Origin of the sequence: Flavobacterium hibernum (assembly GCF_000832125.1) — a bacterium.
Classification (GTDB): domain Bacteria; phylum Bacteroidota; class Bacteroidia; order Flavobacteriales; family Flavobacteriaceae; genus Flavobacterium; species Flavobacterium hibernum.
Genome location: NZ_JPRK01000004.1, coordinates 57,672 through 115,342 on the forward strand (window position 1 = coordinate 57,672; position 57,671 = coordinate 115,342).

The following is a 57,671-nucleotide window of genomic DNA, read 5'->3' on the forward strand; positions in this document are numbered from 1 at the left end:
TTATAAGCCGAAGCGCCTTGAAGTTGATACATCGGAAGTTGATTAAACATCCAATTTGTAGTTTCTTGATAGTTCATTTATTTTGGATAAAATGGTTGTCGATTGAAATAATTTTCGTTTTTTTTAGTTTTATATTGGAGCGAAAATTATCTTTATTGCAAATTTCAAATAATTTTTAGAATTAATTATTAAAAACCAGAATTAATATATGTTTACTTTCATTCAATTACAAACAGATACCATTGCAAACGCCGCATCTAACGTAGTTATCGAAAAAATTGCACCAAATACAGAGATCTCTGTGTTAGGATTTATCTTAAAAGGAGGTTTCTTTCTTATTCCAATCGCTATCTTATTATTTTATACTTTTTATGTTATCATAGAACGTTATTTATATATTAGTAAAGCGTCTAAAATCGATGCAAGATTAATGCAAGATGTGGGCGATAAATTAAATGCGGGGAATATTGATTTGGCCAGAACAATTGTTGAAAGAAGCGATACTGCTGCTGGAAATATTTTGAAAGAAGGAGTTTTAGTAATTGGAAGACCAATTGCTGAAATTGAATCAAACATGGATCGTGCTGCCGATATTGAAATTGGTGAAATGGAAAGACGTTTAGGACATTTAGGACTTATTGCAGGTATTGCACCAACTTTAGGTTTTATTGGAACAATTTCTGGAGTTATTAAAATTTTCTATAGTATTTCGGTAACAGAGAATATCAGTATCGGAAACATTTCTGGAGGTTTATACGAAAAAATGATCAGTTCAGGTTCAGGATTAATTGTTGGTATTATAGCCTATAGTGCTTACCACTTATTGAACGGGAAAATAGATGATTTTGCTTTAAAAATTCAAAAGCAAATATTAGAATTTGTCAATATAATTCAAAGATCATAAGGTATGTCAATTAAAAGAAAAAGAAGATTTCATGCCGAAGTGGCGACTTCATCATTGAGTGATATTATGTTTTTCTTGCTGTTGTTTTTCCTTATTATTTCAACGCTTGCAAATCCTAATGTTATCAAAATGACTTTGCCAAAAGCCAAGGCAAATGAAAAAACAAATAAACAGCTAATTAGCTTATCTGTTACCGAAGATAAAAAATTCTACATCGACAAAGAACCTGTAGATTTTGAAAATCTGGAAACAAGTTTAATGTCAAAAATTGGAGCAGATAAAGAACAAACAGTTGTCGTTCGTATTCCGTTTAATTTACAAGTACAGGATTTAGTTGATGTACTGCAAATAGGAGTGAAGAACAACTTAAAGTTTGTAATCGCTACAAGCCCGAAGTAATTATCATTAGGGCGTGACCACAATAAAAAAATGGGCCAATCAGCATAGCGTTGATTCGCCCATTTTTTTATTCCGGTCGGGCTATCCGGGCTACTGCGGTAGCTTCCTTCTATCCCTCACGCGGAGAAAAGAGAGTTATAGAAGAAAGAAGAAAGAGTATAGAATAAAGAAAGTAGTCATTGAGTATATTCTTGTGAGGAACGAAGCAATCTCACTAATATAGGGAGAATAACATAATCTTGTCATTTCGAACGAAGGGAGAAATCACACTCGGTGATCGACAAAGATTAATTTTTCTTTACGGAGTTTCTAGTGTGATTTCTCCCTTCGTTCGAAATGACAAGCTAGGTGATAAAAAATAAAAAAGGCTTTCTGATTTTTCAGAAAGCCTTTTTTATTTGTGTAAATCCGTGACCGGAGCTAAGCAAATAGACGAAGTAAATTCATGCTTTAATTCAAACTAAAATTATAAATAATTTTTCCGGTTTGTTTTGCAGGCGCGTCACTGTCAGCGTCCCATTTTGTATTCATTGCAGCAATCTTGGCCTGATCTAATAAGCATCTTGCAGTATTTGTTGTCCCTTTAATTCCTGGAGTTGCACTAATTGTTTTTCCGTTTTGGTCAACTGTAATTTCAACCACAACTTTTCCTTCTTCGTTACAAGTATATTTTGGTGCAGGTTTAGATAACGCTTTTCTGGTTCCTAAAGAATACCCTGATCCGCCGCCAGAACCGCCACCACTTCCGGCTCCGTAACCGCTTCCTGTACCAATTCCATTTCCGGTGCCGTTTCCTCCGCCTGTTCCACCACCAGAACCTCCGGTGCCGTAATAACCGTTAGAGCCCAAACTTCCGTTTGATTTTCCTTTATTTCCTGCAACTTTATCATCTCCATCGCCACCTTTGTTCGATCCTTTTAAAATGCTGGATAAAGCATCGTTTGTAGAATTTGAAACTTTAGGTTTCTCAGGAATTGGTTTTTGTATCGGTTTTTCAACAGGAACTGGCTTCTTAGGTTTTTCTTTAGTCGGAATAATAACATCTGCTTTATCAGAAACCGAATTTTCCTGAGTAATAACAGCCTCTTCTTCCGGAGTTGCTTTTGCGGGAGCCTGTTTTACGTTGTTTTTTACCTCTAAAACTTCACTTTTATAATTTGCTCCGGAGCCTAAATCGCTGTCTCCAAAATTTACTGTTACACCACCGCCACCACCGCCAGATGCAAGTGCAGCATTGTTTTCTGGATTATATGGAGGCCAAAAACGTATGAAAAATAAAAGCAACAGCAAGATTGCATATATCGCTGTAGATATTAATAGAGATTTCTTTTTATCTGAAGAATCCGTAAAAGTCATTTTGATTCTGAGTTTTGTAATAGTATTTAATAAAAACGTTTAAAAGTAGTAAAAATTGTTTAGAATGAAAGTGCTGGGCTTAATTTAACCGCAAAGTTCGCTAAGGTTTACGCAGAGTTCGCAAACATTTTTTTAGCAACGATTTAAACCATACTGTTTGTCATTTCGACGAAGAAGAAATCTTCGAAAGAAGCTCGACAAAGATTGGGTTTTCGTTGCAGAGTTACTTGCGAAGATTTCTTCTTCGTCGAAATGACATAAAATGAGAGAAAACTTTAAGGGTTTTGCGATTAAATTTAAAATAAAAAAAGAGCCAAACTATAAATTTGGCTCTTTTAAATATTGAAGTATAAAGAAAATTATACTAATTGTTTCAATGCAATTTCAAAAGCTGTTGCGCTGATATTTGTTTTTGATGAGTTTAAAGCATGAGCTTTAACGATTGCATTTTTTATAGTTTCAGAAGTATCATTAAAAATAGCCTCATCTGTCATTTGAACTTTTTTCTCCATGAAGTAAGCAAAAACTCTAGCCATTCCGCAGTTCGAAATAAAATCTGGAATCAAACTTACTTTATGGTCAACTTCTTCCATGATAGATCCAAAGAAAATTTCTTTATCAGCAAAAGGAACATTTGCTCCACATGAAATAACTTCTAATCCGTTTGCAATTAAGCTATCAATTTGAGTTTGCTGCACCAATCTTGAAGCCGCACAAGGTGTGAAAATTTCAGCACCAATGGTCCAGATTTTAGAATTGATTTCTTCAAACGGAATCATATTATCGGCTACTAATTTGTTTCCGTCTTTATTTAAAAACAACGTTCTGATTTCTTCAAAAGAAAAACCATCCTCTTTAATTAAACCTCCATCACGATCAATAATTCCAATTACTTTAGCTCCCATTTCGGCTAAGTAAAAAGCAGCTGCAGAACCTACGTTTCCAAATCCTTGAACAATTGCTTTTTTACCTTTAATCTCGCCACCGTATGTTGAGTAGAAATGACGAACAGCTTCGGCAACGCCATAACCCGTAATCATATCTGCAACAGTGTACTTTCTAGTTACATCAGGAGAGAATTTTGGATTTTCGATTACTTTGATAACCCCCTGACGTAATTGACCAATTCTATTGATTTTGTCCGCTTCAGTTGGTTTAAAATGCCCGTTAAAAACACCTTCTTGCGGGTGCCAAACGCCACATTCTTCTGTCATTGGAATAACTTCGTGAATCTCGTCAACATTTAAATCTCCTCCAGTTCCGTAGTAACTTTTTAATAAGGGCGAAACAGCTTTGTACCAGCGTTGTAAAACTCCTTTTTTACGAGGGTCGTTAGGGTCAAAATTAATTCCAGATTTTGCGCCTCCAATTGCAGGGCCAGAAACCGAAAATTTTACTTCCATTGTTTTGGCCAATGATAAAACTTCGTTCATATCTAAGCCTTTTCTCATTCGTGTTCCTCCACCTGCGGCTCCTCCACGAAGTGAATTAATAACGGTCCATCCTTCAGCTTCTGTTTCAGAATCTTTCCAGTTAAAAACAATTTCAGGTGCTTTATTTTCAAATTGCTGTAATAAATCTTTCATTTTGTTGAGATATGTTTAGTTTGCGTAAAAGTATAAAATAGAATAATGCGAATAATGTATTTGATGCCAATTTTAATAAACAAAAAAAAGAAAGCCGAAAACAAGGCGTTTTCGGCTTTAGATTCTGTGTCGATTTAAGGAAGTTATATCCCTAATAAATGTTTTTTCAATGTTTCGTCAACTGGTTTATCTGAAAGCCAGATTCCAAATAAAGCTTTTTTGAAGTCAAATCCGTTAATTTTTCCTTTCAAAGTTTCGTTTTTGTAAACGTTGATGGTTTGGTCAAGCGGGTTGTAAGCTAAGATGAAAACATCTTTTTCTGTAATAGCATCACTTAAAAAAGTTTTAAATTCTTCAATTCTTGGTCTTAATTGTGCAAGATTACTTCCGGCAGATTTTTCGAAACCGGTATTCATAGCCTTAGTCAATTTGTTAGAAGAAACCATAGACGATGTAATTTCTATTCTAATTGCCATTTCAGTATCACTATCAATAATGAATTGCGGATCCTGACTGAGCTGAGATAAATATAATGCCTGAACATAAACTTCTAACCACATTTTAGATCTTCCTCCAGCGCCGTTAAGTTGCAAAGATTTACCTTGAAATTCAATTTTTCTTGGAACCGTAACACCATTAACTTCTAATTGAGTTTGAGCCGAAATTGTCGAAAATTGCAAGCTTAAAAGGAAAGTAAGTAAAAGTAAAATCTTTTTCATATGCTGTCGATATTATATTTTTTGAGCAAAAATAATGCTAAATTATCAATTTAATAACGTTGTAGGGCAGGTTTTTTTCTAGTTATTTTTGATTTTTTTTATCGTATACGATTAGTAATCAAATTAGTAAGATATGTTTTACGTACTTTTACGTGTTTTATGGTTTGTTTAATCTTTTTGGAAGGATAAATTGGCTGAATCTTTAGAAGTAAGCTGTTTTTATTGGCAGTTTTATTCTTAAATTTTAAAGAAAACGTTGCAAAGTTGATGGCTATCGTGGTAAATTTCGATATTATTACGAAAACGTTATCGTAATTGTTGTTGATCTATTAATTTTATATGCATGCATTGTTAATTTGACATATAAAAATTATCTTTGAAAGCCTTTTTGCCTAAAACAAAAGCGATTCAAAAAACAAAAATAACCACTAACTAAATTAATTTTTTCTAAATTGGTTTAGGAATAACAAAACAATAAAAGACTATGGATTTCAATCTTACCGAAGAACATTTGATGATTCAACAAGCAGCAAGAGATTTTGCTCAAAATGAATTGTTGCCAGGTGTTATTGAGCGTGACGAAAAACAAATTTTTCCGACAGAGCAAGTTAAAAAAATGGGGCAATTAGGATTCATGGGAATGATGGTTGATCCAAAATACGGAGGAAGTGGATTAGATGCAATTTCGTATGTAATTGCAATGGAAGAAATTTCAAAAGTAGATGCATCTGCTTCTGTAGTAATGTCTGTAAACAACTCTTTAGTTTGTTGGGGTTTACAAGAATTTGGAACTGAAGAACAAAAACAAAAATATTTACCGGGTTTAGCTTCAGGAGAAATTCACGGAGCTTTTTGTTTAAGTGAGCCCGAAGCAGGTAGTGATGCAACTTCGCAAAAAACTACTGCTATTGATATGGGAGATCATTATTTAGTAAATGGAACTAAAAACTGGATTACAAACGGAAATACAGCTTCAGTTTATCTAGTAATTGCTCAAACACATCCAGAATTAAAGCATAAAGGAATTAATGCTTTGATCATGACTAAAGATATGCCAGGTTTTTCTATTGGCCCAAAAGAGCAAAAAATGGGAATTCGTGGTTCAGATACGCACTCACTAATGTTTAGTGATGTAAAAGTTCCAAAAGAAAATAGAATAGGTGAAGATGGATTTGGTTTCAAGTTTGCCATGAAAACGCTTGCCGGAGGTCGTATTGGTATTGCATCTCAAGCATTAGGAATTGCTTCTGGAGCTTACGAATTGGCTTTAAAATATTCTAAAGAACGTAAAGCTTTTGGAACAGAAATTTGTAATCATCAGGCAATCGCTTTTAAACTGGCAGATATGGCTGTAAATATCGAAGCGGCGCGTCATTTATGTATGAAAGCAGCTTGGGATAAAGACCAACATAAAAACTATGATGTAAGTGGAGCAATGGCAAAATTATTTGCTTCGCAAGTTGCAATGGATACTGCTGTAGAAGCTGTACAGATTCATGGTGGAAATGGTTATGTAAAAGAATACCATGTTGAACGTTTTATGCGTGATGCAAAAATTACTCAGATTTATGAGGGAACCTCAGAAATTCAAAAAATTGTAATTTCAAGATCAGTGATCGCGGGATAAATTCATTCGAAAATAGATATAAGAACCCTTTCAGCTTTTTAAGCTTCGAAAGGGTTTTTTTACGATTATTTTTTTTACTTTTCAGAAGTTTACGGTTTTAAACCAATTACTTAGCTTTTTAAATTGCCTTAACTCTATATCATTGTTATGAAAAAACTCTACTTTCTTCTTCCGTTTATTTTTTTAGCGTGTAAATCAAGTCCAACTGCGGTAAACCAAAAGTCCTCAAAATCAAGTTCGAAACCTTTGGAAATTACCTATAAAGTAAATGAGACAGAAGTGTCAGATTTTTTAAAATATCTTTCTTCTGATGAATTAGAAGGACGTGAAACTGGAACGAGAGGAATTGAGAAAGCTGCTGTTTTCCTAGAAGACTTTTTTAAGAAAAACAATGTAAAGCCTTATTTTAAAACTTATCGCGATACACTTACCAACTTTAAAATTCCTGCTTATAATATTGTTGGCGTTTTAGAAGGAACAGATCCGGAACTAAAAAAAGAGTTTGTGATTTTAAGTGCACATTATGATCATATTGGTTTAGAGAAAAAGCAACAGGCAGATGTAATAAATAATGGAGCAAATGACGATGCATCTGGAGTAACTGCGGTTGCAGAAATGGCGAAATATTTTGCAGAAACAAAATCGAATAAACGCAGTATACTTTTTGTGTTTTTTGCCGGAGAAGAAAAAGGACTATTAGGATCAAAAAGTTTAGTTCAGAAATTAAAAAAACAAAACTTTAATTTATATGCTCAGTTAAATATCGAAATGATTGGAGTGCCAATGAAACGTGATTATTTAGCTTACATTACAGGTTTTGATAAATCGAATATGGCCGAAAAAATTAATGAATATACAGGGAAAAAGACAATTGGATTTTTGCCTAAAGAAGCCGAATATAAATTGTTTTACAGATCTGATAATTATTCTTTCTTTGAAGTATTTGGAAAACCATGTCAATCGATAAGTACTTTTGATTTTGAAAATTTTAATTTTTATCACCATGTTTCAGATGAATTTAAAGTGATGGATATTCCGCATATAACCTCTTTTGTGCAAGAGTTTTTACCAGCAGTTACCCGAATAGCTACAACGCAAACAGAAGAAATAACAATGAACAAATAACCTTTATTTTTACTCTATTTGCTTATTTTTGCCTTATGAAAAATATTATTGTTACCGGAACCAGTAGAGGAATTGGTTACGAATTGGCGTTGCAGTTTGCAAATGCAGGTCATCAAGTTTTGGCTATTTCACGAAAAATACCTCAAGCACTTTTAGAACATCAAAACATTACTTGTCTTTCAGTTGATTTGGCAAACGAAGATGCTTTGCAAGAAGTGGATCATTTCTTGTCTTCAACATGGAAAAAAGTTGATGCTGTGGTGCATAACGCAGGAGCTTTGTTGTTGAAGCCTTTCGCCGAAACTACTCAGGCTGATTTTGAAAGTATTTATAAAGTGAATGTTTTTGCAGTAGCAAATCTTACCAGAATTTGTTTGCCCTATTTACAAAAAGGAAGTCACGTTGTTACTATTAGTTCTATTGGTGGCGTTCGCGGAAGTCTTAAATTTGCAGGTTTAGCCGCTTATAGTTCGAGTAAAGGTGCCGTAATTACTTTAAGCGAATTATTGGCAGAAGAATATAAAGAACAAGGAATCTCTTTTAATGTTTTGGCCTTAGGTTCTGTTCAAACCGAAATGTTAAACGAAGCTTTTCCTGGATATCAGGCACCAATTTCTGCCGAAGGAATGGCAACTTATATTTATGATTTTACATTGAATGGAAATAAATATTTTAACGGAAAGGTATTGGAGGTTTCTTCGACGAATCCTTAGTTAATTATGAATTATGAATTATGAATTTTGAATCTGATATAAACCTTTTTACTTCTAACATATAACTTTTAACGTAATAGAAAATTGAGCGAGACTTTAGCTAAATATATACCGGAACATGCAGTAAGGCCTGTTTTTGAATTGATTGTTTCCAATCAGGTTCATCTTAAAATTGTAAATGAGCGCCAAACGCGACATGGAGATTATAGGAGAGGACCAAGTGGAAAACATGAAATTACGGTAAACGCAAGTTTAAATAAATATCGTTTTCTGATTACGCTAATTCACGAAATTTCACATTTAGTAGCATTCGAGAAATTCGGAAGAAATATAAAGCCTCACGGAAATGAATGGAAACATACATTTCAACGTACGATGATTCCGTTTATACGTCCGGAGATTTTTCCGGGTGGTTTATTGCCGCTATTAGCGAGGCATTTTAAAAATCCATCCGCAAGTAGCGATACAGATACAACTTTGTCTTTGGCCTTAAAACAATACGATACTGACAATGATAAAAACTATGTTTTTGAGATTCCGTATGGAAGTGTCTTTAGAATAAAAAATGGAAAAATATTTAAGAAATTAGCTGTTAGAACCAAACGTTTTGAATGCATTGAAATTAGTTCAGGAAGAACTTATCTTTTTAATCCAAATGCCGAGGTTGAATTAATAAATTCAAATTAAGTTTAAAATCCAAATAAAAAATTCCAAATTCCAATACTGATGTAGTTGGAATTTGGAATTTTTTATTGAGTTCTTCCAGAATTGGAATTTAAAAATATTGGAATTTAAAATAGGTTCTAACCTTTCAAATACGCTTCTCTAACTTTTTTAAACAAGTTTGAAGAGTAAACAAATTTTACAATATCCTTATTGTCAGTTCTAAAAATTTCTTCTTTAGTTCCCTGCCACGCTTTTAAACCTTTTTTTAAGAATACGATATTTTCACCAATTTCCATTACCGAGTTCATATCGTGCGTATTTATTACAGTTGTTATATTATATTCTTCCGTAATTTCCTTAATCAAATTATCAATTAAAGTAGAAGTATTTGGATCTAAACCAGAGTTTGGTTCATCACAAAACAGATACTTCGGATTGTTTACAATCGCACGTGCAATTGCCACACGCTTTTGCATTCCCCCTGAAATTTCTGAAGGAAGTTTTTTATGAGCATCAACAAGGTTTACTCTTTCTAGAACAAAATCAACACGTTCTTGAATTTTATTTTTGTTGTCATTCGTGAACATTTTTAATGGAAAAGCTACATTTTCTGCAACAGTCATAGAGTCGAATAAAGCACTCCCTTGAAAAACCATTCCAATTTCAGTTCTTAATGCTCTCTTTTCATCTGGATCTAATTCAGAGTAAACACGTCCGTCAAATTCAATTGTACCAGAGTCTGGCGTATGAATTCCTAATAAAGTCTTTAGTAAAACCGTTTTTCCAGATCCACTTTGTCCAATAATCAAGTTCGTCTTTCCAGTTTCAAAAACTGTCGAAACACCTTTCAAAACTTTACTGTCGCCAAATGATTTTTCTATGTTTTTTACTTCTATCATTATCCTAATAATAATTGAGTTAATATGTAATTAAAAAGAATGATACAAACAGATGTCCATACAAATGATACTGTACTTGCTTTACCAACTTCAAGTGCACCACCTTTCATGTAATAGCCGTGAAAAGATGGAATAGTTGCTAATAACATTGCAAAAATTAAAGTTTTAATAAAAGCATATGTGATATGAAAAGGAATAAATTCCATTTGAGCACCTTGAATAAAGTCTTCACTAGTTGAAAAACCTCCGTATGCACAAGCTAACCATCCTCCAAAAATACCCAAAAACATACTAATTCCAATTACGAAAGGATACATTAACAGGGCTACTATTTTTGGAAAAACAAGATAGTTTAATGAATTTACACCCATAACTTCTAACGCATCAATTTGCTCTGTAACACGCATTGTTCCGATACTTGAAGTAATATATGAACCCATTTTTCCGGCCATAATTACCGAAATAAAAGTAGGAGCAAACTCCAGAATTACAGATTGACGTGTTGCAAAACCAATTAGATATTTTGGAATTAATGGATTAGTAAGGTTTAAGGCAGTTTGAATAGCAACAACTCCACCTATAAAAAAAGAGATGAAACAAACGATTCCAAGAGAATCAATTATAAGGTCGTCGATTTCCTTGAAAATTAATTTTTTCATAACAGGCCATTTAGTCTGTTTGTTAAAAATTTCTTTCAGCATTAAAAAATATCTTCCTATTTGAGATAAATAACGAATTAGCATCATAGTTGTACAAATATTGGCTAAGGTAAAAAGAAGTTATGAGTTTTGGGTTATGAGTTCAGGTTTTTCGGTTGTTTTACCAATCAAATTAACTTTTGTTTCATTTTTTGAAAACGATAATTTCTAATAAATTTAGCTTGTTCAGGGGTAACTAATAAAGGAGTTTTGGCGCTTTTAGCTTTCAAGAATCCTTTAATATAATCTAAAAAGAGAAGCGGTTTTTTCTTCATCATTGCCAACTTAGCAGATGCGATTGCTGTAATCCAGAAACCATATCCTAAAGTATAAAAAGCTTCTCCTTGTTTATAACGAGCTGTTTTGTTGTAATTTGCGCCAGTTGGTTTTAAGTGTTTTACATGTAATGAAGAATCGGTAACAACTTTCCAATCATAATATTTACAAAGTAATTCATCTACAGTATCCCAACCCATTGCAGGTTTTAAACCTCCAATTTGTTGGAAAGTTGCTGCGCGATATGCTTTTAAAGCACCACGGATATGATCTTTGTCTGTAAGATTTTCTAAAACCCAGTCTCCATTTTTTTCGATATAACAAAATCCACCCACCATTCCAATTTTTGGATCCGATTCGAAATGTTTGATTATGGTTTCAAAATAGTTCGGAGGAAAAATTAAGTCGCCGTCTATCTTTACAATAATATCATAATTAGAATCTAAAGTTTCAAAACCTTTTTGAAAAGCCTGAATTACTTTGCTTCCCGGCATATGAATCGCGTCTGAAGTTTTGTTTACAACAGAAATAAATGGATTTTCTTTTGCAAAACCCAGAACAATTTCTTCAGTTTTGTCTGTAGAATTATCATTTACAACAACAACTTTTGATGGTAAAACAGTTTGCGAAACCAGAGATTCTAAAGTTAAACCAATTAAATCTTGTTCGTTGTGCGCGGGAATGACGATGTAGTATTTCATAAATTTTCAATTTTAAATGCCAATTCTTGAGAATAAATCCCAATCTTCTAAAATTCCAAATTCCAATTTTACCTATATGGTTAAAATTGGAATTTGGAATTTTTTTATTGGAATTTTGCCTTTAGGCTTTTATTTTTTCCGCTGCAACAATATAATATCTCGGAGTGAAATATCTTAAAAGTGGTCTAAAACCAAACTTTTTTACCGGATGAGTAAATTTTTGGCGATCAGTAATTTTCCAGCCTGTTTTTTCTAAAAGCCAGTCTAACTGCCAATCTTCAAATTCGTGATAATGCCTGTCCCACATATCTGTTTTAGAACGGTAAGCCGGAGAGAACCACAAACGCAATGGAATTGAAATTAGTAATTTATCGCACTTTACGTTTTGTAGAATTGTGTATGGGTTTAGCAAATGTTCGAAAATTTCAAATGCCGTAAAAATAGTATATTCTTCTGTTTGTAAAGCGGTTTGATCGTTGTCTAAATCTTCGCCTTTTGTGTTTTTTACAGTGTATCCATTTTCTTCCATTATTTTAGAGAATGGATTTGGTACACCAAAATCAAAAATAGTTTCAGATGTTTTAACGTGTTTTTGTAAAAACTCTAAGGTAAGTTTGAATCTTTTATTTGGAAACGTTTTTTCGTACATAGTCGTTGCAAGGAACGAAACAATCTCTCGTTCTTAATTTTTATAATTAGGTCGCAAATATACTAAAAAGTCCGCATTTTAAAATGCGGACTTTTTTAAAGTTTTCAGTTTCCAGTCGAAGTATTCAATCTTAGTTATTAGTTTAACAGACTGTAAATTGTGACTGAATACTGCGACTAAAAACGTTATCTAGTATCTGTATACAAAAGCATTAACGTTCATTCCCGCTCCAACCGATGCGAAAATTACAACATCGCCTTTATTGATTTCGTGATTTTCAAGTTTTCCCTGAATCAATAAATCGTAAAGAGTTGGTACAGTTGCTACGCTTGAGTTTCCTAAATCATGAATACTCATTGGCATAATATTTTCTGGTGGAGTTTTATCGTAAAGTTTGTAGAAACGCGCAATAATAGCTTCGTCCATTTTTTCATTGGCTTGATGAATCAGGATTTTCTTTACTTCTTCGATGGCAATTCCACTTTTGTCTAAACAGCTTTTCATTGCAAGCGGAACTTGACTCAATGCAAATTCGTAAATTTTACGACCATACATTTTGATGTATTTAATATCTGGGTCTAGATCTGGATTATACGATTTTCCGAAGAATAAATAGTTAGCTTCATCATTTGCAAAAGTGGCACTTTCGTAAGATAATAAACCAGCATCATCTTCAGAAGCTTCTAAAATAGATGCTCCGGCTCCGTCAGAATAAATCATAGAATCGCGATCATGATCATCAACAACTCTTGATAAAGTTTCGGCACCAATTACTAAAACACGTTTTGCCATTCCGGATTTAATAAAAGCATTTGCTTGAAGAACACCCTCAATCCAGCCTGGACATCCAAAAAGAATATCGTAAGCTACACATTTTGGGTTTTTGATATCTAATTTATTTTTAACACGAGTCGCCAAACTTGGTAAAATGTCAGATTGATTTGTTCCAGCTTTTACATCACCAAAATTGTGCGCAAAAATAATATAGTCTAAAGTTTCACGATCAATATTAGCATTTTGTAATGCTCTTTCAGCTGCAAAAAATGCTAAGTCAGATGAAGTATGTTGGTCTTCGGCATATCGGCGATTTTCAATCCCGGTGATACCTTTAAATTTTTTAATTACAACTTCGTTAGGGTAGCCAAAAGGAGTTCCGTCTTCATTTAAAAAAACATGATCACCAAAGTCTGTATTGCTTACTTCTTTATTTGGAATGTAACTTCCTATGCCAATTATTTTTATTTTCATTATTCCGTGATTATCCGATAAATTTATTGCTAAATTATAAATAAAATTATGATAACTATCATAAAAAATACTATGCATGCATATAATTATGAAATAATAATTATTTATGAGATATATTGTTTATTTTTTAATGAAAATTGAGTTTGACCGAGATTTCAAACGTTTGAAATAAATGCAGAAGAAAAAAATAATAATATTTTTTTTGAGGAAATGGGAAAATAATACCCTTATCGAAGAATTCAAGAATTGCAATGTTTATTAAAAATAAAAACCCGATAAGTTTTAAAACTTATCGGGTTTGGATATAATTAAATGAAAACTAAAAAATCTTAGTATTACATATAAGCTTCGATAGGAGCACAGCTACAAACTAAGTTTCTATCACCGTATGCGTCATCTACACGACGAACTGATGGCCAAAATTTATTTTCAGCAATGTATTCTAATGGATAAGCTGCTTTTTCTCTAGTATAAGGGAAATCCCAAGTATCTGTAGTTAGCATAGCCAATGTGTGAGGTGCATTTTTCAATACATTGTTTTTGTCATCAGCAGTTGCAGCTTCAATCTCTTTTCTGATTGAGATAAGAGCATCACAAAAACGATCTAATTCTGCTAAATCTTCAGATTCTGTAGGCTCGATCATTAAAGTTCCAGCAACAGGGAAAGAAACCGTAGGAGCGTGGAAACCGTAATCCATCAAACGTTTTGCGATATCACCCACTTCGATTCCGTTTTCTTTAAATGAACGACAATCTAAAATCATTTCGTGAGCTGCTCTTCCGCATTCTCCAGTGTAAAGAATTGGGTAGTGTCCTTCGAAACGCGCTTTCATGTAATTCGCATTTAAAATAGCGTGTTCTGTAGCACTTTTTAATCCTTCAGCACCCATCATAGTGATATAACCGTAAGAAATCAAACATACTAAAGCTGATCCGTAAGGTGCAGATGAAATTGCTGTAATAGCTTGTTCTCCGCCTACTTTTAAGAGTGGGTTTGTTGGTAAAAATGGAACCAATTTTTCGTTCACACAGATTGGTCCAACTCCAGGTCCACCACCACCATGAGGAATAGCGAATGTTTTGTGTAAGTTTAAGTGACAAACGTCAGCACCAATTGTAGCAGGATTTGTTAATCCAACTTGTGCGTTCATGTTTGCACCATCCATATATACTAATCCGCCATTATCGTGGATTAATTTTGTGATTTCAATAATTGAAGATTCGAAAACTCCGTGAGTAGATGGATACGTTACCATTAAACAAGATAAATCATCTTTATGTTCAATTGCTTTTTCTCTTAAATCTTCTACATCAATATTTCCTTCTGGAGTTGTTTTCGTAACGATAATTTTCATTCCGGCCATCGCTGCAGAAGCAGGATTTGTTCCGTGAGCTGATGATGGAATCAAACATACATTACGGTGACCTTCGTTTCTTGATAAATGGTAAGCACGAATTGCCATTAAACCAGCATATTCTCCTTGAGCACCAGAGTTTGGCTGTAATGTTGTTCCGGCAAATCCAGTGATTACATTTAATTGTTGCTCTAATTTTTTAAGCATCGTGATGTAACCTTCTGCTTGCTCAACTGGCGCAAACGGGTGAATGCTGTTCCAGTTTGGCATTGATAAAGGCAACATTTCAGAAGCTGCGTTTAATTTCATTGTACAAGAACCTAATGAAATCATTGAATGATTCAACGATAAATCTTTACGCTCTAATTTTTTGATGTAACGCATTAACTGACTTTCTGAATGATGATTGTTGAAAACATCATGTGTCAAGAAAGAAGATGTTCTTTCTAATGAAGCAGGCAATTGACTTGCAGAAGTTAATTCAGAAACCGTAACAGTTTCTTTTCCTAAAGCTTCAGCAAAAATCGCAACGATTTGGTTGATGTCAGAAATTGAAGTTGTTTCGTTTAATGAAATCGAAACAGAGTCAGTATCAGGGTAGAAGAAGTTTACTTTGTTTTTCTCCGCAACTGCTTTTACTTTTTGAGCATCAACTTTTACTAAAATAGTATCAAAGTAAGCTGTATTAGTTTGGAAAACTCCTAATTTATTTAAAGCTTCAGCAGTAGTAACCGCAGATGCATGAACTTTGTTTGCAATGTATTTTAATCCTTCTGGTCCGTGGTAAACTGCGTACATTCCAGCCATAACCGCTAGTAAAACCTGAGCTGTACAAATATTTGAAGTTGCTTTTTCACGTTTGATATGTTGCTCACGAGTTCCTAAAGCCATACGTAAAGCGCGGTTTCCATTCACATCGATCGAAACTCCAATGATACGACCTGGCATAGAACGTTTGTATTCGTCTTTAGTTGCAAAAAAAGCAGCGTGAGGACCACCGTAACCCATTGGTACACCAAAACGTTGTGAAGTTCCAACTACAACCGCAGCTCCCATTTCTCCCGGAGAAGTTAAAGCAGCTAATGATAAAATATCAGCAGCAAAGGCCACTTTAATTTCGTTTTCTTTTGCTTTAGCAACAAAAGCACTATAATCGTTTACCTGACCATATTTTCCCGGATATTGTAAAATAGCTCCAAAGAACTCATCAGAGAAATCAAATGTTTCGTGGTTTCCAACAACCAATTCAATTCCAATTGGAGTTGAACGTGTTTGTAAAACAGATAAAGTCTGAGGTAAAATTTCTTCAGAAACGAAGAATTTATTGGTGTTGTTTTTCTTTTGATCACGTGTGCGAACGTCAAATAACAAAGCCATAGCTTCGGCAGCAGCAGTTCCTTCATCTAATAAAGAAGCATTTGCAATTTCCATTCCTGTTAATTCGATAACAGTAGTTTGGAAATTCAAGATTGCTTCAAGACGACCTTGAGCAATTTCTGCTTGGTAAGGCGTATAAGCCGTATACCATCCTGGGTTTTCGAAGATATTTCTTTGAATAGGAGCCGGAACGATAGTTGGGTGATAACCCAAACCAATGTATGATTTAAATGTTTTGTTTTTCTTTCCTAATTCGCGAATATGATTTGCAAATTCGTACTCCGTCATAGCAGGATCTAAATTCAAAGGTGCTTTTAAACGAATATCATCCGGAAGTGTTTCGTAAACAAGTTGTTCGATCGATTCAACCCCAATGGTTTGTAACATGTGTTGAAGATCTGTTTCTCTTGGGCCAATGTGTCTTAAAGCAAAAGCATCTGTTCTCATTTGTAGCTATCTAATTTTTTAAGGGCAATGCAATTCGCGATGTATCTTCTTTGACTTAATCAAGTGTAACACAAGGTTTATTACATTTTATAGTAAATGTGTTGTTTTTTTGTGGCGCAAAATTAAGTATTATTAATAATTTAATGGGTATTTTTAACTTCAATTTTTGTCAATTTTCTAACTAAAGAGTTGATTTGTTACCAATTGATTAGATTTGAGCATATGAAACTTTTAAAACAAATATTCGATTTTTATTTAAACAGCAGTATACACGTAGCTTTGTCGTGTTATGCATTAGTATGTGTAACGTTTCATGTATTTCATATTCAGTATGATGCACCTATGGCTTTGTTCGTTTTTTTTGGAACAATTGTGGGGTATAATTTTGTTAAATATGATGCTTTGGTTCGTGTAAATAGAAAACCGGTAGGAACTCAACTAAAAATAATTGCTGTTTTGAGTTTTGTTTCACTGATTTTAGTAGGGTATTATTTTTTTCACTTAAAACGAATTACCCAAATTGTGTCGGTTGTAATTTTTGCTATTACGGCACTTTATACACTTCCATTTTTTCCAAATCGAAAAAATGCCCGAAACTGGGCAGGAGTTAAAATTTATATTGTAGCAATTTGTTGGGTAGGTGCGACTTTGGTTTTACCCTATATAAATGCCGAAATTCCGTTTATACCGGATTTTTTTATAAAATGTATTCAGCGATTTGTATTGGTTTTTGTGCTGATTTTGGTTTTTGAAATTATTGATTTGGCCAATGATGACCCGCATTTAAAAACTGTTCCGCAAACGATTGGTGTAAAGCGAACAAAGATTTTAGGATTTTTACTATTAGTTCCATTTTGGATTGTTGGAGTATTAACATTCACATTTCATGATTTGCTCATAAATCTTATAATGGTGATTACTTTAATGTTATTTATTCTGTTTGCAAACCCAAATAGATCAAAATATTATACTTCTTTTTGGGTCGAAAGTGTTCCAATATTTTGGTGGCTGATGATTTTTTTCTTTAATTAAGCATAATATTTTGGGCATTTTCGCCGAAAAGGCGAACCGGGCTATCCGCTGCAAGTCCTCGCACTTCCTTCGTCAGGCTGTGGGCTTTCCACTTCTATCCCTCACGCAAACCGTAAAGCGAGAAAAATCATTTTCAAAAGAGAATGTATGAATTATTAAATTTTGAATTACCTCCAGCTTTAGCTGGAGGTAAAAAAGGAGTTTTCAATTAGGGCTTTAGCCAAACTTTGTGATTTGGCTAAAGCCAGGAATATTCTATCACAATTTCTACTCCAGCTAAAGCTGGAGGCAACTGATTTTTTGATTTTAAAATCTGCTCAAATCCGGAAAAACTGCGTGAAATAAATCCGTACTAATCTATTTCGTTTTCTGCTCTGCCAACGCTTTATTCAAATCGGCTTTAGCTTCAGCTAATTTCTTTTTTTTCTTGTTGATTTTTTCTGTGCTTTCCTGATCTTTAATTGCTTTGTTCAAATCAGCAGTTCTTTCGTTCACTTTTTGCTGTTTTTCTTTTACTTTTTTGTCAAGATCATTATTTACTGTTTTTGTAGTGCAATTTTTTTTCGTTTTCGAAATGGCATCTTCAACTCCTTTGATCTGACTTTGATTTCCTGCTTTTTTAGCAGCTGCTAGTTTGGTGTTTAATTCACACAATTTTCGCTCACAACCTTTTAATGTTGCGCAATTACTTTGTGCGAATCCAATACAAGAAAATACAAAAAAAGCGAGCGATAAAATTTTAGTTTTTATAGTCATAAGTTTATTTTTAAATGAAGTAACTTTTCTTAAAAGTAAGAAATTTATTTTAAATCAGCTTTTCAGAGACTTCTTTCAAAACTTTATTCCTTTCTAAAAGAAACTGAGTAAGGTGTTTTTTCAAAAATAAAGCATCAAATATTCGTCCTGAAATTCCAAACGGAGTTTCATATTGTAAATGATCTTTCATAATTGTAACGCCATTTTCTTCTTCAAAAAAATGTTCGTGTTTAAAAAAATTAAATTTTCCTTCTTCCATTTCATCTACAAAATAATCGTAAAAGGTCATTGCAGTAATTCTGCTTTTGTGTGTGAGATAAAATCCAAAATGTTTTCCGCGCCAAGTTACCGTTTCGTTTAAATTAATTAAACCCGAAATGACGCCAGAAATTGCTTTTTCATTAGTGGGACTAGCGGATTGCTGATGAATGTCTATGTTTCTTGAGGCATCAAAAACGATTTGTTTTGGCGCTTTTATTATGGTTGTGAGATTTATTGTTGTCATGACTCTGTTTCATTTTTAAAATATCGCATCAAAAATATACCTGCTGTAATTGACGAAATTGAGTAAGAAATCGCAAGGACAAACCAAACAGTTCCATTTATAAGTCCTGTTGTTATAAAAATTCCAATTACTACAATTATCATCAGAATTGTTTTTGCACAACATGGTTGTATTTTTTTGTTCTTAAAAACGGTAAAAAGTATACTAATGCAAATATATGTTGGCAGAGAGAAAAGTAATCCCATAAATATCATAAGCGGATATATTTGAAAAAAATCAAAAAGATTTTTCGAACTCCAGTTAGTATTTAAACCATTTATTATTGCAAAAATAAATGGCCCTAATAATAATGTGAAAGCCCAATGTCTGATTATAAAAATTAGATTCATTTATTTAATAAATTTTGAAAAGCCTTGTCAATATCTCCAAACTTAAATTGAAATCCATTTTCTAAAAGTCGTTTCGGAATTACATTTCTACTTTTTAAAACCAGTTCAGTTTCTGTTCGAATAAAGAAAGATCCAATTTCGAGAAGAAATGCATTCACTGGAATTCCAAAAGGAAAACCAACTGCTTTTCTTAGTTTCTGCATAAAATCAGCATTACGAATTGGTTCTGGAGCAACAATGTTGATAACTCCTGTCATTTCTTTTTCAATTATAAAGTCTATAGCATTTGCAAAATCTTCTTCGTGAATCCAGCTTATAAACTGATTTCCTTTTCCTTGTTTTCCTCCAAAACCTGTTTTTGCTAATGTTTTCAAAGGAATAAATGCTCCACCATTTTTTCCTAAAACGATAGAAGTTCTTAAAGCTGTTTTTAATGTCTTTGGAGTTTCAGTTTTAAAGAATGCTTTTTCCCAAGACAAGGCGACATTTATAGAGAAGTTATTTCCAATTTCACCATCAATTTCATCCATTTGTTTGTCTAATGAAAATCTATAAATTGTTGCTGTAGATGAATTCAGCCAGTGTTTAGGTGGGTTTTTACAGTTTAAAACCGCTTTGTTTAAAATCTTTGTACTTTCAATTCGAGATAATAGAATCTCTTTTTTGTTTTCTTTTGTATAGCGACAATCTACAGATTTTCCGGCAAGATTGATTAAAATGGTTGCATCTTCCAATTCTTTTTCCCAACCAGAAAAAGTTTTGGCGTTCCAGTTTATATATTTAATTCCGTTAGTGGTTTGAGATTTTCCTCTAGTCAGAATTACAATTTCTTCAAATTTATCTTTGAATTGATTGACTAAAACTTGTCCTAAAAAACCGGTTCCCGCTGCTATTATGAGTTTTTTCATTAGAGTACTATTTTTATCGCCATGAATTCACGAATTTTATTCTATGTGAATATTAATAATTCGTGGCTGTTTTTAATTTAAGATTAGGAGTAAAGCAAGAATTCGATAAAGTATCCATGTATAACAAAGATAATGTGGGAGTTTTAGAATTTTAATTCTTCTAAAATGTTCTGCAAACATGATCAGAACAGTTATCGCAAACCAACCTAAAATGATAATTGCCGGAATAATTATAAATTGACTTACAATTAAAATTGGCACTAAAATCAAAGAACCCATTAAAGAAACAGTCATTAAATTTCCTGCATAATTGATGATAGTTTGTTTATTGAATTTTAAAAGAAACAAGCTTTGAAAAGCGATTTGACTAAATGACAAAACAACTTCTCTAACGATACTTGTTTTGGGTAAAACCGGAATTAAATTAGAATATCCAAATAAAACAAAAGTCGTTACCGTTAAGGCAAATGCGATAAAAAGAAAACGGTATTTGTAATTGAAATCCGGAACGCATTGTAGCTTGTTTTCGTCCTTAATATTTCCGGGAATTATTACCTTTCTATTATAAGAAACAAAAGAATACATTTTTCTAAGAACATAATGTACGGGTGTTATAGTCGCTATTTTTTCGATTAACGGAAAAGAAAATCCAACTACTTTTATTAAACTATCAATTCCGTAAGTGACAGTTTTGGTTTTGTTATCAACCAAAGCAATTTCGTTTGGAGCACGTTTTAAGTCTACAAAATTTTGTTCTTCTTCAGATAATTGGCAATATGATTTTCTTCCATTTTCATCCAGCATACCATTTTTTACAAATCCAGTTGTGTACAAACTGCAAAGTGGGCAATCTTCATCATAAAGCAAAGTTTGGTTTTCGAGCGTTTTCATGATTTTTGGTTTTAAAGATTATGAAATGAATTAGGATGTAATGATGCATTTTTCAGATTAGAGAAATTAATTTTAGTTTCTTTTTATTCTTAACCATAATTTCAGAGCCTTTCGCTAAGAAAACTGAAGTTGGTTTTGTAGTTTGAAGAAATTCAAAATCAGTTCCGTATGTTTTATTAAAGTCAATATTAATGTTGTAATTTAAAACTTCGAATTGCTCCCATCTCGGGTGTTGAACTTCATATTCGAAAGTAGTTTCTTTATCAATTTTGGTATAACCAAAATAATGTTCTGTAATAAATTCAGCTTCAGAATCAATCTCAATTGCTACAGGATTCTTTTTAGTTTCTATTTGAATCGTATTCCATTTTTGATCATTTTTCCATTGATAAATAAAAGTACTGGTATCTTTTTTTTCAATTATTTCATGTCTCATTTTTTGAGTTTCATAATGTTCCTGATACAAAGTATTGGCAATGAAAGTGATCGCTTTTTTAGGAACAATTTCTTTAATAAAGACGACACCACGCTTCCATGTTCCATTTTCGAAACGTTTTACATAGAATCTTAAATTGACTTCTTCAAAATCAATATGAAACGGAATTTTGAAACGAAGAACTTTCGTGTTTTCAAACATAAACCCAACGAGACTTACATAACATTTGTCATTCCAAAGATCTATTTCAGTTCCTGCCGGAATATATTTTTCTAAAAGTTTAGCATCAACTTCATAATTAAAAAGTGCTAAGTTTTTCCATTCTGCTTTTAAGAAGTTCATTCTCTTGAATATTGGTTAAGTATATAAGTGAAATAGATTGCAAGTGTTATTGGAACTATTTGGAATAAAATAGTTAAGATCTGCTCGAAAATTCTCTCATTATCAGTTTTATGAAATGAGTTAGTGCAAAATACAACAGTGAAAAAAGTTATAACACCTATGAAATAAAGGTTAATCCGTTTGTCTCTATTTGGTGAGAAAAACCATACGGAACCAACTAATAATTGATATACAGGCATTACAAATAAGCCTAAGACAAATGTTACACCTAAACAATCAGGATAATATTGTCCCAATATTGCAGAGATAATAACCGAGAAAATAATTGCTAAATTTCCAAAGTTTGCTATTTTCATATTTATAGTTTGTTTTAAACTTTCAGAAAAAAATGAAAGTTTTAGTTGAATTTTTTTACTTCATAATTTTTAGAACCAAACGTCCTAACCAGTTTTCGTTGAACTCAGTCATTTTGTCTAACATATTATCTGCTTTTAAAACGAAATCATACAATTTAGAAGTTTGATCGACAAAGTGTTTTTCTTCTGCCGAATTATTAGCGTCAATTGTGGAGACTTCTTTTAATATTTTAAGAGCAGGCTTGATTTCTCTTTTACTTCTTTCTCTTGCAATTTTTACGGCCAATTCGTCTAAATCTTTTTCGGCAGTAAAAAACTCTCTTCTTTCTCCGGCTTTGTATTCTTTATATACAATTCCCCAGTCCATTAAAGCTTTTAAATTCATGCTCGTATTTCCGCGCGAAATTTGCAATTCTTCCATAATGTCTTCCATTGAAACAGGTTCGTTCGAAACCATTAATAAAGCATGAATTTGCGCCATGGTTTTATTAATTCCCCATTGAGAACCTAATGCTCCCCAGGTTTGTACAAACTTATTTTTTGCTTCTTTGAATTCCATAGATCAAATGTAAGTAAAACTTTTTAAACTTTCAAAAATAAATGAAAGTTATTTTATTAATTATAAAGTTATGTTAATTCGGGACTTGAAATTTTCGATTAAATAATGTAAAAGATATTTTTGTAAAAATCAAATTTATGGAATTATACTACACATTTTCAATACTTATTGTATTGGCTTCTTTCTTCGCCTATTTAAATTTAAGATTTTTAAAACTTCCGGGAACTATCGGAATCATGATTATTGCCATGTTAGTTTCAGTAGGTATTCGTCTGTTGGGCGATTCTTATTTTCCTGCGACAACAAAGCATTTTTTTGCATTGATAAAAGAATTCGACTTCAACGAAATTTTAATGGGAGCAATGTTGAATTTCCTGCTATTCGCAGGCGCTCTACACGTTAATATGTCTGATCTTAAAGAACAAAAAGTTCCTATTATAATTTATTCTACGGTTAGTGTTGTACTTTCTGCACTAATTATTTCGGTGTTGTTTTATTACATAGCGCCAGTGTTCGGAATTAAAATCCCTTATATATTCTGTTTAGTTTTTGGTACATTAATTTCTCCAACCGATCCAATTGTGGTGTTGGGTGTTTTAAAACAAGCAAAAGTTCCTAAACGAATAGAAACCAAAATTGTGGGTGAATCTTTGTTTAATGACGGAGTAGCGGTAGTTATGTTTGCTGTTGTTTTAAAAATGGCAACAGATCCCACATTTGATATGAGTTTTAGTTCGATTGCCTGGTTATTTGCAAAGGAAGGTATTGGTGGACTTTTATTAGGAGCTGTTTTAGGATTTACAGCGTCGCGAGTTATCAAGAAAATTGATGATTATAAAGTTTCGGTTTTAATAACACTTTCTATAGTTATGGGAGGTTTTTTGATCGCACAAAGTCTACACGTTTCAAGTCCTTTAGCGATGGTAGTTGCCGGATTGATTATTGGTAATTATGGTAAAAAAGTTGCAATGAGCGATGAGACTAAAGATTACTTAGAGAAATTTTGGGAACTTATAGATGAAATTCTAAACGCTATTTTATTCTTGTTTATTGGTTTTGAATTACTATTACTTCCAGATTTAAATAAACAATTGGTAATAGGTTTTGTGGCGATTTTTATTGTGTTGTTTTCTAGAATTGCTTCAATAGTTTTGCCATGGAAATTCTTTGATATCTTCAAGTTTTTCGGTATTAAATCTGCTTATAATAAAGGTTCTTTAATGGTGCTTGTTTGGGGAGGAATTCGAGGAGGAGTTTCTATTGCATTAGTACTTTCTATGCCAGAAGGAGAATATAAAAACCTTCTTTTAGAAGTAACTTATATAGTAGTTTTATTTTCTATCGTTGTTCAAGGACTAACGGTTGGGAAATTGGCTAAAAAAGTTTTGGAAAAGGAGTAAAAAAAGAAAAAAGAAAATAGAGCAAAGAATAAAGATTCTATTTTAAAAAAGTAAAAGCCTGCAAGATATTCTTGCAGGCTTTTTTTTATCGTTTGTCTTCTTTAGAATAATTGGATTCTCCGTTTATATTAATTTCGCCACCCAAGAAGTGTGGTTCACGATTTCTTAAAACATCAAAGAAAGATTTAAAAATAGAGCCATATTCTCTAAAAGTAACATATTTATAGCCTAAATATTCTCCATTGTTTGCCGAATATCCAACTGATTTTATTCCGAGTTTTTGCCCAATATAAATTGCTCGATTTAAATGATATTCCTGAGAGATTAAAGTTGCTTTTTTAATCTTAAAAATGTGTTTTGCACGATACATAGTCGAGTAAGTATCAAAGCCTGCATAGTCAATGAATATTTTTGTGGTATCAACTCCGTGACTAAAACAGTAATTTTTCATAACCGTTAATTCGTCATATTCATTACGTCCGTTATCTCCAGAAAGCAAAATTTTATTGATGCGTTTCGCTTTCCATAGTAAAATTCCAGCGTCTAAACGATCTTTTAAGTATTTGCTTGGTTGATCTCCTTTAATTCCCGCACCAAAAATAATTCCAACATCATTTTTAGGGAACTTTTTAATTGAATAATAAATGTTCTTTTTGGTCGAAGATTTTACATAGTAATTTACAGAAACAATTGCAATTAATCCAATGATTGCAAGATAAAGGGCGATTTTGAAATATTTTTTCACGGCTTGTATTTGTAAGATTAAGATTTAAAAGACGAAGATAGCGAAAATTACATTTAAAGAAAATCAAATAAAAAACCGAAGCAGAAATGCTTCGGTTTCAAAAATATCTAATAGTCTAAGGAGTCTAAAAATCTAAGAAAGTCTAGACTAATCCAGCTCTCTTCAATAAAGCCTCAGGTTTTGGTTCCTGACCTCTAAAACGTTTGTACAAAATCATAGGATGTTCAGTTCCGCCTTTAGAAAGTACATTTTCTTTAAATTTTGTTGCTACTTCATGATTGAAAATTCCTTTTTCCTGGAAATATTCAAATGCATCAGCATCTAAAACTTCGGCCCATTTGTAGCTATAATACCCAGAAGAATATCCACCTTGAAATATATGTGAGAATGCCGTACTCATTGCATTTTCTTTTACATCAGGATATAATTGTGTATTGGCAAATTGTTCTGTTTCGAAAGTTTTTAAATCTGTAATGTTCGTAGGATCTTGTCCGTGCCAAGCCATGTCTAACAATCCAAAACTTAGCTGACGCAATGTTGCTAAACCTTCCTGGAAACTCGCACTTTCTTTAATTTTCTGAACATACTCAATCGGAATAATTTCTCCAGTTTCATAATGATTTGCAAACAAAGCCAAAGCTTCCTGCTCGTAACACCAGTTTTCCATAATCTGACTTGGTAATTCTACAAAATCCCAAAAAACAGACGTTCCTGATAAACTTGGATAAGTTGTGTTGGCCAGCATTCCGTGTAAACCGTGGCCAAATTCATGGAATAAAGTCGTAACTTCATTAAAAGTCAATAATGACGGTTTAGTTTCGGTTGGTTTTGTAAAATTACAAACGTTCGAAATATGTGGTCTTTCGTTTACGCCATCTTTTATAGATTGGTGTTTGAATGAAGTCATCCATGCACCGTTTCTTTTTCCTTTTCTTGGGAAGAAATCTGCATAGAAAATAGAAACTAAATTACCATCAGCATCCGTTACTTCATAAGTTGTAACTTCTTCATGGTATTTATCAATATCAAAAACTTCCGTAAAAGTTAATCCGTATAATTTTTTGGCAACTGTAAAAGCTCCATCTAAAACTTTTTCTAATTGAAAATAAGGTTTAAGTTTTTCATCGTCTAAATTAAAAAGCTGTTGTTTTAATTTTTCAGAATAATATGCACCGTCCCATTTTTCTAATTGTTCGATTCCGTCCAGTTCTTTGGCGAAAGCCGTCAATTCAGCAAATTCTTTTTGAGCTGCAGGTTTTGCTTTAGCTAATAAATCGTTCAGAAAAGAAAAAACTTTCTCTGGACTTTCGGCCATTCTTTCTTCCAGAACAAAATGTGCGTGCGTTTTATAACCTAATAAATTGGCTCTTTCAAAACGTAATTTGGCAATCTTTAAGACATTTTCCTGATTGTCGAATTCGTTATTTTGAAATGCTTTTGCACCAAAAGCAATCGCCATTTTTTTACGCAATTCACGGTTGTCCGCATAGGTCAAAAATGGAACATAACTTGGATGATCTAATGTGAAAATCCAACCTTCTTTTTCTTGGCTTTTTGCTAATAATCTTGCAGCTTCGATAGTTCCTTCCGGTAATCCTGCTAAATGGTTGTAATCTGTCAAATGCAATTCGAAAGCATTAGTTTCGGCCAAAACATTTTCGCCAAACTGCAAACTCAATTTTGATAATTCTTTGTCGATTTCGCGAAGTTTATCTTTTTTATCTTCTTGTAAATTCGCTCCGTTTCTAGAAAAGCTTTTATATTTTTTATCTAAAAGAGTAGTTTGTTCCGGATTTAGATTTAATGTATCTTTTTGATCGTAAACGGCTTTTATTTTAGCAAATAAAGCAGCATTTAAAGTAATGTCATTTCCGAATTCTGACAATAAAGGTGAAACTTCCTGAGCGATTTTTTGCATTTCGTCACTTGTTTCTGCCGAATTTAAATTGAAGAATACACTTGAAAGACGATCTAGAATATCTCCCGAAAAATCCATCGCGAAAACAGTATTTTCAAAAGTTGGTGCTTCGGGATTGTTTACGATAGCATCGATTTCGGCTTTAGCCAAAGAAATTCCTTCCTGAAAAGCCGGAAGATAATCTTCAATTTTAATTTGCGAAAAAGGGGCTGTATTATGTTTGGTGGTGAATTTTGAAAGTAAAACGTTCATTATGATATAATTATTTTAGTATTTGAACTCAATATTTTGAATTTCAAAGATAGCAATTTATAAAAATCTAATCGTCTAAACCAGATCGATTCTCGGCATAAAATCCTCTTAAATTGTGTTATAGATATGTTATTTATTGCTGTGCACATTATTAAAAGCGTAAATTGAAAAAAATACGATTAGAATTATAAAATGCTAATCAGAAATAATAAAATAGAAATACGATGAATTATCAAATTGCAATAAAGAGAATAGATACGGTTAATGAAGTAGAAGGATATTGGTCTGACGAAGATCTTGTTCAGTTATTAGAAAAATTCAATTATCCCGATGGAGCAACGGCGGATAAAAGTAGTTTACCGGAATTGCTAGAAATGGCTATCTCGGATTACGAGACTAATGAAGCTGCTGAAATAGTCCTGAAATATAAATTTCCTGATAGATTAACCGATGGGCAAATTGAGCAAATTGCACACAATATGTTAATTGATAAAGTTTGTGAAGAATATCCTGAAATAGACATGCAAGGAACTTTGTTTCACATTAATCAATTGCTTTTTAAAGCTTACAACGGAAAATTCCCCAATGCAAAAGCTTCTATTGTTCATTTTTCAATGACACCAATTGATGGTGAAGCACAAAAGCTGACAGCTGAAAATGTGTTGAAATTATTGAACAAAGGATTATCTGATAGAAATCTTATCAAAAGATTGTTTGAAAATCAAATGTCGCAAAATATTCCGTTTCCTGAAGCTGAATATATAGTTTGGGAATTGACAACAACAGACGATATAAATTACAGTTTAGTTACTTCAGAGAATTGGATAAATAAAGAAGATATAACGGAATACGAATTTGAATCTGTCTTAGAAGAAATTGAAGATGAGGTGTAATTTTAGTTTTCAGTAGCGGTTTTCAGTCACAGTTTATACTGAAAACTGTGACTGAAAACTGAAAACTATTTTAAACCTTCAGCCGCTTTGTTAACTGCTGCTTTCAATTCTTCTTTATAAGCAATAATAGTATCAAGAACTTTTTTATCGTGACTTCCGATGATTTGCGCTGCAAGAATTCCGGCATTTTTTGCTCCGTTTAGCGCTACAGTTGCAACAGGAACTCCGCCCGGCATTTGAAGAATCGATAAAACCGAATCCCAACCATCGATTGAATTGCTTGATTTTACAGGAACTCCAATTACAGGAAGTGGCGACATCGAAGCAACCATTCCTGGTAAATGTGCCGCTCCGCCAGCTCCGGCAATAATTACCGAAATACCGCGAGTATGTGCATTTTTACTAAAATCGAATAATTTTTCCGGTGTTCTGTGCGCCGAAACGATATCTACTTCAGTTTCAATATTGAATTGTTTTAGTATGTCGATGGCATCTTGCATGACTGGCATGTCTGAGATGCTTCCCATTATAATGGCTACTTTACTCATGTGTTTTTTTTGTTTTTTTTGTTTCAAGTTTCAGGTTTCAAGTTTTTGTTGAGACTGAAAACTGTGACTGCGACTGAAAACTATATACTAATTACTCTAATTGTATTCTTAACTTCCTCTGCAATTTTTCTTGCTTCAGCCATATCTTCATTTACAATCGTAACGTGACCCATTTTTCTAAAAGGTCTTGTTTGTTTTTTACCGTAAATATGTGGTGTAACGCCATTCCAACCTAAAATGGTTTCGATGTTTTCGTAAACTACATCTCCAGAAAATCCTTCGGCACCAACTAAGTTCACCATAATTCCTGCAACTTTACTATCTGTATTTCCTAACGGAAGATCTAGAATTGCACGTAAATGATTCTCGAATTGTGATGTATAACTGGCTTCAATAGAATAATGACCTGAATTGTGTGGGCGAGGAGCAACTTCGTTTACCAAAATTTCATCGTCGTTGGTTTGGAACATTTCAACTGCCAAAAGACCAACGTGGTTGAATTTCTCCGAAACATTCAATGCGATTGCTCTTGCTTTTTCGGCTACTTTTTCATCGATTCTTGCAGGGCAAATAACATATTCTACTTGATTAGCCTCTGGATGAAATTCCATTTCGACAACCGGATAAGTTTTAATTTCTCCCGATGGATTTCTGCAAACAATAACTGCTAATTCGTTTTTAAACGGAATCATTGTTTCTGCAATACATTCTACATTTGGAAGATTATCTAAATCTGAAACCTGACGAATTACTTTTACACCATTTCCGTCGTAACCAAACTCTGTACATTTCCAAACGAAAGGCATCTCGACTCCGCTCGATGTGACAGCAGATTTTAGATTTTCTAAATTTTCGAATCTTTCAAAAGGAGCAGTTGGGATATTGTTATCTGCGTAAAATTGTTTTTGAATTCCTTTATTTTGAATTCCTTTTAAGGTTTTTGGAGAAGGATATATTTTTAAGCCTTCGTTTTCAAGTTGTGTTAAAGCTTCAAGATTAACCAATTCAATTTCGAAAGTTAAAACATCAACTTGTTTTCCAAAATTATAAACCGTTTCGTAATCCATTAAATCGCCTTGAAAGAATTTATTGCAGGCAATTTTACTAGGAGCTTCGTCACTAGGATCTAAAACATAAGTTTGTATATCAAATTTTCTGGTGTCGAATAAAAGCATTTTGCCTAATTGTCCGCCACCTAATATTCCTAATTTAAAATCAGAAGAAAAATAATTCATTGTAGTTGTGTTTTTGCAAAGATACTTTTTAATCTTTTTTTGCCACAATATGGAGTAAGATTATTTTTTGCGTTGATTTATTAAGATCTTTTTAATCTGTGGCTAAAAATTTAACCGCAAACTACACAAAGGTTTCGCAAAGCTCGCAAAGTTTGTTAGTTGAGTTTATAAATAACAGTAAAGGTCACAAAGCTTTGCGAACCTTGTGTTTTCTCAACATAATATTAGGGTAAAAAACTTAGCGGACTTAGCGGTAAAATTAAACTGTTGCAAGATTATTTTTCAATCTTCTTCAAAACTTCTTTGGCTACAGCTTTATATGCTGCCGAATGATCCCCGTAATCTTTGTTTAAGATAATTTGTAATTCAGGATGAATCCAGTCAAAATGATTTCCTAAAATATATAATGTCCTTATAGAATAAGCTTTTGTTGCCACCTTTACATCGTTGATGAGCCAGTCAAAAGATGCTTCGATACAATCCTGAAGATTTGTTTCGGAAAGTGAAATACAATTCTCATCTTTTTTATAATGTGATTTTACTAAAAGCTGAACAATTTTTGCAATTGGACGAATGGCGCTTTCATCTTTTAGAATTTTTAAATTCGAGCAGAAGAAATCCAGATGAGGTTGTAACCAAATCAATTCTTCATACGAGACAAATTCCAGAATCCAACAGGCTTTATGATTGTTTTTGTCTGATGGAGAAAAACAAATCGTAACCAATTCCTTAAATAAAGCAGGTTTTTCTAAAACATCTTGCGCCACCTTAAGTCGGTTTTCCCGATAAGCTTTTAGGTAATCGAGTTTGGTTTGTAATTCAGAAGACATTTTTTTGAGTTTAAGATGTATCTAAAATAAAAAAATTAATGCAATGTTTCCGTAATAATTTATAGGAAGTCCAGGATAATAATATCTGGGAGATGAATTTCCTACGGCTACGGCATTTGGTAAAATTAATGAGGCGTATTTTTCATCTGCAATATTATTGACTCCGAAAGCAAAATTAGTGTTTAAGTTTGGAAGAATTTCAAGCCTATAACCTGTTTTTAAGTTTATGATTTTATAAGAATCTGCATAAGCTGAATTAGCATCATTCATTGGAATTTTATCTACAAACTGAAAATCAGCAGAAAAGAAAAGGCCGGAAGTAGTGTTTAGAACTATTCCGGCATTTATTTTGTTTGCTGCAACGCCAGTTAATTTATTTCCTGAATAATCAATTCCGTTATCGATAAAATCTTTAAATTCATATTTGCCTAAAGAAGCACCAATAAAAGAGTTTAATGAAAAAATGGAATTAATTATCCAATTGTGTTTTGCTGAAATTTCGATTCCTTCATGAAATGTTTTACCTGCATTTATTCCCTCATATTGATCATCACCAATTCTTTTGGCTACCAATAAATCTTTTATTTCCATTCGATAAATAGCAAATTCAGTGTAAAGATTTTTATTGAAAAAATAGAATTTCCCACCCACTTCAAAGTTGTAACCGCTTTCGGGTTTTATATCCGGATTTATATTGCCGGTACTTGTAAGAGTTTCCTCGGTGGTAGGCAAGGAAAATCCTTTACTTGCAGAGACGTATATAGTTTGTTTTGTGTTTGGTTTAAAAAGGAAGGACAATTGTGGCGAAAAAATTCCGTCATATCCATATTTTTCTGTTGAAGTTTTTTGAGGAAGAAAGTTGGTTAGCTCAAAATGAGTTTCATTATAGTTTATGCCAGCCTGAAACTCTATTTTTTCAGAAAGCAAAGTTCTGATTTGAGAAAATATATTATAAAAATGTCTTTTCTGATCTGTTGATGTCAATTGATTTCCCTGTAAACTTCCTTGACCATTATTAGTTTTATACAAATTCTCAAAAGTATCTCCGTTGTAATTATCCGTAAAATATTCGATTCCGGCAATGAATTGATTCTCTGTCTTTCTAATTTTAAATTTTCCAGAAAATTGTGTTCTCGCTCCTGTGCCAAAAGTATATTGATGCAAAATATCAAAAGGCCTTGGTTCGTTACTGTCTTTGTAATTAATAAATATTGATGTTGAATTGTTTAGATTTTCATTGATTTTGAAATCATAAGCTAATCCTGCCAAAGTCGATTTGTATTCTTTAAATCCTTTTGATGCAACCCAGGTTGGTGCGCCTAGTTGCGGATTGGAATCGTAAACTTCTTTACTAATAGAGCTCGGGATAAAAGCTTTTAAATAAGTGTAATTCGAAAAGTAGGTGAGTTTGCCGTTTTTCTTTTTGAATAATTCTCCCGCCAGTGTAATTCCATTTCGGTTATAAGCACTGTTTTCTCTCCATCCATCTGTTTTTAAATTATGATAGCTAATGTTTAAACTAGATTCTTTTCCGGTTAAACTATAATTAAAACGATTTTTTAATAAACCAAAAGAACCATAAACGGTGCTTATCCCAGCGCTTTCTCCTTTTGTTTTTGAGAGTTGAGGTGAAATTAAAATCGCGCCACCCAAACCTGCACCATAAATACTCGAAAGCGGACCTTTGATGACTTCAATCTGATTTATGTTTTCAAGATCAATGTCATCAATTACAGTTTCACTGTTTCCGGAAGTTAGCGGAATGCTGCCGTAAAATGCTCTAATTTTATTGGTTCCGTACGGCGTTCTTGCGCCAATTCCACGAATCGAAATTCGGGTTGTAGTAAGATTTGAAGATTGCATAAAAACTCCCGGAAGCGTATTGATTACGGTGCTAATGTCTGTCGTATTATTTTGCGTCAGTTCTTTTTTAGATAGAACTGCAATAGAAGCTGGCGTGTTTTGTAATTCACTATTAATGTGAAGAGGACTTATTACTACTTCTTCCAGTTTTAGTGTTTTTACAGAATCAATAGTTTGGCGCTCTTTTTCTTGTGCTTCAATATTCTGAAAAGCAAAAAGTGCAAAAAGAAGAAAGTAGTGTTTTTTTAAAATCATAAAAAAGGAAAAAAATTAACAGCAGTGTACGCAATGGTTTTGTAGAGAGTACAACCTTTAAACACAATATTGTCCTTTTGACGAAGGATAGATCAGACTATTCCGAAGCTTCGGGACAGAATCAAAATTGCAATTTTTTGTCGAATCCCAAGTGTGATTTCTCCTTCACCAGAAAGGCAAAAATAGCACAAAGCTTTGCGGTCTTTGTGTTTTTGTAAAAGCTACAGAAGAAATCCTAGCGTTCTTTGCGGTTAAAATTGATTTGTATTTGATTTATTTTTTTGCCGTAACCTTCCAAATTGTATTTCCGCTATCGTCATTTACCAAAAGTGATCCGTCATGCATAACAGTAACCGCAACGGGACGTCCGTAAACTTCTGCCTTTGCTTCATTGGCAACAAAACCGGTTAAAAAATCTTCCGGTTTTCCTGATGGTTTTCCATTTGCAAAAGGAACAAAAACAACTTTGTATCCAGAAATTTTTGCTCGGTTCCAAGAGCCATGTTGCCCTACGAAAGCTCCATTTTTATATTTTGCCGGAAAAGCATTTTTGGTATAAAAAGTAAATCCTAAAGAAGCCGTGTGAGCGCCAACCGAAACATCCGGAACAATTGCTTTGGCGGCAAGATCTTTTCGTTCGCCTTTCATTCGTGGGTCAAGAATGTTCCCAAAATATGAATAAGGCCAACCGTAAAAACCACCTCTTTTTACACTTGTAATATAATCAGGAACTAAGTCATCGCCTAAGTCATCGCGCTCGTTAACCGCTGTCCAAAGTTCCTTGTTTATAGGATTCCAGTCCATTCCAACCGGATTTCTAATTCCATCAGCATAAATTTTCTCATCACTTCCGTCAGGATTAATTTCTAAAATAGCCGCGCGACGAACTTCTTTATCCATTCCGTTTTCGCCAACATTACTTCCGGAACCAACAGAAATGTAGATTTTTGTTCCCTCAGGATTTGTAATTATATTTCTAGTCCAGTGATTGTTGTAGCCACCGGCTGGAAGATCAAGAATTTTTGTACCTTGAGTTTCTAATTTCAAAGCTGTGTTGTTGTAAGGATATCGATATAAACCATCAGTATTGGCAACGTAAAAAAAGTTATTTAGCACTAGCATTCCAAAAGGTCTGTTGAGGTTTTTTAGAAAAACTTCGCGAGTTTCAAATTTCCCATCTTTATCTTTATCACGCAGTATTATAATCTGATTCTTGCTCGTTCTAGTACCACTTTCAACCACAAAAATATCATTGTTTGGAGCAATATAGGTCCAACGCGGATTTTCGAATCCATCGGCAAATTTTGTAACCGTAAAACCTTCGGGTGCTTTTGGCGTTTTCCCTTCTGGCCAATCAATAACTTTACTGCTGTTTGTTTTAGATTCAGTTGCATAAGGCGGAGGCAAAGTAATGTTTCCAATAGCAGTTTTTACTACATTTCCGGGTTGCTTAGATAAGGCCTCTTTTTCTTTTTGAGTTATCTGACCATTGCAGGCTAATATTGCTAATAATAAAGATGTAGATAATATTGATTTGGTTGTTTTCATGTTGGTTAATGATTAAAGGTTTAATAAACAGTAAATTAGTGAAATGTAAAGTATTTTTTGAGAAACATTTAAAAAAATTATGTGATATTTAACATTCTTAAAAAAATGTAAAGACACTAGTTTTTTGATACTTACTGTTTGGTTGTAATTCTGTATCTTTGCGCATTATTTTAAACATAAAAATAATGATACAACTTCACGATAAACAATTTGTTCCGTTTATTTCGGCAAAAGAAATTGATTTTGCTTTAACCAAATTGGTGGCACAAGTCGAAGATGATTTTGGAGATGAGACGCCAATTTTTATTGGTGTTCTGAATGGCGCATTTATGGTTGTTGCCGATTTTTTAAAAAAATACAAAAAACATTGCGAGGTGTCATTTATCAAAATGTCATCTTACGAAGGAACTGAAAGTACCAATGCAGTAAAAGAATTAATTGGTATCAATCAGGATTTAACAGGTAGAACCGTAATTATTATTGAGGATATCATTGATACCGGAAATACAATCGAAGAATTAAAAAGATTGTTTAAAGAAAGAAATGTAAAACATTTTAAAATTGCAACGCTATTCTTTAAACCTGAAGCATACAAAAAAGACATAAAAATAGATTATATCGGAATTAGAATTCCAAACAAATTTATTGTGGGTTACGGACTAGATTATGATGGTTTAGGGCGAAATCTTGCCGAAGTTTACAAATTGGCAGAATAATATTAAACAAAACACAACTATATATTCATTTAAAACTTCTGGTATGCAAATCCGGAAGTAACAACACTCACTCATATTATGATTAACATTGTTTTATTTGGAAAGCCGGGAGCAGGAAAAGGAACTCAGGCAGAATTTTTAAAAGAAAAATACAAATTAACTCATCTTTCAACAGGAGATATTTTTCGTTTTAATTTAAAAAATGATACAGATTTAGGTAAAAAAGCAAGGGTTTTTATGGACAATGGAGAATTAGTTCCTTGCGAAGTTACCACAGCAATGTTAATTGATGAAGTAAACAAACATCCGGATACAGACGGATTTTTATTTGATGGTTACCCAAGAACTTTAGATCAGGCAAAAGCTTTAGATAAATTTTTACCAACAATTGGCTCAAGTGTTACTGCTACAATCGCATTAGAAGCAGATGATGAAATTTTAGTAGCACGTTTACTAGAAAGAGGAAAAACTAGTGGAAGAGCTGACGATCAGGACGAAGAAAAAATTCGTGTTAGATATCAGGAATACAATGAAAAAACAGCTCCATTAATTGGATATTATAAAGAACAAAATAAGTTTTATGCCGTAAATGGTATTGGAACGGTTGAAGAAATTACAGAGCGATTAACGTCAGTTATAGATAATTTGTAGAAGCTTTTCCCTGCTGAACGTTAATAAGTCCTAGCTAAAAAAACTATTTTTCTAAACGTAAAACGAACATCTCCCTAAGCTTTTGGGAATCAACGGTTTTCTGGCAAGAAAAATTAGTTTTTTTAGTTCCGGACTTTTCTCTTTCATCTGGGCTATAACATATTTAGGTTACAAATTACATTAACAGGACTATTATATAACGAATAAACCACAAATTGGAAATACTAATAATATTTTTTCTAATACTATTAAACGGAGTTTTCTCGATGTCAGAAATTGCATTGATTTCGGCTAGAAAAAACAGACTTGAAACTGCAGCAAAAAAAGGAAATAAAAGTGCCAGAATTGCGTTGGATTTGGCCAATTCACCAAATAAATTTTTATCGACTGTACAAATCGGTATTACCTTAATTGGAATTTTGACGGGTATTTATAGTGGTGATAAAATAACGATGGATGTTGAAGCTTTCGTAAGCGGATTTGCGGTTTTAAAACCTTATGCACATTCTGTTGCCGTGGGAATTGTGGTTGTAGTTTTGACTTTTTTCTCTTTGGTTTTAGGAGAATTACTTCCAAAAAGAATTGGATTAAATTACCCGGAATCGATTGCAAAAATGGTTGCGATGCCAATGAAAATCATTTCGATTATTACGGCACCATTTATTTGGCTTCTTACATCTTCGACTGATTTCTTGTTGAATGTTTTGCAAATTAAACCAACTGCTGACGGAAAAGTCACAGAAGAAGAAATTAAAGCGATCATCAAAGAAGGAACTGAAGGAGGAGAGGTTCAGGAAATAGAACAAGATATTGTTGAACGTGTTTTTCATATTGGAGATAGAAAAGTAAATTCGTTAATGACACACCGTAAATCGGTAGATATGTTGCCTTTTAATGCCGATAAAGCCAAAATAAAAGAATTGGTTTTAATGGATTTACACACAATTTATCCTGTTTATAGAGACAATTACGATGATATAGTTGGAGTTGTAACCCTGAAAAATATATTCGCCAATATCGAAAGCGACCATTTTGATTTAGGAGCAATAATGACAGATCCTCCTTATTTAATGGAGCAGACGACAGCTTATAAAGCACTTGAGAATTTTAAGAAAACCGGAGTTCATTACGCTTTAGTTTCTGATGAATATGGCGTTTTTCAAGGGATTATTACCTTAAATGACATTCTTGAAGCCTTGGTAGGAGATGCATCTGATTTTTATAAAGATGAATTTCAGCTAGTAGAAAGAGAAGATGGTTCGTGGTTAGTTGATGGGCATTATTCATTGCACGATTTTCTTACTTATTTTGAGTTGGATGAATTGACAAACGATTATGAGGTAAACACTGTAAGCGGAATGATTATGACCGAGCTTTCGCATATTCCAAAAGAAGGTGAAAAGTTGATTTGGCAAAAATTTGTATTAGAAGTCATCGATATGGATGGCGTAAAGATTGATAAAGTGTTGGTGAAAGCACTTAAGGAGTAAAGAGAATTTGTTTCAGGTTTTATTAGTTTCAGGTTTCAAGTGAAGTGCGTTAGGCCAACTTGAAACCTGAAACTTTAAACTTTAAACTACACATAAACAAAAAGAAAATGACAGAAGGAAATTTTGTAGATTATGTTAAGATATATGTTTCTTCCGGAAAGGGAGGAAAAGGATCTACACATTTACATAGAGAGAAATTTATTGAAAAAGGTGGCCCTGACGGAGGTGATGGTGGTCGTGGTGGACACGTATATTTAGTTGGAAATAAAGGTCTTTGGACATTGTTTCATTTAAAATTTGCTCGTCACATTAAAGCCGGTCACGGTGGAGATGGAGGAGGAGATCGTAGTACTGGTGCAGATGGTGATGATAAATTTATCGAAGTGCCATTAGGAACTGTAGTAAAAGATAAAGAAACAGGAGAAACCTTATTTGAAATTACTGAAGATGGTGAAAAACAAATTCTTTCAAGAGGAGGAAAAGGAGGTTTAGGAAACTGGCATTTTAGAAGTTCAACAAATCAAACTCCACGATACGCACAGCCAGGTTTACCAGGTGTAGAGATGGATGTTATTTTAGAGTTGAAAGTTTTGGCAGATGTTGGTTTAGTAGGTTTTCCAAATGCTGGAAAATCAACTTTATTATCTGTTTTGACCTCGGCAAAACCAAAAATTGCCGATTATCCTTTTACAACTTTAAAACCTAACTTGGGAATTGTAGCTTATAGAGATTTTCAATCTTTTGTAATTGCAGATATTCCGGGTATTATTGAAGGAGCTGCTGAAGGAAAAGGTTTAGGTCATTATTTCTTACGTCATATCGAGCGTAACTCAACTCTATTATTTTTAGTTCCGGTTGATACACCAGATATCAAGGCTGAATATGATATTTTGGTAAATGAGCTAACAAAATACAATCCTGAAATGTTAGACAAAGAACGTCTTTTGGTGATCTCAAAATGTGATATGCTGGATGACGAACTTAAAGCTGAATTGAAAGTAGAGTTAGATGTTGCTTTCAAAGACATTCCTTATATGTTTATCTCGTCAGTTGCACAACAAGGTTTGACTGATTTAAAAGATAAATTATGGAAAATGTTAAACGATTAAATTAAAGATCGATTTTAAATAAAAGAACCCAACAAGTTATACTTGTTGGGTTTTTCACTAACTACCAAAACAAATAGCAAATAATTTTATATGAAATTATTCTCTATGATACTGTTTTACAATTGGAAATTTTTAGAAACTCCAACGCTAAACGTTTTTCCAAAATCGAATCCAAAGCGCTCTTGTCTCAAGTCGTTTTTACCATCAATATTGTCGTAATTAACTCCACCAATTGAGAAGTTTAAACCAAAACCTCTTTTCATGTTAATGAATAAAGCTGGAGTCATGTTTACATACATCCCTTTTGCATTATTTATTGAGTTTGTTTGATATCCCGCTCCTAAGTCTGTGTAAAAAGCAAATGTTTCAGAAAGAGGAAGCGCGTAACGAACAAAACCACCTATTCTGTATCTTTCTGTTTTCTCTAATCCAGCAATTTTTACATTTATAATTGAACCTTCAACACCGGCAGTCCAATTGTCTGTAAATTGGTACCCTACTTTAGGAGAGAATTCAAAATTTGTAGATTTATCATCTCCAATTTTCTCTGAAGCAAAACCAACATTTCCACCTAATAATACAGAACCCTTTTGTGCGTGCGATATAGTTGCAATAAATAGAGCAACTCCTAATAATAATTTTTTCATTTTTAATACTTAATAGATTTATTGCGGCAAACTTACAAATCTATATTTTGTAAGAAATGATTTATGTTTAAAATTTTAAAATGAGAGTTAATTTTTACAATTAAAGTAAAGAAAAAAGGTTATTATTCTTATTTTGTATGAGTTTTATCATAATTTATATTGGTTGCTTTTAAGAAATAGCCTGATTTTTCTTGTTTATGAAATTATTAATTTCGCAAAATTGATTCGTAATAGATCTGGATTGTTTTGTTTTTGATGATATTGCTTATTTTTTTTGCGAAAATGAGTTATATTCGCGGTACTTAAACAAAATAACATGAAAAAAATAGTTTTATTCTTGACCATGTGCCTAATGGCTTTTCCTGTAAGAGCTGATGAAGGAATGTGGTTTTTGATGTTTATCGAAAGATTGAACCATAGAGATATGGAAAAAATGGGCTTGCAATTAACAGCCGAAGAAATTTATAGTATTAATCATCATAGTTTAAAAGATGCGATTGTACAATTTAATGGAGGTTGTACTGCAGAAATCGTTTCTAAAGAGGGACTGGTTTTAACTAATCATCACTGTGGATATGATGCAATTGCTGAACTTTCTACTGCTGAACAAAATTATTTAAAAGATGGTTTTTGGGCAAAGCAAAGAAGTGCAGAGATGAAACCAAAATCATTATATGTTCGTTTCTTCGTTCGTATGGATGATGTTTCTAAAAGAATTTTATCAAAAGTAAATGATAAAATGACTGAAACAGAAAGAAACAAAGCGATTCAACAAGAAATTGCTTTGATTGAGAAAGAAAATAATGAAGGTGGAAAGTACACTGTTTCTGTTCGTCCTTTCTTTCAAGGAAATGAATATTACTACTTCGTTTACCAAGATTATACTGATGTTCGTTTAGTAGGAACTCCTCCTGAAAGCGTTGGTAAATTTGGTGGAGATACAGATAACTGGGAGTGGCCTCGTCAAACTGGAGATTTCTCTATGTTTAGAGTTTATGCAGATAAAGACGGAAATCCTGCAACTTATTCTAAAGATAATGTGCCTTTGCAACCTAAACATTACTTACCTGTAAGTATTAAAGGTGTTAAAGAAAATGATTTTGCAATGATTTTAGGATATCCTGGAAGAACAAACCGTTGGATGCCAGCTGGTGGAATTGAGCAAAATATAAAATTTGCATATCCTGCATGGGTTGAAGGTGCTAAAACCGGAATGGACCAAATGAAAAAGTATATGGATAAAGATGCAACAGTTCGTTTGCAATATGCATCTAAATATGCTTCGACAGCAAATTACTGGAAAAACCGTCAAGGTATGATAGATGCTTTAACAAAAGCGGGAACAGTTGCTACTAAAACAGAACAAGAAGATAAGTTCTATGAGTGGGCAACTAAACCGGCTAACAAAGAAAAGTACGAAAATGTAATTCCAACTATTAATGATTATTACAGAGAAACGAACTTAAAAGCGACTCACGATAATTACTTAACACAACTTTTACGTACATCTCTTTATGCAAGTGGACCAGCAAGTTTAGGTAATGCATTGATTGCTTATTATAACGAGAATGATGCTAAAAAGGCTGAAATGTTGCCTAAGATTAATGCATTAATCGAAAATATTTATGGTGAATTTTATGCGCCACTTGAAAAAGATGTATTAACTGCACAATTGAATTTATATGCTGCAAAAGCTGCTGATTATGGTTTAGCTCCACAAGTAGCAAAAATGAAATCAGAAAATAATGGTGATTTTACTGCAGATGTTGCAAAAGCTACAGAAGTAAGTTATTTTACAACTAAAGAAAAAGTATTAGCATTTATGGCTAATCCAAAACCATTAGCGATTGTACACGATCCATTGTACATTATTTCTAATGATTTAATGACAAAATACCGTGCTAAATCAGATGATCAAATGAAAGCTGATGATGGTTTTGCTAGTGCATACCGTAAATTAGTTGAAGGTTTAAGAGAGTCAAAATTAAACACGATTCAATATCCAGATGCAAACTCTACTTTGAGATTGACTTACGGAAAAGTTCGTGCTTTGCCAGCTGATCCTCGTAACGATGTTAAAATCAACAACTATACGACTATGGAAAGTATGGTTAAAAAATATAAAGCAGGAGATCAGGAATTTGATTTACCAAAACGTTTATTAGAATTAAACAAGAAGAAAGATTTTGGACAATATGCTGATAAAGCAGGATACATGCCAGTAAACTTTTTGACTGATAATGATATTACTGGAGGAAACTCAGGTTCACCAGTTATTAACGGAAAAGGAGAATTAATTGGAATTGCTTTTGATGGTAACATCGAAGCTATGGCTGGAGATGTTATTTTTGATCCTAAATTGCAAAGAACAATCAACGTAGATATTCGTTATGTACTTTGGATTATTGACAAATACGCTGGAGCTAAAAACATTATTGATGAAATGACGATTATAAAATAATCGAAGTTTTATTATAAAAGTAAACCCGACAGTTTTTTAAACTGTCGGGTTTTTGTTTTTTTTCCGCCACGAATTCACGAATTATTTTTTGACAATCTTTGATAATAAAATTAGTGAATTCGTGGCGGAAAATTTTTTGCTCTATTGTTTGGGATTTGGAATTTAAAAATTGGAATTTTATTAATTCACCTTCACCCGAATACCCTTAGAATGACTTGAGAATTCAGGAGCATACATACTTTCAATAGTTGTAATTCCATTACTGAATTCGCCACTGTTGTTTACTCTAATATCATATTCTAAAACATAAGTTCCTTTATCAATTCGGTCAAAGAAAAAATGAGTTGCGGCATCCTTGGTACTCATATAATATCCTAATCGATCTTTGTATTGATATTCTGAAAGAACATTTACAGGTTCAAAACAAGAAGCTCTCATATCTTTTAAATGAACAAATTCCATATCTTCTTTTGATGTAATGATCAATCGAACTGTAACTAAGTCACCGATTTTTAATGAGTTTTTATTTGTGATTATCTCTAATTCATCACCTTTTAAAGTACTTTTCTTTAAATACAATTCTTTCGAAACAGATAACGATGCGCCTGAATTGGTTTTGATTTTATCCAAATCTTCAAAATATTGCCAATAAACTCCGCCATATGCAGGAACTTTTGATTTGTTTTGAATACTAATTGAAGCCATATCTTTTTTAATTTCATCAGCTTTCCAGTTTAGTTTGATATAACCAGTTTCTGCTTCTTTTTGGTTTTCAGATAATTTTTTGGTTAGAATTTTTTCATCTCCAATTTTAATAACTGTATTGTCTTTTACGCTTAACCAATCATTTCCTTGCATTAATAAAGCATAAACAGCTTCTGTTGTCGATTTTGTAGTAGGCCAGTTTTTAGTTTGTTTGTTTTTTAATAACCAAACTTTCATTGCATCTACAGATTTGGTATCGTGATTCACTTCGGCGAAAGCCTCAATTAATAGCGCCTGAGTTTCAATAGGTGCCTGATACCAATACCAACCAGATTTATTTGTAATCCAGTACATACCCCAGTCTTCATTGTTAGAAGATGTTTCTTTTAGACTTTCGATGATTTTTTTTGCAGAATCACTTTCTCCCAAACGATTTAAAGTTAAAGCGGCAAGTCCTTTTTCGTACAGCGAATAAGATAACCAATCTTTCTTGGCAGTTTCCAGATACAATTTAGTTGCTTTTTTTAACGTGTCAGATAACGGATATTTATCTAAATAAAAACTTCTTGTGTACAGATAATGCAAATCAGAATATGGATTAATCCAAATTAGTTTATCAGTTGTTTTTAAGTTTTTGGTTCTTCTTTTATAGTTCTCTAAAAACTTAGCATCTAAAAACGGAATTCCGGTTTTAGAGATTTGCTCTATTTTGCCAGCATTACTTTTACTTAATTTAGACAAATGTCCTAAACCGGCCAGAATATGTCTTGTAATATATTCGTTTTCGTCACTTCCGTCAAACCAAGCAAATGCGCCAGATGTTTTTTGTTTTTGTTTTAGTTTGTCGAAAGTTGCTTCTTGCGAAGTTTTCATTTTTTCTAAATCGAATAAAAGTGCTAGATTTTTTTTCTTTTCGTCTTCGCTTTGAGCATCATTTAACCAAGGCGTTTCTGCCAGAATAATCGATTTAAGTTCTTCATTTTCTTCTAATTTAGAATTAAGTTTTCCGTTTTTTCTCCATTCTTCAAAAACAGTTGCAATCTTCGGATTACTTGAAATAATTTCCGAAGCCAATGCATTAGCATAAAAACGTGCAAAAGTTTGCTCAGCACATTCATGTTCAAATTCCATTAAATAAGGCAAAGACTGAATCGCAATCCACGAAGGATTTGAGGTATATTCTAATGTAAATAGATGATTCTTTAAAGTCGAAGAATTGTTGTTTTTTAAATTCTCAAACGTATATTCTTTTGTAGAATTTTCGCGAACCCAAATTGGGATACTTTCAGTAACCAGCATATTATTGGTTAGAACCGGAAGTATGTTTTCTTCTCCATCAGAAAAATTAGCGGACTTGGCCAAAATTTTATATTGAACGCCTTGCAAACCTTCCGGGATAGAAATTGTCCAAGTTGCGGTTGTGTTTCCAAAAGGCTCAATAGTAAAGTTTTTAACGTTTTTTGCATTGAGCATTTTACTGTCGATTGGCTGCATGGTTGTAGCATTAAAAAACTGTAAAATAGCAATTCCTGTTTTGGCTTGATCCGTGATATTTGAGATTTTTGCCGAAATAACAATCGTGTCTTTTTCTCTAAAAAAGCGAGGGAAATTTGGTAAAACCATCAATTCTTTTTGAGTTACAACACTTTTCTCTAAATAACCCGTTACGGCATTTTTATTATGCGCCATTAAACGAAGTTTCCACGCGGTTAAAGCTTCGGGCGAAGTAAAGTTAAAGCTTACTTTTCCGCTAGAATCCGTTCTTAAATTGGGTAAAAAGAAGGCAGTTTCAGAAAGATTTTTTCTTGCTTTTACTTGAGTTAAGGCTTCTAAAGCAGCTTTTGTTGTCACAATTACAACTCCATTTGCGCCTTTGCTTCCGTAAAGAGCTGTTGCCTTTTCATCTTTTAGGACTTCTATAGAAAGTATATCTTTAGTATTTATGTTATTTATATCGGTCATAATTTGCCCATCAACAACATAGATTGGGTTTTTTCCTGTAATAGACCCAGTTCCTCTAATTTTAATACCCGAAACTCTACTTTCTAAAGAATCTTCGACTCCTGCCGTATTATATACATTGTTGTCTTCTTGAACTTCTTCGTTTTGCGATCGTACAGATGCAACTGCTCCCGTTAGCATCGATTTTTTTTGAGTTCCATATCCTACAACAACAACTTCGCTTAAACTATTTTCTTCTGGAGTTAGAGCAATGTCTATATTTTTATTTTTTGCAACTTTAACAGACTGTTGTTTGAAACCAATGTAAGTAAATATAAGTTCTTCATTTGGCGCGGCTTCAATTTCGAAAAAACCATCAAAATCTGTAGTTGTCGATCTTGGAGTGCCTTTTACAGCAATTGAAACTCCAGGAAGTGATAAGTTAGACAGATCTCTAACGACTCCAGAAATGTTTTTTGCGTTTATTGGTTTTTTGTATTTTTTATTAATTTGTTTTTGATATTCTCTTTGTAAATAAACATTGCTGTTTTTATTGTTGAAATCAAATCCAAACCACATTAATTTAGTATTTTCAGTTTTAAATTCAAGTCGATTTGAGATTGAATTTAAGTTTCGAACGTCAATATAAGTTTTTTCGAACCCTAAAGGAGATTTAGAGTTAACTTCATTATAATTATAGTCGTAAAAGGCCAATCTTCCCCAGTCGCTTTTAGAAAATTGATCTAATGAACTGTCGTACATTGAAGCTAGAACTTCGGCCTCAGATTTTGTGTTTATAGCATTTAATTTAAAAGACCAATTTTCGTTGGTTCCGGGTTGTATTTTACTTCTAAAAGTTTCTACATTAAAGTCAAGTTTTGGTTCTTTTATTTTTAAAGCAACCTCTATATCATTGCTATAACTGTCATTTTCAAAAATACTCTCGAAACCTATTTTTAAAGATTTGTCGAATTCATTTTTCACAGGAACTTTGATTGTGACTTCGTTGTTTTCTAAATGATAAACTTTCTGAAAAAACATTTTACTTTCATAGTTTCCGCTAACGGTGACATAAAGTTCAGGAACAATCGAAGTAAGTTTTATTAGTGCAAAACCATCTTTTTTGGCATCGTCATTTATTTGATTGGCTGTAACTAAGGTGCCATGACGTAGTTTGTCATTACTCTGAAAAAGTACAATGTCTTGAGAGGTTTCGATAGCATTATTAAAACTGTCCTTTGCTGAAAATACAATTCTGTAATTTCCCGACTTATAATTTGAAATAAAATCTAAAGCCAGTTTTTTATCTTTTGATGAATCGATATTTTTAGAATAGACTAATGTTTCAGTTTCTTTACTTACTGGTTTTTGGTTGTTTTCGTACGGGAACAATTTTTCGAATTCCTGATCTGAAATTGATTGAATATCTGGTCTTGCAAAAACTCTTGCTTTAAATTTGTTTGCAAAAGGACTAACAAAATATATTTTAATTTCGCCTTTGGCAGCTAAAAATTCTCCATTTAGATTAGTGGTCGAAATTTCAATTTCGGTTTTATTTTTGGTTTCAATTCTGTTGGGAGCGATAAGATTAAGCATCAAATCATGATAACCTACCTTAACAGTTGTTTGAGCTTCATGAGTTTCGCCATTGATATCTGTAACCGATGATTTTACAATATAATTGAAAACGGGTAATTGTTCTTTAATTGCATTTTTTGATGGTAATGCAATAAAATCAATTACAAATTTGCCCGAAGCATCTGTTTTGGTTTCGCCAGTTGCTACAAATTCATGCTCTTCTTGTCCGTAATAATTTCTAAAATAACTGGTGTATCTTGTTACTGTATAAGTGACTTTTGCGTCTGAAATTGAACTGCCTGCAAATGCTTTTGCAGTTCCATCGACTTTAATTGTTTGGTTGATTTGAAATGTTTTTTTCTTGGGTTCAAAAACGATTTCAAATTTAGGGCGCTTGTATTCTTCGACTCTAAAGCTGGTTTGAGAATTATCAAAATCAACATTATCCCAAAACGGATGTTCTTCTTTAGCTTTGTTATAAACGATATCTTTTTCTGGATCTGTAGGTTCTCTGGCAACAATGCTAAAAGTGCCGGTAAGTCCTGTTTTGGGCAAAACAAATTCGCCTGAGAAAGAACCGAATTCGTTGGTTGTGACGTCAAACTCTTTCAATGTTTCATTGTTCGCATCTCTAATACTAATTTCAAACGATGTTTTAGCTACAACATTTGTTTTATTTTGTTTTTTCTGTATTGCAATTCCTTTATAAAAAACAGTTTGTCCGGGACGATAAATTGCTCTGTCTAAATAAAATTCGACTTTTCCTTTCCCTTTACTTTCCTCTTCAACATCTGTTGTATAATCGCGATTGTAACGAATATAATTTTTAACGATTAAAATAGTGTCTTTTTCTGTTGTCAATAAAAGAGGTTCGTAATTATAGTTGTTGTTTTCTTTAACGTGTGAAGCAAAACCATTTTTGTCCGTTTTGATAGTCTCATTTAAAAGTTTTATCGATACATTTTCGAGAGGCTTTCCCGTTTTTCTGTCCAAGACCTGAAAACTTTCTGTTTTATTTTTTTGCGAGGCCAAAAGCGCAATATTCGAAATTGTAATGGTTTCGTAAGCAAAAGCTTTTGTTTCTTTTAAGTCGGAGTCGCTTTCAAAATAAACCAAATAATTTCCTGTTTTCAGTTGCGGTAAGAGAATTTCTGTCGAATATTGAAAATAATCCTTTTTATTTATAAGTTGATAATCAGAAGATTTTATTGCTTTTTGCTTTTCAATTATCACATTTACAAGACTGTCTTTATCAAGAGGAGAATTTCTAAACTCATTTATGCGATTTTGATTAATCTTAAAAAATGAAACTTTTAAATGGTCAACATTTTTGTATTGAATAAAAGCTCTTGTGTATTCGTCGCTGTAACTATTTTTGTTAAGTTGGGCAGTTATGCTTTTCGAAGTGATAAAATCTTTTCGTTGTATTGCTGATTGGTATGCGTTTGTATTATTGTTTTTGGTTAAAATACTATCGAGTATAGCAATAGCTTTGGTGTTGTAATCAGGATGAATTGCTTTTGAGGCTTGTTGCGATAAAAGTATCGCTCTTATTAGTTGAATTTTTTGAATTGAAGTTTCGTCATTCGTGCTTTTTTGAAGCATGATTAGTGCACGAGTATAATCTTCAATAGAATCAACCAAATTAGTTTTGCAATACAATAATCTCTCTAATTGATTGTCAATATTTGGATTGGCTTTTTCTTGTTTTTGATATAAATTTAAAAGGGTACGCAAGTTTTCATTGGGTACAAAATCTAAATTTAACGCAATAAAAACAGACGATTTTCCTAGAAGCTGTTTTTTGTACGACTCAAATTCCTTTTTTTGAATCTCCCATTGATGAACTTTTTGAGAATATATAGTGATGTTTTCCTTTAGTAAATATTCGTATAAATTTTGTGTTTTGAATTTTTCTAAAGTCGAATAGTCAAAAATAGATTCGTATTTTATTAAAGGAGTATTTTTTAAAATCGATTCACTTTCTAGGGTTTGCTTTAAAGATGTATTAATTTGATCTGTAAAGTTTTTTTCGGTCCATGTCAGGAAGTCTTCATTTAAGGTTGAAATGTTTGTCCTTTTTTTGATCTGATATTCATTTCTTGCATAATAATCAGTAAGACATTTTGCATAAACTAAATTCAAAATTGCTTTTGAGGGTGTCGAAAGTCGTTTGATGTCGGTTTTAAGATTATTTAAAATCTTTGCTTGCGCATTTTCATCAATAACCTGAAGATATTTAGATTGATAAAAAAAACATTTTATTATTTCTGCTTCGTCTTTATCCTCAATGGCTTTGTTGTATATTTTGAGAACAATTTCATTTGCCGATTTAATTTTGCCTTCGTTTTCGTGGGCAATAACCTTATCCCATTTTTTATCATTTTGTTGCGCAAAAAGTGCCGAAGAAATCAATAAGAAAACAAATAATATATTTTTCATAAAGTAGTTTTTATCTATAGAGTATTATTTTTGGTAAAAGGTTGGGAAGCTTTAAAAATAAATTTCGTACAAATTACTAATTTATCTCTAAAAGCAAATGAGACATTTTATATTTCCTTATTTTTGAAAAATAATTAACGGGTTTAATTAGTTATTTCGATTAACCAATTAAACAGTTTAACGATCAAACATTTTAAATGAGAACACATTTCATCGCAATAGGCGGAAGTGCCATGCATAACTTAGCATTGGCATTGCATAATAAAGGATATCAGGTTACAGGTAGCGATGATGCTATTTTTGAGCCATCAAAATCAAGATTGGAGAAAAAAGGAATTCTACCTGCTGAGTTGGGTTGGTTTCCTGAAAAAATCACGGCAGATATTGATGCGATAATTTTAGGAATGCATGCAAAGGCAGATAATCCTGAGTTATTGAAAGCGCAGGAACTTGGTTTGAAAATTTATTCGTATCCTGAGTTTTTGTACGAACAATCTAAAAATAAAACGCGTGTTGTAATTGGTGGTTCTCACGGAAAAACAACTATTACTTCGATGATTTTGCATGTTATGCATTATCATAATATTGAAGTTGATTACATGGTTGGTGCACAATTAGAAGGTTTTGATACAATGGTGCATCTTACAGAAGAAAATGATTTTATGGTTCTGGAAGGTGATGAGTATTTATCTTCTCCAATAGACAGACGCCCTAAATTTCATTTATATCAACCAAACATTGCATTGATTTCAGGAATTGCATGGGATCATATTAATGTGTTTCCGACGTATGAAAATTATGTAGAGCAATTTGAAATTTTTATTGCAAAGATTACAAATGGAGGAATCTTGGTTTATAATGAAGATGATGCCGAAGTAAAACGTGTTGCTGAGGCTGCGACAAATCCAATTCGTAAATTGGCTTATTCAACACCAAAATATAGTGTAAGTGATGGAGTAACTTTGTTAGAAACTCCAGAAGGCGATATGCCAATTGAGGTTTTTGGAGCACATAATTTAAATAACTTGGCCGGAGCAAAATGGATTTGCCAAAACATGGGCGTAGACGAAGCGGATTTTTATGAAGCTATTGCAAGTTTTAAAGGTGCATCTAAACGTTTAGAAAAAATAGCAGAAGGAAAAGGTAAGGTTGCTTACAAAGATTTTGCACATTCACCAAGTAAAGTGGCTGCTACTACAAAAGCGGTAAAAGAGCAATATCCAAACAGAACTTTAGTGGCTTGTTTAGAGTTGCATACTTATAGCAGTTTAAATGCTGAGTTTTTAAAAGAATATGAAGGAGCACTAGAGTACGCAGACGTTGCTGTAGTGTTTTATTCGCCAGATGCGGTAAAAATTAAACAATTAGAAGAAGTTACGTACGAGCAAATTGCAACGGCTTTTAATCGTGAAGATTTGATTATTTATACTAATCCTGCTGAATTTAAAGAATATCTTTTTAATCTAAATCTTGATAATTCGGCTTTATTATTAATGAGTTCCGGAAATTACGGAGGACTTAACTTTGATGAAGTAAAAGCGCTAATTAGATAATTAGTCAATTTGATAATAAGATAATGTGCCAATTGCAGTTTTGTAATTGGCATTTTTTTTAATTTTACTTTTAAAATCTGCGGACTAAGTTGGAATTTGGATTTTATTTTTTGGAATTTCACTCCCAATATCTATAATGTCCTACAATTTTGTAATCAAATAGACAATCGTCTAAAATTTGACCCCCTCCCACATTGTGTACAATTAGATTTCGTTTTCCGTCGCGAGATTTTTGGTTGGTAACAATTCCGATATGAGGTAATTTATCATTAATCATCCAGGTAACAATTTCTCCGGTTTTATAATCTTTAGGATTATTGGTTACTGGAAGCTCTTCGCCATTTCTCTCAAAGAAGATTTCTAAATTCGGAACTCTTCTATGATCGATATTAGTATCGGTTTTTGTCATTCCCCACTTTTGTAAGTTCGGATATTCTGAAAAATGACTAATCATATCTTCGTGTACTTCTTTTTGTAAATCAATGTCAAGTTTTCGGTAGGCTCGAATAATAACATCAGTACAAACTCCTTTGTTTTTTGGAACGTCTCCATTTGGATATTTTATTGAAAAGTATGCAGGATCGTAATCGATAGAAGGATCTATTATAGAAATTGCGGCTTCGGATAATTTTTCGGGAAAAGTTTTTGCTAGTGTTTTAGAGTTTTGAGCAATAGATGTGTTTTCTTTCTTTTGGTTGCATGAAGCTAAAAACAAGACGATTACTAGAGTGAGAACTGATTTCATACGTTTGTAGTTCTAAGATTAAAGGATTGGAATTGTCTTTAAAATTAACCAATTAAAAAATAGTAATGATTTTTTTGTGAGTGATTTTTCTTATTTTTAAATATATTAGCCTTTTAAGATTATAGTAAAATGAATTCAAGAATAAAAGTTGTGAAAACAACAAGCGAAAACCCTGATTTTATTACATTAATAAAAACATTCGATGCATTTTTATGGGAGCGTTATCCTGAACTAAAAAAGGATTATTGGGGTAATAATATTATAGAATTTAACGACGATGTTGTGTTAATTTATTTAGATGAAAAAGCTGTCGCCAGCGGATGTTTTAAAAAATATAATGAAATAACAGTAGAGTTAAAGCGAATGTTTGTTTCGCCAGAAGCGAGAGGTTTAGGATTGGCTCAACAAGTAATTAAAGAATTAGAAATCGAAGCGAGGAAAAAAGGTTTTGAATCGATGATTTTAGAAACCTTATACAAACAGGTTGAAGCTATAAGTTTATATCAAAAAGTAGGATTTGAAATTGTAGTGAATTACGAACCTTATGTTGGTTTAAAGAATAGTGTTTGTATGAGTAAGTCATTATTTGATTTTAAATAAATGGAATCTACTTATTTTCCTATAACGGATTGGTCTGAAGAAGATCGTCCGAGAGAAAAATTAATGATGAAAGGCAAAGAAGCCTTAAGTAATGCCGAATTAATGGCTATTTTAATAGGTTCTGGAAGTAGAAATGAATCTGCTGTCGCATTGAGTAAAAGAATCTTATCGAGCACAGATAATCTAAATTCTTTAGGTAAAATGTCTATTTCTCAATTAATGAATTTTAAAGGAATAGGAGAGGCAAAAGCAATTGCAATTATTGCAGCTCTTGAGTTAGGCCGTCGTCGAAGATCTGAAGATGCAAGTGAGTATGTAAAAAAAGTCACGTCGAGCAAAATGGTTTTCGATATGATGCAGCCCATTATTGGAGAGCTTTCTCATGAAGAATTTTGGGTAATTTTTCTGAACAATTCCAATAAGATAATTTCCAAAGCGCAATTAAGTAAAGGAGGAATTACAGGGACAATTGTTGACGTGCGATTGGTTTTTAGATTAGCACTTGAAAATAGAGCTATTGGCTTGATTTTGTGTCACAATCATCCTTCAGGTTCTTTGGTGCCAAGTGAGGCAGATAAGCAAATTACAAATAAAATAAAGCTAGCCGGAGAAAGTTTAGATGTTAAAGTTTTAGATCATTTGATCATAACTGAAACAAAATATTATAGTTTTGTAGATGAAGGAATATTTTAACTTATGAATACCACTATTACCGATGTTTTTTTTGATTTAGATCATACACTTTGGGATTTTGATAAAAACTCAGAAATGACTTTTGATCGGATTTTTAAAACTAGATTTCCCGAAATTAAGGTTCAGGATTTTATCGAAAAATACGCTCCAATAAATCAGGAATGTTGGAAATTATATCAACATGATAAGATTACCCATCAGGAATTGCGCTACAACAGATTAAAGTTCTCATTTGATGCCTTAAATGTTGAAATTTCAGATGAAGATATTGATCAAATTTCAGAGGATTATATTGAATTTTTAACCGATAATAATCATCTTTTTGATGGCGCGATTGAAGTTCTGGAATACCTGAAACCTAAGTATAAATTGCACATCATTACAAATGGTTTTGCAAAGGTTCAGGATAAGAAAATTAATAATGCTGCGCTTTCTGATTATTTTACCACTATAACAAATTCTGAGTTAGCTGGCGTAAAAAAGCCAAATAGTATTATCTTTGATTATGCTATAAAGGTGTCTAATGCTTCAAAGGAGACTAGCGTAATGATTGGCGACTGCCTTGATGCTGATGTCAACGGGGCTTTGAATGCTGGCTTAGACGCTATTTTTTTTAATGAGAAAAAGATTGAGGCTCCGGTTAATATCAAACAAATAAACCATTTATTAGAACTTAAAAAATATTTATAATTATGAGAATTAAATTTTTGTTGATTGCACTTATTACTTCTGTTATGGGGTTTTCGCAAACGGTTAACGATTACAAAGGAGTTATTGTACCATTGCGATATGATTTTCTTAAATCAGAAAACCAATATAGAATGTCAACAATGACAAAATCAAATTTAAATAAAGCTGGTTTTCAGGCTTTTTATGGTAACGAAGTTCTTCCGGAAGGATTTGGTGATCGTTGTGATCTTTTGTATGTTGATGTAAAAAAAGACAATGCTTTTTTAGTTACTAAGCTTTTTGTAGAGTTCAAGGATTGTTATGGAAAAGTGATCTATACATCTGAAGTAGGTAAAAGCAAAGAGAAAGATTATGAATTGGCTTATAGAGAATGTCTGAATTTAGCATTTACTTCGATAAATGCTTTGCATTATAAGTATAACGGAAAAGTTAGTAGTAGTCTAAAAGCGGCTACATCTGTTGCTATGGTTCCATTAACGCCAGCAGCTGCAGCAATATCTACTCCGGTTGCAGATGTTAAAGATCCTAATTTATTGTATGCACAACCAACAGAAAACGGTTATCAATTAATTGATAAAACACCAAAAGTGGTTATGAAGTTGCTAAAAACATCTCGTCCAGATTCATTTATAGCGATAAAAGATGGTGTTCAGGGAACTTTAAACGCAAAAGACAATCAATGGTTTTTTGAATATTACAAAAACGATCAATTAGTTTCTGAAAAAGTTTCAGTAAAATTCTAAAATAAAATAAGGTTTAATAACCATATTTATCTTTCCAACGGTTCTTTAAAAATTCGCGGTTACTATTCTCTCTAGAATTGTTTCCGGGATTGTAAAGAACCGTTTTTTTTATGGCGTCAGGTAAAAATTCCTGTTCGGCAAAATTATTTGCATAATCGTGCGAATATTTATAATCGTCGCCATAACCTAATTCTTTCATAAGTTTAGTAGGAGCATTGCGCAAATGAATTGGTACAGGTAAATCGCCAGTTTGTTTTACCAATTGTTGAGCATTACCAATCGCCATATACGAAGCATTGCTTTTTGGAGAAGTTGCCAAATAAATTGCACATTGACTCAATATAATTCTGCTTTCAGGATATCCAATAGTTGTTACCGCCTGAAAAGTATTATTTGCCATTATAAAAGCTGTTGGATTTGCATTCCCTATATCTTCACTGGATAGAATAAGCATTCGTCGTGCGATGAATTTTACATCCTCGCCACCTTCAATCATTCGGGCGAGCCAATAAACAGCTCCATTTGGATCACTCCCACGAATCGATTTTATAAATGCCGAGACAATATCATAATGTTGTTCGCCACTTTTGTCATACAAAACAGTGTTTTGCTGTACCAATTCGAAAACTCGGTCGTTTGTAATAATTATTTCGTCGCCGGCAGAAGCATTTATAACAAGTTCAAAAATATTAAGAAGTTTTCGCCCATCTCCGCCAGAAAGTCGGAGCAAAGCTTCTGTTTCCTTCAATGTAATATTTTTTGAAGCTAAATAAGTGTCCGTTTTCATTGCGCGATGTAGTAAGGCTTCTAAATCGGCTTTTGTAAAAGCATTCAGTATATACACTTGACAACGTGACAATAATGCAGGGATAACTTCAAAACTTGGATTTTCAGTTGTTGCTCCAATAAGCGTAATCCAACCTTTTTCAACTGCCGCTAAAAGAGAATCTTGTTGTGATTTGCTAAATCGATGAATCTCATCAATAAATAAAATCGGATTTTTAGCCGTAAACAATCCGCCGCTTTGTTTTGCTTTTTCGATAACATCTCTAATGTCTTTAACTCCCGAGTTTATAGCACTCAAGATGTAAAATGGTCGTTTAGATTCCTGTGCTATAATTTGAGCCAAAGTTGTTTTTCCTGTCCCTGGTGGCCCCCAAAATATTAACGACGGAATAATACTTTTCGAAATTTGTTGAGTTAGTGAACCGTTTGGTCCAACCAAATGACTTTGACTGATATAATCTTCTAATTGCTGTGGGCGAATACGCTCGGCTAAAGGTGCTTCCATTTTGTAAAATTACTATTTTCAGTTCAAACTTTATAGTATTCGGAAGCTATTCCTGCTGTCCGCTATATCTTTTCCTGTCTAAAGAAGCCAGAAAAAGGATGTCGCTTCCATCAGGGCCAAGATCAGCAAACAAGACTATTTTCGTTAGCTGACAAAATATCAGTAAATTGTAATTGGATAGTTTTTTGATGTTCTATTTTTTAATTTATTTTCGAAAGCAATGAACGATAACCATTTTAAATTTTCAAATTCCGTTATTGGACTTCCTGTATTCTTTGTTCTTTTTTTGTGGATTATTTATTGGGTGCAAATTCGATTTGATTTCGATTTTTATCAAAATGGTATTTATCCAAGAAGTTTTTCGGGATTGCAAGGAGTTTTGTTTAGTCCTTTTATTCATGAAAATTTAAGTCATTTGTACAACAACTCCATTCCGCTTTTGGTTTTGTTGGCAGCTTTAAAGTTTTTTTATCCTCAGCAAACTCTTCCTGTTATCGTTTATGGAATTTTATTTTCGGGATTAATCACGTGGGTAATTGGTCGGGAAAATTATCATATCGGAGCAAGTGGGTTGATATATGTTTTGGTTAGTTTTATTTTCTTTAAAGGAATTCAAACGCGATATTATCGTTTAGTGGCACTTTCATTATCTGTGATTTTACTTTATGGAGGTATGATTTGGTATGTTTTTCCGGAGGTAGATAAAACAATTTCTTGGGAAGGACATTTAGCTGGTTTTATTACTGGTTTTGTAATGTCTTTATTATATAAGGCACCAGAGTATGCAAAACCAATTGTTTACGATTGGCAAAGGCCGGATTTTAATCCTGAAGAAGATGCTTTTATGAAACATTTTGATGAAAATGGAAATTTCGTTAATACGGAAATTCAGGAAGATGAGGAAGATGAGGAAGAGGTTTTTCCTTCATATTTCAATTCAAATGTTTCAGTTCATTATACTGTGACAAAAGCAGAATCAGATGATAAATTGTGAATTTTTGATTTGATAATAATTGACTATTTTTGTTAAAGGCATTTCTAACTTTATTTAGTTTATTATGAAAAAGATAAGTTTTGCAATTCTGATTTTTGCAATTTTTTCTAGCTGGACAGCTTTTGCACAATGTGATATAAAAAATAGGGTACAAGCTGATGGGTCTATGATGTATTACTTTGAGCCTGCTGTTTTTTATTCAACTAAATCAAAATCATTAAAAATTAATATTGTAACTGACAAAGAACATTACTTCGTTTCTTTACAGCCTACGCCATTTCCGCCTAAACAAATAGGGAAGAAGATTAAAGATGATTTGGTTATTCATCTTGATGATAATAAGGCTTATAAATTAAAGCACTATGACACGCAATACAGGAAAAATGATTCAATTATGCAAGTGCTCTATTTAATTGATGAAAAAGATATTGATGCTTTTTCTAAGTTTCAGGCAGTATTGGCTGAAATTAATATGAAAGGAACTGAGTTTGTTCGTGATTATACTTTTAAACTACACAAAGATGCTATTATTGAGCAGTTAAAATGCTTTCTAAAAGATGAAAAAGAAGAAACTGATAAGTAATAACTTAGTCTTCTTTGTCTAAAGTGTGATCTTGATGTTGCAGTTTTTTTCTAAGTTTTTTAAAGAGATTATTAAATGTAATAGTTAAGGTCGCGGCATTGACTATTTGATTGCCTTCGTCTCTTGGAAGATATTCATTGCCATAGGTAAGTTCGACTTGTGTGTCATCACTAAATAAATATCCCGCACCTATATTTAATCGATTACGGTCAAAGAAACTAAGACCTGTTACTTTTGTTCCGGATTTAAAAAACAATTCATCCGAAGCTATAGCATAAATAACTCCTGCTCTAAGAACTTTACTATTTAAAGGCTGTATGAATTTTATTTGCTGACGATAGCGAAGAACATTTTCATAATCATCGTCACCATTTCTCATATGTCTAAGTTCAAGTCTCATTCTGGTACTTAACGAATAGCCTGTTTTATGGAAATAATAAATTCCTTGTAAAGCTAATCTCCATTCAGGCGATTTAAACTGACCTATTTCTGGGACATCTTTATTATCATAGTAGGCAATAAATGAAGAAAGTTTCCATCTGGGAGTTAAATAATAATGTCCCCAAGCTCTAAATGAATTCTGAGTATTTTGTTGGAATATGTTTGATGAAGTAGCTGTGCTGCTAAATGAAGTTCCAATATTTAATTCGGTTGACCATTTTTCATTAATGGTTCGATTGAATTGAACTTCATTCCACGATTGACCGTAGGTAGTCGTTTGTCCGAAGCTTAAATTTGTAGTTATGAAAACTACAAATAAGCTACAGATTTTTAAAAATAATATGTTATGAGTAGATTTTGAAGACATCAATTAGTTTATTTATTTGTCATCTTACCTCAATACTTTTTAACTTCTTTGTCGAACAGTTTCATATAAGAATGCTCCGCAGGCAACAGAAACATTTAATGATCCTATCGATCCAAACATTGGTAATTTTGCTTTTTCGTCAACAATTTTAAGAACCGAAGGATTTATCCCTCTGTCTTCAGAACCCATGATAATCGCTACAGGTTCGTTTAATGCGATATCGTAAATATTTTGATCTGTTTTTTCTGTTGCAGCAACTGTTTTGATTCCCGATCCTTGAAGATAGAAGATGGCATCTTTAATATGTTCAACTTTACAAATTGGCACATTAAAAACGGCACCGGCTGATGTTTTAACTGTATCTCCATTTACTGGTGCAGAACCTGCTTTTTGAACAATAATTCCGTTTACACCGGTACACTCAGCTGTTCTGATAATTGCTCCAAAATTTCGAGCGTCAGAGATTTGATCTAATATTAAAAATAAAGGTTTAGAACCAGCTGCAATAGTAGACTCTACTAAATGTTCTAGATCAATAAAACCTATAGGAGAAATAGTAGCAACTGCTCCTTGGTGATTATTAGGTGTTAAACGATTTAGTTTTTCAACAGGTACATATGAGAAATTAATGTTAGCGCGTTTCATCACTTTCATTAAATCTTTCATTAATTCACCAGAAATCTCTTTTTGTATAAATACTTTATCAACTTCTTTTCCTGCTTGAATTGCTTCTATAATGGCTCTAATTCCAAAAATTTGATGTTCTTTTTCCATGGGACAAATATAGGTATAATGTTGATATAAAAAAAAACCACTCTGAATGAA

The 57,671-nt window shown here is 32.8% G+C and carries 51 protein-coding genes (1 of these 51 only partly in view); 21 read left to right on the top strand and 30 right to left on the bottom strand.

Annotation, left to right across the window (positions count from 1 at the left end):
- A protein-coding gene (locus IW18_RS03515; RefSeq protein ID WP_041516208.1) for a bifunctional folylpolyglutamate synthase/dihydrofolate synthase crosses the window boundary here: on the bottom strand, window positions 1-77 show its beginning. Its footprint begins 1,150 nt before the window's first position; 77 of the gene's 1,227 nt are visible here — the first part of the coding sequence; the start codon lies at window positions 75-77; its stop codon lies off the left edge, out of view.
- 131 nt (window positions 78-208) lie between these two features.
- Between IW18_RS03515 and IW18_RS03520 the strand changes: the two genes are divergently transcribed.
- Both IW18_RS03520 and IW18_RS03525 read left to right on the top strand, forming a co-directional pair.
- Window positions 209-904 (top strand): MotA/TolQ/ExbB proton channel family protein, encoded by a 696-nt coding sequence (locus tag IW18_RS03520; protein WP_041516209.1) that lies wholly within the window; start codon window positions 209-211, stop codon window positions 902-904.
- 3 nt (window positions 905-907) lie between these two features.
- Window positions 908-1,303 carry an ExbD/TolR family protein gene (locus IW18_RS03525; protein WP_041516210.1) on the top strand — a complete coding sequence of 132 codons (396 nt, stop codon included), beginning with the start codon at window positions 908-910 and terminating at the stop codon, window positions 1,301-1,303.
- 450 nt (window positions 1,304-1,753) lie between these two features.
- Here IW18_RS03525 and IW18_RS03530 read toward each other — a convergent pair whose 3' ends face one another.
- From IW18_RS03530 to IW18_RS03540, 3 genes are all read right to left on the bottom strand, one after another.
- On the bottom strand, window positions 1,754-2,659 hold the full coding sequence (locus IW18_RS03530; protein ID WP_041516211.1) for an energy transducer TonB: 906 nt from the start codon (window positions 2,657-2,659) through the stop codon (window positions 1,754-1,756).
- Between the two features lie 359 nt (window positions 2,660-3,018).
- Window positions 3,019-4,245 (bottom strand): Glu/Leu/Phe/Val dehydrogenase dimerization domain-containing protein, encoded by a 1,227-nt coding sequence (locus IW18_RS03535; RefSeq protein WP_041516212.1) that lies wholly within the window; start codon window positions 4,243-4,245, stop codon window positions 3,019-3,021.
- A gap of 143 nt (window positions 4,246-4,388) precedes the next feature.
- Window positions 4,389-4,964: a chalcone isomerase family protein gene (locus IW18_RS03540; RefSeq protein WP_041516213.1), complete on the bottom strand. Its 576-nt coding sequence runs from the start codon at window positions 4,962-4,964 to the stop codon at window positions 4,389-4,391.
- Between the two features lie 484 nt (window positions 4,965-5,448).
- On the opposite strand from IW18_RS03540, the gene IW18_RS03545 reads away from it, so the two are divergent.
- The 4 genes from IW18_RS03545 (at window position 5,449) to IW18_RS03560 (ending at window position 9,116) form a co-directional block, all read left to right on the top strand.
- Entirely contained in the window at window positions 5,449-6,591 is a 1,143-nt protein-coding gene (locus IW18_RS03545) for an acyl-CoA dehydrogenase (protein WP_041516214.1), read from the top strand.
- Window positions 6,592-6,738: 147 nt separating this feature from the next.
- Entirely contained in the window at window positions 6,739-7,716 is a 978-nt protein-coding gene (locus IW18_RS03550) for a M20/M25/M40 family metallo-hydrolase (RefSeq protein WP_041516215.1), read from the top strand.
- Window positions 7,717-7,751: 35 nt separating this feature from the next.
- Window positions 7,752-8,429, top strand: a complete 678-nt coding sequence (locus IW18_RS03555) for an SDR family NAD(P)-dependent oxidoreductase (RefSeq protein ID WP_041516216.1) — start codon at window positions 7,752-7,754, stop codon at window positions 8,427-8,429.
- A gap of 84 nt (window positions 8,430-8,513) precedes the next feature.
- A complete protein-coding gene (locus IW18_RS03560) occupies window positions 8,514-9,116 on the top strand; it encodes a SprT-like domain-containing protein (protein WP_041516217.1) in 603 nt (200 codons plus the stop codon).
- Window positions 9,117-9,232: 116 nt separating this feature from the next.
- Here IW18_RS03560 and IW18_RS03565 read toward each other — a convergent pair whose 3' ends face one another.
- From IW18_RS03565 to gcvP, 6 genes are all read right to left on the bottom strand, one after another.
- A complete protein-coding gene (locus tag IW18_RS03565) occupies window positions 9,233-9,994 on the bottom strand; it encodes an ABC transporter ATP-binding protein (RefSeq protein ID WP_041516218.1) in 762 nt (253 codons plus the stop codon).
- Window positions 9,994-10,740, bottom strand: a complete 747-nt coding sequence (locus IW18_RS03570) for an MlaE family ABC transporter permease (protein WP_041516219.1) — start codon at window positions 10,738-10,740, stop codon at window positions 9,994-9,996. The genes IW18_RS03565 and IW18_RS03570 overlap by 1 nt, the downstream gene beginning before the upstream one ends.
- Window positions 10,741-10,820: 80 nt before the next feature.
- Window positions 10,821-11,669: a glycosyltransferase gene (locus IW18_RS03575; protein WP_041516220.1), complete on the bottom strand. Its 849-nt coding sequence runs from the start codon at window positions 11,667-11,669 to the stop codon at window positions 10,821-10,823.
- Between the two features lie 121 nt (window positions 11,670-11,790).
- Window positions 11,791-12,318 (bottom strand): methyltransferase, encoded by a 528-nt coding sequence (locus IW18_RS03580; RefSeq protein WP_041516221.1) that lies wholly within the window; start codon window positions 12,316-12,318, stop codon window positions 11,791-11,793.
- A 189-nt stretch (window positions 12,319-12,507) separates the two neighbouring features.
- A complete protein-coding gene (locus tag IW18_RS03585) occupies window positions 12,508-13,566 on the bottom strand; it encodes a 3-oxoacyl-ACP synthase III family protein (protein WP_041516351.1) in 1,059 nt (352 codons plus the stop codon).
- Between the two features lie 335 nt (window positions 13,567-13,901).
- The gene (gene gcvP, locus IW18_RS03590) at window positions 13,902-16,745 is read right to left on the bottom strand and encodes an aminomethyl-transferring glycine dehydrogenase (protein WP_041516222.1); all 2,844 of its coding nucleotides are present in this window, start codon (window positions 16,743-16,745) and stop codon (window positions 13,902-13,904) included.
- A gap of 222 nt (window positions 16,746-16,967) precedes the next feature.
- On the opposite strand from gcvP, the gene IW18_RS03595 reads away from it, so the two are divergent.
- The gene (locus IW18_RS03595; RefSeq protein ID WP_041516223.1) at window positions 16,968-17,777 is read left to right on the top strand and encodes a UbiA prenyltransferase family protein; all 810 of its coding nucleotides are present in this window, start codon (window positions 16,968-16,970) and stop codon (window positions 17,775-17,777) included.
- Window positions 17,778-18,134: 357 nt separating this feature from the next.
- On the opposite strand, the gene IW18_RS03600 is transcribed toward IW18_RS03595, so the two are convergent.
- The 7 genes from IW18_RS03600 to IW18_RS03635 all read right to left on the bottom strand — a co-directional run bounded on the left by IW18_RS03600 (window position 18,135) and on the right by IW18_RS03635 (window position 22,919).
- On the bottom strand, window positions 18,135-18,533 hold the full coding sequence (locus IW18_RS03600; RefSeq protein ID WP_052480074.1) for a DUF1090 family protein: 399 nt from the start codon (window positions 18,531-18,533) through the stop codon (window positions 18,135-18,137).
- Between the two features lie 49 nt (window positions 18,534-18,582).
- Window positions 18,583-19,038: an SRPBCC family protein gene (locus IW18_RS03605; RefSeq protein WP_041516224.1), complete on the bottom strand. Its 456-nt coding sequence runs from the start codon at window positions 19,036-19,038 to the stop codon at window positions 18,583-18,585.
- A gap of 385 nt (window positions 19,039-19,423) precedes the next feature.
- Entirely contained in the window at window positions 19,424-20,335 is a 912-nt protein-coding gene (locus IW18_RS03615) for a TIGR01777 family oxidoreductase (RefSeq protein WP_041516226.1), read from the bottom strand.
- A 72-nt stretch (window positions 20,336-20,407) separates the two neighbouring features.
- Entirely contained in the window at window positions 20,408-21,226 is an 819-nt protein-coding gene (locus IW18_RS03620) for a thiol-disulfide oxidoreductase DCC family protein (RefSeq protein ID WP_041516227.1), read from the bottom strand.
- Between the two features lie 52 nt (window positions 21,227-21,278).
- Complete coding sequence (locus tag IW18_RS03625) at window positions 21,279-22,004, bottom strand: YqjF family protein (RefSeq protein WP_041516228.1); 726 nt, start codon at window positions 22,002-22,004, stop codon at window positions 21,279-21,281.
- Window positions 22,001-22,360, bottom strand: a complete 360-nt coding sequence (locus tag IW18_RS03630) for a hypothetical protein (protein WP_041516229.1) — start codon at window positions 22,358-22,360, stop codon at window positions 22,001-22,003. The genes IW18_RS03625 and IW18_RS03630 overlap by 4 nt, the downstream gene beginning before the upstream one ends.
- 55 nt (window positions 22,361-22,415) lie before the next feature.
- Entirely contained in the window at window positions 22,416-22,919 is a 504-nt protein-coding gene (locus IW18_RS03635) for a GbsR/MarR family transcriptional regulator (RefSeq protein WP_041516230.1), read from the bottom strand.
- Between the two features lie 137 nt (window positions 22,920-23,056).
- Between IW18_RS03635 and IW18_RS03640 the strand changes: the two genes are divergently transcribed.
- Complete coding sequence (locus IW18_RS03640; protein ID WP_041516231.1) at window positions 23,057-24,319, top strand: cation:proton antiporter; 1,263 nt, start codon at window positions 23,057-23,059, stop codon at window positions 24,317-24,319.
- An 85-nt stretch (window positions 24,320-24,404) separates the two neighbouring features.
- Here the strand turns inward: IW18_RS03640 and IW18_RS03645 are convergent, their stop codons facing one another.
- A complete protein-coding gene (locus tag IW18_RS03645; protein WP_041516232.1) occupies window positions 24,405-25,064 on the bottom strand; it encodes a SanA/YdcF family protein in 660 nt (219 codons plus the stop codon).
- A gap of 142 nt (window positions 25,065-25,206) precedes the next feature.
- Window positions 25,207-27,234, bottom strand: a complete 2,028-nt coding sequence (locus IW18_RS03650; RefSeq protein ID WP_041516233.1) for a M3 family metallopeptidase — start codon at window positions 27,232-27,234, stop codon at window positions 25,207-25,209.
- 224 nt (window positions 27,235-27,458) lie between these two features.
- On the opposite strand from IW18_RS03650, the gene IW18_RS03655 reads away from it, so the two are divergent.
- Window positions 27,459-28,127 (top strand): hypothetical protein, encoded by a 669-nt coding sequence (locus tag IW18_RS03655; RefSeq protein ID WP_041516234.1) that lies wholly within the window; start codon window positions 27,459-27,461, stop codon window positions 28,125-28,127.
- Between the two features lie 65 nt (window positions 28,128-28,192).
- On the opposite strand, the gene purE is transcribed toward IW18_RS03655, so the two are convergent.
- From purE to IW18_RS03680, 5 genes are all read right to left on the bottom strand, one after another.
- Window positions 28,193-28,675, bottom strand: a complete 483-nt coding sequence (purE, locus tag IW18_RS03660) for a 5-(carboxyamino)imidazole ribonucleotide mutase (protein WP_041516353.1) — start codon at window positions 28,673-28,675, stop codon at window positions 28,193-28,195.
- Window positions 28,676-28,755: 80 nt separating this feature from the next.
- A complete protein-coding gene (locus tag IW18_RS03665; protein ID WP_041516235.1) occupies window positions 28,756-29,910 on the bottom strand; it encodes a 5-(carboxyamino)imidazole ribonucleotide synthase in 1,155 nt (384 codons plus the stop codon).
- Between the two features lie 275 nt (window positions 29,911-30,185).
- Window positions 30,186-30,740: a hypothetical protein gene (locus IW18_RS03670; protein WP_041516236.1), complete on the bottom strand. Its 555-nt coding sequence runs from the start codon at window positions 30,738-30,740 to the stop codon at window positions 30,186-30,188.
- A 21-nt stretch (window positions 30,741-30,761) separates the two neighbouring features.
- The gene (locus tag IW18_RS03675; protein WP_041516237.1) at window positions 30,762-32,858 is read right to left on the bottom strand and encodes a TonB-dependent receptor; all 2,097 of its coding nucleotides are present in this window, start codon (window positions 32,856-32,858) and stop codon (window positions 30,762-30,764) included.
- Between the two features lie 273 nt (window positions 32,859-33,131).
- Entirely contained in the window at window positions 33,132-34,406 is a 1,275-nt protein-coding gene (locus IW18_RS03680) for a PQQ-dependent sugar dehydrogenase (protein WP_041516238.1), read from the bottom strand.
- 185 nt (window positions 34,407-34,591) lie between these two features.
- Here IW18_RS03680 and hpt point away from each other — a divergent pair, with 185 nt between their 5' ends.
- The 4 genes from hpt (at window position 34,592) to obgE (ending at window position 38,372) form a co-directional block, all read left to right on the top strand.
- On the top strand, window positions 34,592-35,122 hold the full coding sequence (gene hpt / locus IW18_RS03685) for a hypoxanthine phosphoribosyltransferase (protein ID WP_041516239.1): 531 nt from the start codon (window positions 34,592-34,594) through the stop codon (window positions 35,120-35,122).
- A gap of 78 nt (window positions 35,123-35,200) precedes the next feature.
- Entirely contained in the window at window positions 35,201-35,773 is a 573-nt protein-coding gene (locus IW18_RS03690) for an adenylate kinase (RefSeq protein WP_041516240.1), read from the top strand.
- Between the two features lie 215 nt (window positions 35,774-35,988).
- Entirely contained in the window at window positions 35,989-37,263 is a 1,275-nt protein-coding gene (locus IW18_RS03695) for a hemolysin family protein (protein WP_084607914.1), read from the top strand.
- 107 nt (window positions 37,264-37,370) lie between these two features.
- Complete coding sequence (gene obgE, locus IW18_RS03700; RefSeq protein ID WP_041516242.1) at window positions 37,371-38,372, top strand: GTPase ObgE; 1,002 nt, start codon at window positions 37,371-37,373, stop codon at window positions 38,370-38,372.
- 116 nt (window positions 38,373-38,488) lie between these two features.
- Here the strand turns inward: obgE and IW18_RS03705 are convergent, their stop codons facing one another.
- Window positions 38,489-39,019, bottom strand: coding sequence for an outer membrane beta-barrel protein (locus IW18_RS03705; protein WP_041516243.1), 531 nt, complete (start codon window positions 39,017-39,019; stop codon window positions 38,489-38,491).
- A 316-nt stretch (window positions 39,020-39,335) separates the two neighbouring features.
- Here IW18_RS03705 and IW18_RS03710 point away from each other — a divergent pair, with 316 nt between their 5' ends.
- Window positions 39,336-41,480, top strand: coding sequence for a S46 family peptidase (locus tag IW18_RS03710; RefSeq protein WP_041516244.1), 2,145 nt, complete (start codon window positions 39,336-39,338; stop codon window positions 41,478-41,480).
- A gap of 180 nt (window positions 41,481-41,660) precedes the next feature.
- Here IW18_RS03710 and IW18_RS03715 read toward each other — a convergent pair whose 3' ends face one another.
- The gene (locus IW18_RS03715; protein ID WP_041516245.1) at window positions 41,661-48,146 is read right to left on the bottom strand and encodes an alpha-2-macroglobulin family protein; all 6,486 of its coding nucleotides are present in this window, start codon (window positions 48,144-48,146) and stop codon (window positions 41,661-41,663) included.
- A 197-nt stretch (window positions 48,147-48,343) separates the two neighbouring features.
- Here IW18_RS03715 and IW18_RS03720 point away from each other — a divergent pair, with 197 nt between their 5' ends.
- On the top strand, window positions 48,344-49,699 hold the full coding sequence (locus IW18_RS03720) for a UDP-N-acetylmuramate--L-alanine ligase (protein WP_041516246.1): 1,356 nt from the start codon (window positions 48,344-48,346) through the stop codon (window positions 49,697-49,699).
- Window positions 49,700-49,817: 118 nt separating this feature from the next.
- On the opposite strand, the gene IW18_RS03725 is transcribed toward IW18_RS03720, so the two are convergent.
- Window positions 49,818-50,444 carry a DUF1287 domain-containing protein gene (locus tag IW18_RS03725; protein WP_041516247.1) on the bottom strand — a complete coding sequence of 209 codons (627 nt, stop codon included), beginning with the start codon at window positions 50,442-50,444 and terminating at the stop codon, window positions 49,818-49,820.
- Window positions 50,445-50,573: 129 nt separating this feature from the next.
- Between IW18_RS03725 and IW18_RS03730 the strand changes: the two genes are divergently transcribed.
- From IW18_RS03730 to IW18_RS03745, 4 genes are read left to right on the top strand one after another with little or no spacing between them, the layout of a single operon-like run.
- A complete protein-coding gene (locus IW18_RS03730; protein ID WP_041516248.1) occupies window positions 50,574-51,044 on the top strand; it encodes a GNAT family N-acetyltransferase in 471 nt (156 codons plus the stop codon).
- Complete coding sequence (radC, locus tag IW18_RS03735; RefSeq protein ID WP_041516249.1) at window positions 51,045-51,737, top strand: RadC family protein; 693 nt, start codon at window positions 51,045-51,047, stop codon at window positions 51,735-51,737.
- Window positions 51,738-51,740: 3 nt separating this feature from the next.
- Window positions 51,741-52,427: a YjjG family noncanonical pyrimidine nucleotidase gene (locus tag IW18_RS03740; RefSeq protein WP_041516250.1), complete on the top strand. Its 687-nt coding sequence runs from the start codon at window positions 51,741-51,743 to the stop codon at window positions 52,425-52,427.
- Window positions 52,428-52,429: 2 nt separating this feature from the next.
- The gene (locus IW18_RS03745) at window positions 52,430-53,170 is read left to right on the top strand and encodes a hypothetical protein (RefSeq protein ID WP_041516251.1); all 741 of its coding nucleotides are present in this window, start codon (window positions 52,430-52,432) and stop codon (window positions 53,168-53,170) included.
- Between the two features lie 13 nt (window positions 53,171-53,183).
- On the opposite strand, the gene IW18_RS03750 is transcribed toward IW18_RS03745, so the two are convergent.
- The gene (locus tag IW18_RS03750) at window positions 53,184-54,461 is read right to left on the bottom strand and encodes a replication-associated recombination protein A (RefSeq protein WP_041516252.1); all 1,278 of its coding nucleotides are present in this window, start codon (window positions 54,459-54,461) and stop codon (window positions 53,184-53,186) included.
- Between the two features lie 220 nt (window positions 54,462-54,681).
- Here IW18_RS03750 and IW18_RS03755 point away from each other — a divergent pair, with 220 nt between their 5' ends.
- The gene (locus IW18_RS03755; protein ID WP_041516253.1) at window positions 54,682-55,455 is read left to right on the top strand and encodes a rhomboid family intramembrane serine protease; all 774 of its coding nucleotides are present in this window, start codon (window positions 54,682-54,684) and stop codon (window positions 55,453-55,455) included.
- A gap of 64 nt (window positions 55,456-55,519) precedes the next feature.
- Window positions 55,520-56,038 carry a hypothetical protein gene (locus tag IW18_RS03760; RefSeq protein ID WP_041516254.1) on the top strand — a complete coding sequence of 173 codons (519 nt, stop codon included), beginning with the start codon at window positions 55,520-55,522 and terminating at the stop codon, window positions 56,036-56,038.
- A gap of 4 nt (window positions 56,039-56,042) precedes the next feature.
- Here IW18_RS03760 and IW18_RS03765 read toward each other — a convergent pair whose 3' ends face one another.
- The gene (locus IW18_RS03765; protein ID WP_041516255.1) at window positions 56,043-56,846 is read right to left on the bottom strand and encodes a DUF2490 domain-containing protein; all 804 of its coding nucleotides are present in this window, start codon (window positions 56,844-56,846) and stop codon (window positions 56,043-56,045) included.
- Window positions 56,847-56,885: 39 nt separating this feature from the next.
- Window positions 56,886-57,620: a 23S rRNA (guanosine(2251)-2'-O)-methyltransferase RlmB gene (gene rlmB, locus IW18_RS03770; RefSeq protein WP_041516256.1), complete on the bottom strand. Its 735-nt coding sequence runs from the start codon at window positions 57,618-57,620 to the stop codon at window positions 56,886-56,888.
- Window positions 57,621-57,671: the final 51 nt, after the last annotated feature.

What these genes read in the sequence shown, in the direction of transcription:
- IW18_RS03575 (WP_041516220.1), bottom strand. Translation starts at nt 11,669, where the DNA reads ATGAAATACTACATCGTCATTCCCGCGCACAACGAACAAGATTTAATT.
- IW18_RS03690 (WP_041516240.1), top strand. Translation starts at nt 35,201, where the DNA reads ATGATTAACATTGTTTTATTTGGAAAGCCGGGAGCAGGAAAAGGAACT.
- IW18_RS03625 (WP_041516228.1), bottom strand. Translation starts at nt 22,004, where the DNA reads ATGAACTTCTTAAAAGCAGAATGGAAAAACTTAGCACTTTTTAATTAT.
- IW18_RS03555 (WP_041516216.1), top strand. Translation starts at nt 7,752, where the DNA reads ATGAAAAATATTATTGTTACCGGAACCAGTAGAGGAATTGGTTACGAA.
- IW18_RS03605 (WP_041516224.1), bottom strand. Translation starts at nt 19,038, where the DNA reads ATGACAACAATAAATCTCACAACCATAATAAAAGCGCCAAAACAAATC.
- IW18_RS03570 (WP_041516219.1), bottom strand. Translation starts at nt 10,740, where the DNA reads ATGATGCTAATTCGTTATTTATCTCAAATAGGAAGATATTTTTTAATG.
- IW18_RS03720 (WP_041516246.1), top strand. Translation starts at nt 48,344, where the DNA reads ATGAGAACACATTTCATCGCAATAGGCGGAAGTGCCATGCATAACTTA.
- IW18_RS03530 (WP_041516211.1), bottom strand. Translation starts at nt 2,659, where the DNA reads ATGACTTTTACGGATTCTTCAGATAAAAAGAAATCTCTATTAATATCT.
- IW18_RS03670 (WP_041516236.1), bottom strand. Translation starts at nt 30,740, where the DNA reads ATGTCTTCTGAATTACAAACCAAACTCGATTACCTAAAAGCTTATCGG.
- IW18_RS03535 (WP_041516212.1), bottom strand. Translation starts at nt 4,245, where the DNA reads ATGAAAGATTTATTACAGCAATTTGAAAATAAAGCACCTGAAATTGTT.
- IW18_RS03640 (WP_041516231.1), top strand. Translation starts at nt 23,057, where the DNA reads ATGGAATTATACTACACATTTTCAATACTTATTGTATTGGCTTCTTTC.
- IW18_RS03765 (WP_041516255.1), bottom strand. Translation starts at nt 56,846, where the DNA reads ATGTCTTCAAAATCTACTCATAACATATTATTTTTAAAAATCTGTAGC.
- IW18_RS03525 (WP_041516210.1), top strand. Translation starts at nt 908, where the DNA reads ATGTCAATTAAAAGAAAAAGAAGATTTCATGCCGAAGTGGCGACTTCA.
- IW18_RS03565 (WP_041516218.1), bottom strand. Translation starts at nt 9,994, where the DNA reads ATGATAGAAGTAAAAAACATAGAAAAATCATTTGGCGACAGTAAAGTT.
- IW18_RS03620 (WP_041516227.1), bottom strand. Translation starts at nt 21,226, where the DNA reads ATGAAAACGCTCGAAAACCAAACTTTGCTTTATGATGAAGATTGCCCA.
- IW18_RS03710 (WP_041516244.1), top strand. Translation starts at nt 39,336, where the DNA reads ATGAAAAAAATAGTTTTATTCTTGACCATGTGCCTAATGGCTTTTCCT.
- gcvP (WP_041516222.1), bottom strand. Translation starts at nt 16,745, where the DNA reads ATGAGAACAGATGCTTTTGCTTTAAGACACATTGGCCCAAGAGAAACA.
- IW18_RS03630 (WP_041516229.1), bottom strand. Translation starts at nt 22,360, where the DNA reads ATGAAAATAGCAAACTTTGGAAATTTAGCAATTATTTTCTCGGTTATT.
- IW18_RS03680 (WP_041516238.1), bottom strand. Translation starts at nt 34,406, where the DNA reads ATGAAAACAACCAAATCAATATTATCTACATCTTTATTATTAGCAATA.
- IW18_RS03585 (WP_041516351.1), bottom strand. Translation starts at nt 13,566, where the DNA reads ATGAAAATAAAAATAATTGGCATAGGAAGTTACATTCCAAATAAAGAA.
- purE (WP_041516353.1), bottom strand. Translation starts at nt 28,675, where the DNA reads ATGAGTAAAGTAGCCATTATAATGGGAAGCATCTCAGACATGCCAGTC.
- radC (WP_041516249.1), top strand. Translation starts at nt 51,045, where the DNA reads ATGGAATCTACTTATTTTCCTATAACGGATTGGTCTGAAGAAGATCGT.
- IW18_RS03520 (WP_041516209.1), top strand. Translation starts at nt 209, where the DNA reads ATGTTTACTTTCATTCAATTACAAACAGATACCATTGCAAACGCCGCA.
- IW18_RS03745 (WP_041516251.1), top strand. Translation starts at nt 52,430, where the DNA reads ATGAGAATTAAATTTTTGTTGATTGCACTTATTACTTCTGTTATGGGG.
- IW18_RS03650 (WP_041516233.1), bottom strand. Translation starts at nt 27,234, where the DNA reads ATGAACGTTTTACTTTCAAAATTCACCACCAAACATAATACAGCCCCT.
- IW18_RS03635 (WP_041516230.1), bottom strand. Translation starts at nt 22,919, where the DNA reads ATGGAATTCAAAGAAGCAAAAAATAAGTTTGTACAAACCTGGGGAGCA.
- IW18_RS03595 (WP_041516223.1), top strand. Translation starts at nt 16,968, where the DNA reads ATGAAACTTTTAAAACAAATATTCGATTTTTATTTAAACAGCAGTATA.
- IW18_RS03750 (WP_041516252.1), bottom strand. Translation starts at nt 54,461, where the DNA reads ATGGAAGCACCTTTAGCCGAGCGTATTCGCCCACAGCAATTAGAAGAT.
- IW18_RS03655 (WP_041516234.1), top strand. Translation starts at nt 27,459, where the DNA reads ATGAATTATCAAATTGCAATAAAGAGAATAGATACGGTTAATGAAGTA.
- IW18_RS03725 (WP_041516247.1), bottom strand. Translation starts at nt 50,444, where the DNA reads ATGAAATCAGTTCTCACTCTAGTAATCGTCTTGTTTTTAGCTTCATGC.
- IW18_RS03760 (WP_041516254.1), top strand. Translation starts at nt 55,520, where the DNA reads ATGAAAAAGATAAGTTTTGCAATTCTGATTTTTGCAATTTTTTCTAGC.
- IW18_RS03705 (WP_041516243.1), bottom strand. Translation starts at nt 39,019, where the DNA reads ATGAAAAAATTATTATTAGGAGTTGCTCTATTTATTGCAACTATATCG.
- IW18_RS03715 (WP_041516245.1), bottom strand. Translation starts at nt 48,146, where the DNA reads ATGAAAAATATATTATTTGTTTTCTTATTGATTTCTTCGGCACTTTTT.
- IW18_RS03730 (WP_041516248.1), top strand. Translation starts at nt 50,574, where the DNA reads ATGAATTCAAGAATAAAAGTTGTGAAAACAACAAGCGAAAACCCTGAT.
- IW18_RS03550 (WP_041516215.1), top strand. Translation starts at nt 6,739, where the DNA reads ATGAAAAAACTCTACTTTCTTCTTCCGTTTATTTTTTTAGCGTGTAAA.
- IW18_RS03580 (WP_041516221.1), bottom strand. Translation starts at nt 12,318, where the DNA reads ATGTACGAAAAAACGTTTCCAAATAAAAGATTCAAACTTACCTTAGAG.
- IW18_RS03675 (WP_041516237.1), bottom strand. Translation starts at nt 32,858, where the DNA reads ATGATTTTAAAAAAACACTACTTTCTTCTTTTTGCACTTTTTGCTTTT.
- rlmB (WP_041516256.1), bottom strand. Translation starts at nt 57,620, where the DNA reads ATGGAAAAAGAACATCAAATTTTTGGAATTAGAGCCATTATAGAAGCA.
- IW18_RS03755 (WP_041516253.1), top strand. Translation starts at nt 54,682, where the DNA reads ATGAACGATAACCATTTTAAATTTTCAAATTCCGTTATTGGACTTCCT.
- IW18_RS03600 (WP_052480074.1), bottom strand. Translation starts at nt 18,533, where the DNA reads ATGACTATAAAAACTAAAATTTTATCGCTCGCTTTTTTTGTATTTTCT.
- obgE (WP_041516242.1), top strand. Translation starts at nt 37,371, where the DNA reads ATGACAGAAGGAAATTTTGTAGATTATGTTAAGATATATGTTTCTTCC.
- IW18_RS03665 (WP_041516235.1), bottom strand. Translation starts at nt 29,910, where the DNA reads ATGAATTATTTTTCTTCTGATTTTAAATTAGGAATATTAGGTGGCGGA.
- IW18_RS03545 (WP_041516214.1), top strand. Translation starts at nt 5,449, where the DNA reads ATGGATTTCAATCTTACCGAAGAACATTTGATGATTCAACAAGCAGCA.
- IW18_RS03615 (WP_041516226.1), bottom strand. Translation starts at nt 20,335, where the DNA reads ATGAAAAAACTCATAATAGCAGCGGGAACCGGTTTTTTAGGACAAGTT.
- IW18_RS03540 (WP_041516213.1), bottom strand. Translation starts at nt 4,964, where the DNA reads ATGAAAAAGATTTTACTTTTACTTACTTTCCTTTTAAGCTTGCAATTT.
- hpt (WP_041516239.1), top strand. Translation starts at nt 34,592, where the DNA reads ATGATACAACTTCACGATAAACAATTTGTTCCGTTTATTTCGGCAAAA.
- IW18_RS03740 (WP_041516250.1), top strand. Translation starts at nt 51,741, where the DNA reads ATGAATACCACTATTACCGATGTTTTTTTTGATTTAGATCATACACTT.